Below are 57671 nucleotides of genomic sequence, written 5' to 3'. Positions count from 1 at the left end.
CTTCTGTCTTCTGGGTTTTGGTCATCAACTGATTCAGATGTTGTGTTCCTGTCTGACTGGACTTCTCTACATGACGAGCAGAATCACCCATCTGTTCATTAGCAGCGATTACACTCTGCATCTGACGAGAGATATTGTCAGTTAATTCATTGCCACGCTCCGCTTCGGTTGCCAAACTGCCTGCACCGCCTGCGATCTCTTCTGTAGCTACTGCGATCTCCGAAGCAGATACAGCCGTTTTCTTGGATGCACTGCTCAGCTCAGAGGCCGTATCCAATACTTCCTGTGCAGAACGATTGGTTTGTTCAACCAGCTTAGTAATCTGCTCCATCATCAGATTGAAGGCAGTCGAGAGCTGACCAATTTCATCCTGGGAGCTATATGGTGTACGAACTTTAAGATTACCTTTCGCACCTTCCTGCATCAGGTCTTTCAATTTGCCAAGTGGACGAGCGATCATACGCACCATCCAGATCCCAATCAATACTGCAATCCCCGCATCAATCAGCGCCATCCACAGGGTCAGAGTCAGAATGCCTTTTGCGTCCTGAACCAAAACAGAGGTAGGTATCATACCAACCAGTTTCCAATTGGATGTATCCATCGTACTGTATACAGCCAGCATTTCCGTAGATTTGCCATCTACCGTATACTCCGTATTCGTACTACCTGCTGGTTCGGTCAACTCTTTGACAAATGCAAGCTCTGTATCTTGTCCTGTACGATCCGAGATGGAGGATGCAACCACTTTGTTATCCGGAGCAATTAGTTGAAGAATAGCTCCTGGCCCCAGATCAAGCGATTTCAATTGTTCCTCCAAAACTTCCAGTTTCAGTTCAATAACCAGAACATACGACTGAGTCGTCCCCTGCAAGTTTTTCATGGAACGTGCAATTTTAAACGTTGGCGTTGAGCCATCTTCCTTGACCTCTGTTGGAAGCCAGCGATAACCGCCCGCCTCAATTAACTCACTGTACCATGCTTCCTGGCGAATGCTGCCCATGGATGAACTGTTGCTGCCGGTACCCATAATGGACTTTGTATCGTCCGTAGGTACCAAATAAATCGCTTCCATAGATTTATTTGTAAATGCAACATTGGACAGTTGCTTGTTGATTGAACTTGAGTTCACGAATGTATCATACGCAGTCAAATTCGTATCTGACATTTTTTGTAGCAAGGACTGCATTTCCGGATCAAAGAAAATCTGTGTGGATGTATCGACAAACCTCTCCAAAATGATGTCCATTTTTTGCTTGGTCTGATCAATGGTCTCCTGATTGGCACGCGAGGCATTTTTCTCTATCGTACCCTTGGCTTTTGAATAGGATAATAGACCTAAACTCACTACAAAAATCATGATCCCCGCAAAAAAGATCAAGAACAGTTTAACCCCTACGGATTTGACCGGATTTGCCTTCCTAATTTGTTTGAAAGAAGACCCTCCAAGGTTTTTCCAATCCCGGTTTTTTAATTGTTTTTTTACCCAATCGGTCTTGATCCAGCCCAGCTTCAATTTACTACGGTCAAACTTAAGTAATTTTTTCCCATTCCCTGTAATTTTACTTTTACCTACTTTTTCTTTCTTCACTTTCTGAACCTGCTCAGGGTTAACCTGCTCGGATTTTATCACTTGCTCCCCACTGTCTTTCTGCTTCTTTTGAACCATTCCCATTCACCTGCCAGTTATTTACTTGTTGGATTTTTCTTTCTCTCCCCTATAAATATGTAGTATTCGACAGCTTTCTTCGTTCCCCTTTCACTTTCCAGAAATATTTTACAACTTTATTCCTATTTTTCTATAAAAAAAAGACCCCCATCTGCCGATAAACGGAGGTCCCCATGTAAATTTCATAACACTATGTTGTTAAATCATAATACAATATTGACACATTGTAGGTATTTGAGCCTACTTCTTTTTTCTCATCATATCGAAGTACGAAACCGGTTGATCCACCTTCATTTTAATCAGTTGCAACGGGTGACGAGCAGCATCTAGAACATTGCCTTCTTCATCCTGTATTTCACCGACGACCTGTTTGAAAAAGTGACCTCCCGGACCGAAAAATTCGATTTCCTGTCCTGGTTTGAAGTGATTGCGCTGTTGAATGGTTGCCATTCCTGTTTCAGCATCATACCCCATGACCAATCCAGCGAAGTCAAAAGGTACAGCCTTTTCTTCCGGTTCATAGATATGATCTTCATGGTCTGGTGTATCATAGAAAAATCCGGTATTCAGCGGGCGATTTGCCGCTTTGTTCATTTCTTCAACCCATTCAGGTTTCAGAACATAATTTTCCGGGTCTGCCATATAGGCGTCAATGGCTTGACGGTATACGTTAACCACGGTTGCCACGTAGTGGATCGATTTCATACGTCCTTCGATCTTGAAACTGTCCACACCCACATCAATCAACTCGGGAATATGGCCAATCATGCACAGATCCTTAGATCCCATGGAGAATGAATTATCCTGTTCCTCGAACAGGGGAAGCTGGTTCTCACCCAGTTTGAATGGTGCAGGTGCCTTCATCTGCATGTCCTCTTCGCTGACCCACACCGTATCTTCTCTCGCATCCTCGAACAGATCATACTTCCAGCGGCAAGACTGGCAACAGCCGCCCCGGTTGGAGTCCCGATCCGTAAAGTGATTGGAGAGCACACAACGTCCGGAATACGAGGAACACATCGCCCCATGAATAAAGGCTTCAATTTCGATATCCACATTGGCCTTGATCTCTTCAATCTCTTCAAAGCTGGTCTCACGTCCGAGAACAACACGTGGAAGTCCTTCATCTTTCCAGAACTTCACGGCTTGCCAGTTGAGTGTGGATTGTTGAGTACTTAGATGTACCTCAAGGCCTGGCACAGCACGAAGCGCTACTTCAATAATAGCCGGATCGGCTACGATGATCGCAGAGATTCCCGCATTATAGAGGTTTTGCAGATACGTTTCGATACCCTCAACATCCTCATTATGTGCATAGATATTCGTCGCTACGAACACTTTGGCTCCATACTTTTTGGCAAACTCCACACCTTCACGCATCTCTTCAAAGCTGAAGTTATCCGCGTTGGAACGCAGTCCATAGGCTTGTCCACCGATATATACGGCATCTGCACCGTAATGGATCGCAAATTTCAGTTTTTCCAGATTACCCGCCGGAGCTAGCAGCTCCGGTTTGTCCAGACGGTTACGTTTACCCGAAAACTTCCGCTGTACCGCCACTGTTTCCATTCTGTTCACCTCGTCTATTAATACACTTGTTCTTTATAGAAAAATCCAAACGACAATTCACGTTCAGGGTCCTGTAACTTGCGCACCTCAGCGAGCCACTCTTCAGAGAAAGCATATGCATCAGCATCGGCTACATAACTGTCAATCGCTGTCCGATATGCACGTACAACAGCTTCATTGTAGGTGAGTGATTTTAACATACCTTCAATTTTGAAACTGTGCACACCAGCCTCCATCAACAGATGAAGGTCTTCGAGGATACATATATCCTCTGAGCTCATAATGTGTGTACCGTTAATATCCTCGTAGATCGGGAATTTCTCATCCCGGCGTTCAGCCTCGATCAGGAACAATCCCCGTTCTTTGCCCAGATCTCCCTCAACCGGCCGCCCTTGATGAGCCATGTAACTTTGTACCAGACTGCGCTTGGAATGATAAATATTCGTCATACCATGCACCTGAACCTGAGCTTCCACCTTCAGAAAAGGGACCATTTCCGTCAACTCGTCCATATTCAACTCACGGGCAAGCACAACACGACTAGCTCCCTTGGTTCCCCAATAGTTGGCCGTCGCATAGTTCGTTGAAGTCATCTCCGCATTCCAGTGCAACTTCACATGTGGCGCGTATTCCTTCATGGTAGCCAGCACGGATGGATCATTAAACTCCACACCATCAATACCGATTCTGCCAAGTGCTTGAACATATTCAGGCAATTCTTTCAACAGTTCGTTGGACATCAGATTAGTCATGGATACATACACACGCGCCTGATGTTTGGCTGCAATGGCAACCACCTCTGCTGTCTCTTCCACGCTAAAGCTGCCTGGAAGACGCATGCCGAATCGATCATCTCCAATGACCAGAGCATCTGCTCCAGCCTGGAGCAGCACCTCTGCCTCTTTCACATTCGCTGCTGTAACGAGCAGTTCATGTTTCTTACTCATATAATCCCCTCCGCTTATTGCGCAGCCTTACTTTTGGCTATATTTTGCTGGTGTTCCTTATACGTTTTGGCAAATAGATGTCCAGACGAGCCATCCTTTTTTGTCACATAGAACAGATACTCCGAAGCTTCCGGATTTAGCGCTGCCTCAATGGACGGAAGACTTGGACTGGCAATTGGACCTGGTGGCAAGCCTTTGTTCAGGTACGTATTATAGGGACTTTTCACCTTTAGGTCCTTGAAAAACAATCGTTCCTTCGGTCTGTCGAGCAGATATTGCACGGTAGCATCAATCTCCAGCTTCATATCCTGATTGATCCGATTGTAGATTACACCTGCAACCAGAGCACGTTCCTCGTCCACTACAACTTCTTTCTCCACGAGTGACGCAATCGTCAGCAGTTCATGCAGGGAAAGGTTCTTTTCCTGGAGCTTGGCTTCCAAATCAGGAATGGAATTAATCTTGGTCTGGAATTCTTCCAGCATCCGTTGCATCACATCATGCGTGGAACTTCCCTTTTTCAGCTCGTAGGTCTCCGGGAATAGATACCCTTCCAATACGTAGCGAAGTTCTTCATCCACTGGAATATCTTTGATGATATCTACATCAAAGGCCGAAGGATCATTAGCCAGCTTGATGAATTCATCCCGATCTACAACATGCTCATAAGAAAGCTTACCCGCCATTTGCAGAACGTTATAACCCTCCGGAATCGTAAATTTCACCATTTCCTCCGGTACAACTTCACCACTACTCAGCTTGCTAACAATCTCATCATATGTCACGCCAGGATTCATTGAATATGTACCCGCCATGAAATTAGAACCTAGTTTCTTCCACTTTAAATACCCTTTGAAGGTTAACCCGCTGCGGATGAGGCCTTCTTCTTGAAGCTGATCCGCGATTTTCGAAGTTCCCGATCCGCTCTTAATCTCGAATACGACCGGTTCTGTAGAAGCTTCCACAGGACGCATCATACTCCACACGTAACCGCCTGCGCCTCCGACAAGAACTACAATGATAAGCAGTATGACTACAATTGCTTTCCCTTTCAAAAAAGAAACAACTCCTTTACACAACCAAAAAGAGCGGACTTCTCCGCCCTCCCGGTTTCTTCAATTTGAAGCTGATTTAATCTTCGTCAATGGGGAGTGTACACTCATCATACAGTTCCGAGATGTTCTCCCACTCATCGTCATCGTCGATCGTAACTAACTCTGGCATGATCTGGTCTTCACTTCCAGGTGATACCCGCAGAAGTTCAACCTCGTCATAAGGTCGCAACGAACTGCGGAGCACCGCGTACTGTTGACCGTTCACTTCGAACTCAGCCAACAAGTCATACGGTTGTGATTTACCGTTCTCTTCCTCGAGCTCAACATGAGCACCGAATGCCAGACGCAGTGAATCTGTCCATTTCAGGTCTTTGCGGCTATATTCCGTCATTTAGTTCGCTTCCTCTTCATCTTCAGCAAGAAATGTATTAAACGTCTCCTCGACGATATCCCATTCGGCATCATCTTGGATGACGAAAAGTTTAATATCGTCGCCCTCTTCTTCATAACGGAATGCATATACATCCGTTTCGCCATCTTCAGGTTCAACCGGAGCAACCATCATGTACTTGGCCTCCGAACCATCTACTTCAAACTTCATGATGACTTCGAATTCCTCTTCATTACCCTCGTCATCCGCAATGTAAATAATTTCCGCTTCTTCTTCCATACCCAGTTGATCTTCAGCCATTGTTGATCCCCCTCACCTTCTACTATTGGCATCCAAATAATTTTGCAAAATCAAGCTTGCGGCCATTTTGTCCACAACCTGTTTGCGTTTTTTCCGACTGACATCCGCTTCAATCAGCGTACGTTCTGCTGCCATGGTTGTCAGCCGTTCATCCCAAAGGTGAACAGGTAAATTCAGTTCATCCCGCAGGCGATCGGCAAAAGCAATGCATATCTCACCGCGCGGTCCTACGGTGCCGTTCATGTTTTTGGGAAGTCCGACTACGATCTCACTAATCTCATGCTCACGCACAAGTTCGGCAATCCGAGCGAACTCGCCTTCATCACGGCGGCGTTCTAGCACTTCCAATCCCTGGGCAGTCCAACCGAAGGCGTCACTCGCGGCAACTCCGATTCTTCGGTCCCCATAGTCCAAACCTAATATTTTCATCCATGCTCTCCCATCCTGGGGCCTGCTCAGGTCGATTACACATAATCGCCTTCTCAAGCTTCAGGCTGTCTTCTGTCGGTTCATTTCCCGCTGCCTGCAAGGCTGCAACACAGCGGAAGCGGCGTACATTACCGGTGATTGGCCAGATAGGAACGTACAAGCTCTTCAATCAGCTCATCGCGCTCCTTTTTACGGACCAGACTACGTGCGTTGTTGTGACGAGGAATGTATGCCGGGTCTCCAGAAATCAGATACCCAACAATCTGGTTGATCGGATTATACTCCTTATCGACCAATGCATCATATACCGTGAGAAGAATCTCTTTGGATGATGCTTCCTGTTCGTCACCTTTCACATTAAATTTAACCGTCTTATCCATGGAGTCCATTGATGACACCTCGCTCCTGCATGAACATGGGGACCATGTCCTGCCGAATTGATTTCTGTTTATATAATAACATATTCTGACTGCCACAAGTAAACAAAGGATCAGGCAATTGTGTTTTTTGCTTGTCCTTTACTGGCTTCAGCATATTGCATCATTCGATTCCACACGCTCTCGGGTACAAAAAATAAACGAACAGAACCATTTCGATTTATTTTTTGACGATTGAAAGCCACTCAATGGATTTATGCATTATGCCCGCTAACCAGCGAAACCGCCAGTTTCAGCGCTTCATCCAGCTTGGTAGCATCCTTACCTCCGGCTTGCGCCATATCTGGACGTCCACCGCCACCGCCGCCGCATACTGCTGCGACTTCTTTGACGATTTTGCCTGCGTGTAATCCTTGTTTTACTTGTTCAGCAGGTACTGCCACAACAAAATTCACTTTGCCGTCCGCTGGAGCACCCAATACGAGTACCGCGTTAGGCAATTTTACTTTCAACTCATCTGCCACTGTACGCAGCGCATCCATGTTCGGAGCATCTACGCGCGCTGCCAGCAATTGTGTATTTCCTGCTTGTACCACTTGATCGGTCAATTGACCCGCTTCCATGGCACTCAGCTTGCTTTGCAGGGATTCAGTCTCTCTGGCTGCTTCTTTCAGTTGTTGGTTCAGACCTTCAATCCGTTTAGGTACATCAGCCACATTTGCTTTGAGCAGTGCTGCTGATTGTTTAAGCAGTTCCAACTGGCTTTCCACATACAGATATCCGCCGCGGCCAGTTACAGCTTCGATCCGGCGTACGCCGGAGCCAATTCCGCTCTCGCTCACCAGTTTGAAGATTCCAATCTCTGAAGTATTATTTACGTGACAGCCGCCACAAAGTTCCAAACTGTAGTCTCCGACTTGAACAACACGTACAATATCTCCATATTTTTCGCCAAACAGGGCCATTGCACCCATTTCTTTAGCTTCATCAATAGCTTTCAGCTCGATGTTCACGTTCAGACGATTCCAGATCTGTTCATTCACCTGACGTTCAATCTCTGTCAACTCTTCCGGCGTAATACTACCGAAGTGAGAGAAGTCAAACCGCAGACGTTGTGGCTCTACGAGCGATCCTGCCTGGTTTACGTGTGTTCCGAGCACATCTTTGAGTGCCTTGTGCAGCAAGTGGGTAGCCGTATGGTTTTTGATAATGTCGCCACGTTTCGCTGAGTCTACTTCGGCATTGATCACATCGCCTACACGCAGTTCACCAGACTCCACAGTCACCAGATGTACATGTTGTCCAAGTGGAGCTTTGAACAAACCTTGTACTTTCGCTGATACACCAGCACCTCGCAGCAAGCCCTGATCACTCACTTGACCGCCACTTTCCGCGTAGAACGGAGTCTTGTCCAGAACAACCTGACACGTCTGTCCTTCGCCTACAGATTCAACAAGGGCATCACCAGCTACGATGGCTACCACTTTTGCTTCCGTCAACAGGTCAGTATAACCAACAAACTCGCTTTTAACCTCCAGATCAGCAAGTGGTCCGCCTTGAACTTTCATGCTCTCGTTCTCTTGACGCCCAGCACGTCCAAGCTCACGTTGTTTCTGCATGGAAGCATCAAATCCTTCACGATCCACAGTCAGTCCATGCTCTGCAGCATAATCTTCTGTCAGGTCAAACGGGAAACCGTACGTATCATACAGCTTGAAAGCTTCAGGGCCGCTAATAACCGTGCGTCCTTCGGATTTGGCTGTGCCGCTGATATCAGCCAGAATAGCCAGACCATCTGTGAGTGTTTCGTGGAAACGCTCTTCCTCGGTTTTGATTACTTTGGCGATGAACTCCTGTTTGTCTACTACCTCAGGGTAGTACATGCCCATCACTTCACCAACGGTTGTTGTCAATTCATACAGGAATGGACGGTCAAGCCCAAGCACTTTTCCATAACGAACTGCACGGCGAAGCAAGCGACGGATGACATATCCACGTCCTTCATTACTTGGCAGAACGCCATCACCTACTGCAAAAGCAACCGTACGGATATGATCGGCAATGACTTTCAATGCAACATCAATCTCTACGCTGTCGTTATATTTCACACCCGCAAGAGCGGCTGTTCTTTGAATCATCGGTTGGAACAGGTCTGTGTCGAAGTTGGAATCCACATTTTGCAGAATGGAAGCAAAACGCTCCAAACCTGCACCTGTATCAATGTTTTTGTTAGGAAGCGGTGTGTAGCTGCCGTCCTTGTTATGGTTGAACTGGGAGAATACCAGATTCCATACTTCCAGGTAACGTTCGTTTTCCCCACCTGGATACATTTCAGGATCACTCATGTCGTTTCCGTAAGCTTCGCCGCGGTCATAGAAGATCTCGGTACAAGGTCCACATGGGCCTTCGCCGATATCCCAGAAGTTTTCATCCAATTTAATGATACGCTCAGCAGGCAGTCCTACTTTTTCGTTCCACAGTTTGAAAGCTTCTTCATCTTCCGGATATACCGTTACGGACAGGCGTTCCGGATCGAATCCGATCCACTCTTTGCTGGTCAAGAATTCCCACGCCCAAGTAACCGTCTCTTCCTTGAAGTAATCTCCAATAGAGAAGTTGCCGAGCATTTCGAAGAACGTATGGTGACGACGCGTTTTACCAACATTCTCGATATCATTGGTACGGATACATTTTTGGGAGTTCGCTAGACGCGGGTTCTCCGGCTTCTCACGTCCGTCAAAATATGGTTTGAGCGGTGCCATACCTGCATTGATCCACAAAAGAGAAGGATCGTTGTGAGGTACGAGCGATGCGCTCGGCTCGATTTTGTGACCTTTACTTGCAAAAAACTCTATCCATTTGGACCGGATTTCACTGGCTTTCATACTGGATGCCCCCATTAAATTATAATAGTCCGTTGCGTATTCGCTCCGGTTGGTCAACAATGTTTTGGTAAAAATAAACACAAAAAACGCCCCTGAATAATCAGGGACGATGTTATCGCGGTACCACCCTGGTTATTGCTGTTCATCCCTTGCTGCCCGGACAAACAAACAATCTCCTCGTTCATGCGAAATAACGGTCGCTCCCGGCAGGGTTGTCCTGCACTCCGAAATTAGCTTTCCGCCGCTTCATCTTTCAAGACTCTTCCAGCCATCAGTTCAGGCTCACCCTGATCCGATGAAGTCTATTCTCTGAGGAAAGGAACCCTCGGCGTACTTTATTTCATCATCGATTTCATGTTCTCAACATACACACTCATTATATCGGTAGCACAAGCGGGTGTCAACGCGGCCTCGTTGATGTTTTAACCCTGCTATTTAGTCGGTCCTTCGTTTGATGTAATAGGCGAAAAAGTGTTGCACAATCACCTTCAGCACGGCAAAAACGGGTACTGCCAAAATTAAACCTACAATGCCTGCCAGTTCACCTCCGACGAGCAGTGCAAATATAATCGATAGTGGATGCAGATGCAACGTACGTCCCACCACCTGAGGAGAAATAACGTTACTCTCCAACACCTGGCACAGTGTGTTCACAATGACAACAAGTAGTACCATTTTAAACGATACGGTTGATGCCATGACCACAGCAGGAGCAGCTCCCAGGAACGGCCCCAAGTAGGGCACAATGTTAAACACAGCTACAATGCTTGCAAGTAGCAGGGCATACGGCATATCAATGATGATATAACCAATGTAGGCAAAGATACCAACAATGACACAGACAATAAACTGTCCCCGAATGTAGTTCCCCAGTGCAGTATCGATCTCTTTCATCACCGAGACAATCGCTTTACGACGTGAACGCGGAAGATACGCCACAATGGTGCGCTCAAACACCTCAAAGTCTTTTAACATATAAAAGATCAGAAATGGCACGATAAACACATTGAATAACACATTAATGGTCGCCCCGATATTGTCCATGAGCACGGTAATCCCCTGAGTTAGTCGATCCTCCATCTGAAAAAACCAGCTGTTCATGCCTGTTCGCACACTTGGCGGCATTAATTTGTGATCCATATTGTTCATCAGGCTCTGTGCACGCATGGATAGCTCCGGCATATGCTCGTTGAGTTCCCCCAGCTGTTCAATCAATACCGGAATGACATTCATCAGAATGACACCGAGGCAGGTCAGGAAAAAGGCATATATGAGTAGAACCGCAATTGTACGCGGCACCTTGCGCCCTCCCAGCATGCTGACAATCGGATTAAGTACATAGGATATGATAAGGGCTACGATAAAGGGTGCCAGCACTGTTTTCAGGAACGCATATATGTGAAGCAGTAAAGGCCGCAGCAGCCAAATAAAATATAAAATGATCAATCCGAGCAGCAGCCAGATCGCGTAACGGAACAGCTTGTTTTTGGTTAATTGCTCCACTTGCATCTCTCCTTTTGGACTGGCTCTGAGAGTCAGTATATGTAGGAAAGGTAATATTTATTAACACAGCGCAAAAGTGGAAAGGAGTAATCCGAACATTTTTTTCTTAAACCCAAAAAACGCCTCCTTCATTAGAGAAGGAAGCGCATTTTGCAGTACGGGTTAGCATATAATCAACCATACACCAGCCCAACCATTATGTAACCGCATCTATATACATCTGCCAACAATTAACGACAGCCTCCCATGACAGACATTGTCATGAAACCGCATATAGAGGAAGTTATTCTGCTTATTAAGAAGAAGCGTGAAGATGAGGGAAGTCTTGTGGCAGCTCGTCCCCGAAAAACAGATCATCCAGGGAACTCAGCGTACCGTCTTCTTCCACCTGATATACAGACATTTTCTCACCGTTCACCGTTAATTCGATAAAGCATCCCCAGCAATAAAACTGGTGGGAACCAATTTTCCCGATATCTTTGGAACTACAGTTTGGACATTTCATATTCATTCACCTATCCATTAACAGAATGAATGGCATTTTCCAAGCGTTGTTCACTCAGAGACGGCACCATAATGGCACTTTCCCCGATGGACATATCGCTTGTACATGGCAGCCATTTGCGGCCCTCGATCAGATCGGACACAAAACCGTCCGTAATTTCAATCCCTATTATTGTATTTCCCAACTCTTGGTCAAAATAAACATCGGAGACACGCCCGAGCAGCAAACCTTCTTCGGTGAGCACGGACATCTCCTTCAATTTAGACCGACCGAGGAGGTACGTGTATTTTATGTCGTCGGCTCCCGTCTTGCGGACAGCCTGTTGATTACGGATCATGACGGCATCTTCGCCGTAGGCAACGATATCTTGCCACTGCACGATTTTGACATGATTGGTAAACAGACCTTTGTTCTCAAGCTCAATGCCTTCGATCTCCCAATCATCATTCACAATGAAATCCTGGATTTTACCGACCTGCTTCCCGTCCTCAACATCAAAAACGGCAAGTCCGATCATTTCCTGAAGCTTCATCGCTGGGTCCCCCTCATCTTCTTATCATTAAATAGGCGCGGCGCTATTGCTAGGTATGCCCAAAGTTGATGAGTGGCAATCAGACGCCGATCATCAAAACCGCTTCTATCCAACCGATGAAATGGAACTTCTTCCCTCCTTCTGTTCCATGTGTAAAGTTCCCCTTAGGGTCTATTACGCAGTCGTCCAAGAATGGTTCCAATTTTTTCGGCGGTTATCATGATTTCTTCCGTAGTATTACCCAATCCCCAGCTAAATCGAATCGCAGAGTGTAAAAATGTTTCAGGCAGTTTCATCGCTTTGAGCACATGAGAGACTTCAAGTGAACCGGAAGTGCAGGCAGAACCGCTTGCAACAGCAATCCCTTCCATATCCAGATTCATTAACATCGTCTCTGTGGACACTTCCGGAAAGCTGATATTCAGGATGTTTGGCAGCGTCTGCTCCAGGTGTCCATTCACGTGAAAGTGCTCCGTACCCACATGAATTTCAAGCTGTTCCAACAAAAGTTTGCGCAATTCCAAATCATGCTGGCGATGCGCCTCCGTCTGTGCTGATGCAATCTTGAGCGCCTCTGCAAATCCGGTAATACCTGCGATATTTTCCGTACCAGCGCGTCGTTGACGCTCTTGCAATCCCCCATGAGCTCTTGCTTCCAGCACAATTCCTCGCCGTACATAGAGTGCACCCACGCCCTGAGGCCCGTTGATTTTATGCGCAGAGAAGCTGATCAGATCCACAGGCAGTTCTTTACATGAAATATTCTGACTGCCCAGAGCCTGAACCGCATCGGTATGGAACAAAATATTATGCTTACGTGCCAGCTCCCCGATCTCAGGTATCGGCTGAATAGTGCCCACTTCATTGTTGGCATACATCATGGTAATCAGCACCGTATCCGGTCGAATAGCCTCTCGCAGCTCATCCAGATTTATTCGTCCATAATGATCAACAGATAGATAGGTTACTTCATAACCTTGCCGCTCCAATTCCTGACACGTATGCAAGACAGCATGGTGCTCAATTGCGGTCGTAATGACGTGTTTCCCCTTATCCTGCCTGGATGAGACTGCCCCAAAGATTGCCAGATTGTCGCTCTCCGTGCCACCTCCGGTGAATACCAATTCGTCCGGGAAACAGCCCAAAGACGCCGCAATGACATCCCTTGCTCCGCTGACAGTCCGTTTGGCCTCACGCCCAAAGGCATGGATACTTGATGCATTGCCAAATTGTCCTGTCATGACGTTCATCATCGCTTCTGCGACTTGTGGATGCATAGGTGTCGATGCGGCGTGATCCAAATAAATTCGTTTCATTTATCTTCACCCCGTTATATGTTAAATTATCTTATTTTTCTGTTATGGAATATGTTTCGTACCCTTACATGCTCACCAACCGCAAGCCATTGTAAAACAGATGTTATGGCATGGATAAAGCCCCCAAATGGGGGCTCAAGTAAGTTAGCATGTCATGCTAGCGCAGTGATTGTTAAATGTAGAACATGTAGCTATCTTTTTTGTCCTGATCCTGGAATGTAATCAGGTCTTTCAGTGTTGTGGAATCCAACACTTCCGCAATCCCGTCACGAATACGCAACCACAGATCACGCTTCGCTGGATCATCTTCCTCCGTGAAGTCTACTGGAGAGATTGGCCCTTCCAGTACACGGATTACATCGCCTGCAGTCACGGTTGCAGGATCACCTGCAAGGATATAACCGCCGTAAGCACCTCTAATGCTTTTCACCAGTCCTGCATTACGTAATGGAGCAATCAGTTGCTCCAAGTAATGCTCCGAGAGCTGGTTGCGCTCAGCAATGCTTTTAAGTGATGTAGGGCCTTCGCCTATTCTGGCAGCAAGCTCCATCATGATTGTGAGGCCATAACGGCCTTTTGTCGATATTTTCAAAGGAGTCACCTCTTTCAATTTTCAGAAACGATTGGAAACTTTATATTTAATCCTATGGTCCATGACCGTATGTTTCACGATCTGTCCACAGCGGAGATGCATTGAGATTAGCATAGTCCTTCTAATCCTCCGTATTCCGATCATAACCCTCAGCTAATGTTAACATATCTGCATGCTTTATGGAAAAGAAAGATTGACGATATTCCAAAATGTGCGTCTGTGGTGGACACTATCCAAAATTGGCCGGGTGTATCGTATCTTGAGTCCGGTTATGCTAGAATAAGAAACGAAACACATTTATATATAGAAATGGTGATAACGATGTCCAAAACAATTGAAAATACACGGGTCGTCGTTGGCATGTCCGGAGGTGTCGATTCTTCCGTTACCGCACTGCTACTGAAAGAGCAAGGGTACGATGTCATCGGCATTTTCATGAAAAACTGGGATGACACCGACGAGTTCGGCCACTGTACCGCTGAAGAAGATTCAGAGGATGTACGCCGCGTATGTGAACAGATCGGCATTCCTTACTACACTGTCAACTTCGAGAAAGAATATTTTGATAAAGTATTTACCTATTTCCTTGATGAATATAAGTCGGGCCGCACGCCAAATCCGGATGTCATGTGTAATCGTGAGATCAAATTTGGTGAATTCCTGAACAAAGCTCTGGATCTCGGCGCAGATTATGTAGCTACAGGACACTATGCTCGCCTGATTGAAGAAGATGGCACACTCAAGTTGCTTCGTGGTGTGGACAACAATAAGGATCAGACCTATTTCCTTAACGCGCTTAATCAGAACCAGCTGTCCAAAGCCATGTTCCCGATTGGTCATCTGCCCAAACCGGAAGTACGCAAAATCGCAGAAGCGGCTGGTTTGTATACTGCCAAGAAAAAAGACAGCACAGGTGTCTGCTTCATCGGTGAGCGTAATTTCAAAGAGTTCCTGAGTAACTATCTGCCTGCCAAAGGTGGAGACATGGTTGATATCGCAACCGGTGAAGTCAAAGGTCGCCACGACGGTCTGATGTACTACACACTTGGACAGCGCCAAGGTCTTGGCATTGGTGGTTCCGGCAATGGTGAACCCTGGTTCGTTGCAGACAAGAACCTGGAGAAGAATCAACTGCTTGTTGTTCAGGGCGATGCCCATGCAAGCCTGTACTCCACTGGTCTTACCGCAACGGGTGTGAACTGGATTGCTGGTGCAGAGCACATGCCTAATGTGCCATACCGTTGTACTGCCAAATTCCGCTATCGTCAGCCGGATCAAGGTGTAACATTGACCTGGCAGGAAGATGGAAGTGTGGATGTACAATTTGACCAGCAGCAAAAAGCCATCACGCCAGGACAAGCCGTTGTTTTCTACGACGGAGAGGTCTGCCTGGGTGGGGGTACGATCGATCAGGTGCAAAAAGTACCTGTACCCGCAATGCAATAATAGAGCTTGTCCATTAAAATGCGGATTATACACAATACCGTGTATCCCTATTAAAAAAGCCGTCTTTCATGTATACCATGAAGGATGGCTTTTTTCCTGCTTATTTTTGCAAAAAAATAAAAAATAGTTCGTTATGCAGTCAACCAGACTCCTGCCCAGGCGGCCAACACCCCAACTAGAACCGAACTGACAACGTAGAGCGCCGCGCTTGCGTATCGTTGTCGACCCATAAGTCCTAACGTCTCATAACCAAAGGTAGAGAACGTGGTGTACGCACCGCAAAATCCGGTTCCCCACATCACCCAGATTCCATCTGAGATCATTGCAGATTCATGCCACCCATATAACAACCCAAGCAAAAATGAACCACTGATGTTGATGATCCATGTTCCCCATGGAAAAGCCATTCCCAGCAAGCCAGAGACCCATTTTCCCAGACTGTAACGCAGTACCGCACCCAGCACACCTGCAAAACCAATCCACAGGATCATGAGGCATCACCCTCTTGTCTTTGTGCTCCCAACATACGATGTCCAAGGCTCATTCCCAGCGCACAGAGCAACAATCCTGCCAACAGACTCACGATCATATAAATAGCGGCACTGATCCATTCGCCCCCTTCGGATAAACGAACAATATCAAGCGTAAACGTGGAGAATGTCGTAAATGCGCCAGTAAAACCTGTACCAATCGCCAGTCGAAGTTGTGGTGTTATTTTGCCTGGAACAGCTATGGTAAAGAACCAACCCAAAAAAAGGCTGCCAATCGCATTGATTAACAGCACTGCCCATGGGAACCCCCCATGGACAGTTGGTATCCCTAACTGTATGGCATATCGGGTCAATGTACCGAGAAATCCACCCGCCCCTATATACAAAAGCTCTTTCATGTTTTGTACATCTCCCGAATGATCTGTCTGTCCTTAAAATTCCCTGCGCCGCTGTTGGTTCAGCCTGATCTTCGATTCGTTACCCTGCTCCGTTGCCTCATAGAATACTCTCCGTGAGAGCTGCTTTGGCAAATATTCTTGTTTCACGTAATGCCCTGGATAGTTGTGTGGATATTGATAACCCTCATGTCCAAGCTTCACGGAACCCGAGTAATGCGTATCTCGCAAGTGAAGCGGAACTTCTGCCGATTTCACCTCATCAATCGCGTTCATGGCTTTGGAAATGGCGGTGTACACCGCATTGGATTTTGGACTTTCGACCGCAAACAGAATCGCTTGTGCAATGTTCAGCTTGGCTTCGGGCCAGCCGTTATTTCGGTACGCATCAAGTGCTCCAATCGCCTGAGTCATGGCTTGCGGGTTCGCAAGTCCAATATCTTCACTGCTCGCTGCAATCAGACGCCGAATGAAGGTCATCGGGTCCATGCCGAGCTTCTCCACCGCGTATAGAAACCAAAACAGCGCCGCATCACTGGAACCCCGAATACTCTTGTGAAATGCAGACAGCACATCATACTGGGTGGATTCATCTGCCTTCACAATGGGGCGTCGAATAGACTCTTCAGCTACACCAAGCGTAATATGAATGGACCCATCCTTCTCCGGTGGCGTGGTCAACGCAGCCAGTTCAAGCGCGTTAAGCGCACGCCGAATATCTCCGTTGGCCATCGTTGCAATATGCTCAAGCGCTTCGTCGTCCGCATGCAGTTCCATGAACCCCAGACCTTTGTCCGTATCACTCAATGCTCTGCGCATCGCAATAAGCGAATGCTCCTTGTTCAGTGATTCTAGCTGGAACAGGGTGGATCGACTCATCAAGGCTCCATTGACATAATGAAAGGGATTCTCTGTTGTCGCGCCGATAAAAATAATCGTGCCCTTCTCTACCGCTGGCAATAGCGCATCCTGACGTGAACTGTTAAACCGATGTACCTCGTCGAGGAACAAAATGGTTTTGGTTCCATACAGCTGTTTGTTCGTTTGCGCCTGTTCGATGACCTCACGCACATCCTTGACGGAAGCTTCCACCGCATTCAGACGTACGAACTGTCCTTGCGTTTGCTGGGAAATAATATGTGCCAAGGTAGTCTTGCCACATCCCGGCGGGCCGTATAACAAGATGGACGAAATCTGATCAGCCTCGATGGCGCGCCGGAGTAATTTCCCTGGTCCAATAATATGTTCCTGTCCAATATATTCATCCAGATGCTCTGGCCGCAAGCGGTCCGCGAGCAGTCTAGCTTGTGGTTTTGAGTCCTGTTGAAACGAAAATAAATCCATTGCTCATCACTTCCTTAACGGATTGCCTTGCCTTGATTACAATTATACTTCTGATGGTTCTCCACTCTCTATCATATCATACTCTCGCGGTAACATAGCCATAAATGCATGAAGTGCACTGCTGACAAAGGCATCCTTGCGAGTAATAAAATGAGTCATCATGCGATTCATACCTACGGGGAGTGTATGTGTGCGCAATAATCCATTTTTGATCTGATGCCTAATCACAATCTCTGGTAATAAGGAAATTCCCATACCGGACGTAACTCCACTAATAATCGCTTCAAGGGTTCCGAATTCCATAATTACTGGGCGGGTAACACCACCCACCTCTAACCATTCCTCCAAAACCTGACGATAGGAACACCCCATGCTGTAGACAAGAATAGGTTTACTCTTAAGATCCTCATCCGTAGGACCCATACCAGAATAGACAACAAATAGTTCCTCATCAAATACGGGAATAGAAACGATATCAGGATGATCACAGGGACAGCCTATAAATGCTCCCTCCAATTCATACCCAATAACCTGATCCATAAGCATCTGCGAATTGCCAGTAACCAGTGACAAGGAGACATCTGGATACTGTTTGTAATATCTGACGAAAAGTTCAGGTAGCCGCACGGCCGCTGAGGTTTGTGTAGAACCTATTCGCATTGGACCCGATGGTGTGCTCGTCGCCCGAAGCGCCTTGGAAGCATCATTCAGCAAGCCAATAATTTTATCTGCATAGGTCAGCAGCATCTCTCCGGCTGGAGATAACGTCATGCCTCGGTTATGACGAATGAACAACGTTGTACCTACTTCTGCTTCCAGATGCCGGATTCGTGCCGTTACGTTGGATTGAACATACCCCAGTTTAGAAGCAGCTTTGGTCAGATTCCCTTCCCGTGCAACACACTGAAATATTCTAAGATCCCCGCTCTCCATGGTCCCTCCACTCTGACATCATTCAAAATGATATCCGCTTCATTACCAATCATTATACTTCATGTGTAAACCGGACTACAATTCATGTAGATCCCAAACCAGTCATCTGACTGGATGATGATAAGGAGTGTTCAGCATGACATACTGGAAAAATAGATTTGCTCTGATCACAGGTACCCGAAGCATAAAACCCTTAAAGTATACCATCTTGATCATTTTGACAACGCTAATCATGGGTACTTCTTTTCCAGTTGGCAAGATCGGCATGTTATATGCCCCACCTTTCCTGCTCATGGGCATACGTTATATACTGGCAGGTGGCTTGATGGCCTTGTTCCTTCGTAAACGTCCGTTGCCTACTGGATGGCAGTCTTGGTTGAAAATAATCCTTATTGGCCTGTTCCAATCCGCAGGAGTGATGGGCTGCGCCTACTACAGCATGAACTGGATTACATCCGGTGAATCCGCCATTATTACGTTTACCAATCCGCTACTGGTCATTATCCTCAGTGCTCTCTTATATAGAGTCACCTACCGTTTCAGTCAGTGGATCGGTGTTATACTCGGTTTCATCGGGATAATGTTAACTTTTGGGTGGCAGATGAGCTTTAGCCCCGGAACCTGGATTGGATTTGGTGGAGCGATCTCCTTTGCCGTGTCCACATTGCTCATCAAACGCTGGGGCAATGGTTACGATACTTTTGTCTTAACAGCCTATCAGATGCTCGCGGGAGGTGCTGCGCTTCTTCTACTGAGCTTATGGACTGAACAGCCTCACTTTATGGTCAATACCACCTCGGTTATGGCGCTGCTCTGGTTAACGCTTATTTGCTCCATCATTCAGTTTTCACTCTGGTTTTATCTGCTTCAGAATAGTGACCCAGCCCAAACCAGTTCGTATCTGTTTCTGGCACCGTTCTTTGGTGTATTATCGAGTTGGATTTTACTAGGAGAACACGTTCAGTGGTTTGCATTGGCGGGCGGTTTATTTATTGGTGTTGGTATATTCCTGGTGAACCGTCGCTCATCCAGAATGAGAAATAGCGTAACATAACTTGAACTTCTTCATCGTTCTTCCTTGGAAAATTAATCATTTCTCGCACAAAAGCAAAAAAGGCATGCGCTTATGGGACTTTCCCATGAACGTCATGCCTTTTGTTGTATAAAGAAACTTTATCTAACCAAGCTCTGGCCAACCCTGAATGGTTACGGACTCGCCGTCGGGATTATGTGTTGCAGCCGCGTATTCTGGCAAATCACCCTCGTGGAACAACCACAATTCGTGCAAGGCCCGTGTACAACCAACGTACAACAGCTTTGCATCACCCGCATTTGGCAAATAATGCTTCTGGTCTACGTCTGCCACAATAACGGCATCAAACTCCAACCCTTTGGACAAGTAGACCGGCAAAACGGAGTGTCCACCCGTGTACTGCTTTTTGCCACCATCGATCAGGTTTAGATCCCAGCCTGCATCCTGAAGTTCACGATGAAGTTCCTCTGCTTCATGCAGTGTACGGGTCAGGATGGAGACCGTTCGGTAGTCTTTGACTGTTAATACCTTCAAAGCCTGCTCCAGACTCGCCGTCCGCCCTTCCCCTCCATAAGCCAACGTCCGAACCGGATCACCACTACGGAAAACAGGAATCGCCGTAATCCCGCTCTTGACGCCACGTTCCAGAATCGTGTTTGCATAATCGATAATTTCCATCGTTGAACGATAACTTCGGGTCAATGCAAAGTATGCATTCTGTTCCTCAGGAAATAGAGAACTCATCTCTTCCCACGCATGAACACCACGGTACTCATGAATGCCTTGGGACAAGTCACCCAGTATGGTGAAGGAATGCCCTTTGACGAACTGATCCAATAACGCCACATGAAAAGGGGAAAAGTCCTGCGCTTCATCAATCACGACATGATCAAACCGCTCCGAACCCTCAATATCATGGACCAGTGTATGAATGTATACCAATGCAGGCAGATCCTCTTCACGGACGATATCCTGCTTCAGATCTGCTGCGGTTTGTTTCATGACTAGTTTTGGAATAAGCCCGCTGAGCGAGGCTGGCACAGAACCACCCTTTGCAGCTTTGAACAACTGTTTATATAACGTAAGCGGCTCGTATTGAGGCCATTTTTTGGCATAGGCTTTCTCACGAGTAGACGCTTTTTTCTTGCGTTCTTTGCGCACAGCTTCTGGCATCGGTTTCTTAAGTTCCATCTCAATCCAGCGGTGAACTCTCGCCATGACCCGTTCTTTGCGTTTGGCCAGCGGATAATGTTTATATTCCTCACCGAACCAGTTCTCGATCTCCGTCTTGCTGAGCACCTTACCATCCCATGGACTGAAGTCCATATCCGGTACGGAATCCGCTTCCATGCCCGACAGCCACTCTCGAATAAGCTCCATGAAACGGATTGATCCTTTGTAACGTCCAGGTACATCATCATTCAATTCAGGCCGAGCATCTGGCGTTTCGAACCAGGTGTTCAATGTATCCGACGTATTCGCCAAAGGCATCTCCAGCCCCAGCAGATTCATCGCCCAATCCGGGAATGTCCGCTGCTGAATGTCCCCTACTCCGAGTTCCGGGAGCACATCTGAGATGTAATCCAGGAACATGTGGTTGGGTGCAAAAATAACCATTTTCTCCGCAGATACTTGCTCCTTGTACTGATACAGCAAAAAGGCCAGCCGATGCAGGGCAACCGTTGTTTTCCCTGATCCCGCTACACCTTGAATGATCAATGCGGTGTTTCTCGCCGCACGAATGATCAGATCCTGCTCCGCCTGAATCGTAGATACGATATCACGCAGTTTGTTATCCTTGTTCTCTCCCAGACGATAAACGAGGAATTCATCAGATACCGCTGGCTGGTCGCTGTCACGGTTATATGTATCCGCCACACGTTCCAATATCCGCTGCCTAATGACAACGTTTCGTTTCAGGTACACCAGACCTTCGATAAGCCCTTCCGGGGCTTCATACGTAGCGGAGGCTTCGCCTCCCGTAAATGAGTAAAACAGGCTTGCGACAGGAGCACGCCAGTCGATGACGAGCGGATGCTCTCCCACCTCTTCGCGGTCTACGCCGATTTTGCCAATATACAGCGGTTTCCGTGCACCACTGCCCTGTTCTTCGAAATCCAAGCGTCCGAAATAGGGTTGCTGCGCGCTCTTGGACAAGGCAGTGCGGCGCTCTTCGCGCCCAGCTTCCAGCACTTGTTCTGTGAAGTCGTGGCCGGTATACACCGGAATGTTCTGCAGTCGTTCCAGCTGACTATCCACTTCCTCCATCGTTCGCTCTAACCTGTACTCTTCTTCTTGATAGGCACTTTGAAAGCTGTCTGACATGTTTCAGTTACCTCCTAAGAATATGTTTTGCTCTGCATCGCCAATCACTGACGACGCAAAAGGATACCCACTATATCATATTGATGTGTAAAAAGCTACAGCAACCTGGTGATCTCATTAAAGAAAACCGTTGCTCACGCTCGTACTGAACGAATGAACAACGGTCTTAAGTTGAACTATATTTGAATCTTATCTTTTGAAATAGTAATCAATTGGGTTCTGATTTCAATCTTGTCCTTCCTGTGCCACAAACTGTTTCTGCGCTAATTCACGGTATACCGGATGATTGCTAATTAATTCTGTATGAGTTCCTGTTCCGGTAACATGCCCATGCTCCAATACAACAATCTGATCGGAATCCACCACTGTGGACAATCGGTGCGCGATCACGATCGTAGTTCTTCCTTCCATCAGATTGGACAATGCTTGCTGTACTTCATACTCCGAGGTGCTGTCCAGACTGGATGTCGCTTCATCCAACATAAGAATATCCGGACTGCGCAGTAAGGCACGAGCAATAGCAATCCGCTGACGTTGGCCCCCGGATAACTTGATTCCCCTCTCGCCCACTTCCGTGTCATAGCCCTGTGGCAGCTTGTCGATAAAGTCGGCAGAATAGGCCATCTCAGCAGCTCGCCGGATCTCATCCATCGTGGCCTCACGACCTAATCCGTACGTGATGTTGTCTTTGATCGTACCCGCCATAAGTGGACTTTCCTGAGATACATACCCAATCTTGCTGCGCCAGGAGGCCAAAGAATAATCTGTTATGGCTTGTCCCCCATATGAAATATGGCCTGAATCGGGCATATAAAACTGCTCCATCAAAGAGAACAGTGTTGATTTGCCGCTACCGCTTGGACCGACAATGGCTGTCACTTTTTGTGTAGGTACCGTCAAATTGATTCCGTGCAACACTTCCTCACCTGTAACATAGGAAAAATGTACATCATGGAATGCAATCGTCTCATTTCCTTTTGGCGCTACCTTAGTGCTGTCATGTGGCTCTTCCTCATCGGCAAGGATCGCTTGTATGCGCTCCGTTGCACCTACGACTTTTTGCAAACGAGAGTATAACGTCGTGAATTGTCCCATTGGCATAATGACCTGGAACAACAGTAAAATGAACGCAACCAGTTCACCAGGCGACAACAGTCCAGACGCTACGCGCATTCCCCCCACACCCAGAATAACGACTAGAACGGCAGTCATGACAAATGTAAACAAAGGACCGATCAGAGCAAGAATGCGCGCTTCCTGCAAGCCAAAAGCAAACATTTTACGAATCCGGGAATCCCCTGCTTCCACTTCCTGTTTCTCCGTTCCGTAAGCTTTCACCAAGCGGATCTCGCCAATAACCTGACTAAGCACGGACGTAAGACCTGCCATCTCGTCCTGCTGCTTCTTGGAGATCTTGTACATCTTCTTACCCACCGGCAACAGAATCAACAGCGTAAGTGGCACCAGACTCAGAATAATGAGCGACATCACCCAGTCCAAATAGAACAGTAACGCCACGCCGCCCACTACAGCGACGATGTTGGATACAAAGGAAACCAGATAATCTGCGATCAACGTCATGATCTGGCTTGTATCATTCGTAATCCGGCTCATCGTATCGCCTGTACGATTGCGGTCGAAATACGGCATTCGTAGCGACAATACCTTGTTCCACAGCTTGGTGCGAAGTGTTGCGACGACGCGTTGTCCAGCGTAATTTAACATATAAATGCTAATACCCGAGGCAATCGCCTGAATCACAAATGCCCCAAGCAATAACAAAATAACAGATTTGTTCAATGCCGAAGTGGTTAATCCATCAATCAGACCTTTGGTCATCAATGGCACGATCAGTCCGGCTGTAGTTTGAATCAGGGTTAAGATGAGGGCCAGAATCAAGATCAGTTTTGGCGGGTTCGTGGAGGCGATAAGCTTGACGAAATCCTTAAATCCCTTTTTTCCTACCTTCGGTTCATTCTGCCCTACTTGTTGCTGCTCTTCCATTCCCGTTCCTCCCGTTCTCCATCTGCTCACCAGAGATCATACGTATGAACTTACATGACGTTGCCTTTTGTTATTACAAAACTCCATGCAACACAAAGTTGGCTAAAAAGAGGATGGAAATGCCATACATGACCACAGGCACCTGTTTACCTTGACCTGCTGCCAGCTTCGCTAATGGATAGGCAATAAATCCAAACGCCATACCGTCCACGATGCTATATGTAAATGGAATCATGACCATGATCAGAAATGCTGGAAATGCCTCTGTGAAGTCACCAAAATCCATATCTTTCACACCTTGTACCATCAGGCCACCAATAATGATCAAAATGGGAGCAATTGCACTGTCTGGAATATAACCGAGCAGCGGGATGAAGAAAAAAGTAGCCCCGAATAACACAGCTGTAACGAGCGGGGTCAAACCTGTGCGACCGCCTGCCGCAATTCCGGCTGTAGTCTCGGCTGCGGCAACCGGAGGACTACTTCCGAATACGCCTGCCAGTACGGTGCTAATGGATAGAGCACGCAGACTACCTTTGAACCGCTCTGGACGACCAATCATCTGTGTCTGAGCCGTAATTAATCCGATATTTTCGAACACCACAATTAGCAGTAGCAAAAATACCGCGATCCAGAAGGCAACATCAGCTAGCTTCATCAAAGACAATTCGCCAAACAACCCACCGTATTGACGCAGCGCATCCATCGCTGACACGGATTCACCCGGGCTCACTGCTCCAAGTACATAGGCAAGGCCTGTCCCGACCAGAATACTGATCAGAAGTCCACCCTGTACGTTACGTATAAATAAAATCAAGGCAAGCACCAGCGTAACGCAGGCTGTAATGACATTTGGATCATTGAAGTGCCCAATCGCAACAAACGTAGTCTGGTGTGCGATGACAATTCCACTTTTTTGCAAACCGATAAATGTGAGGAACAAACCAATTCCCACCGTAATCCCATGCTGCAGATTTTTAGGAATCGCTTCGCTGATCATTTTGTATAGTGACGTAAACGCAACAATGGCAAACAGTACACCTGTAACGGTTACAACGGCCAGCGCTTCTTGCCAGCTTAATTTCATGGAATGTACAAGTGTATACGTGAAAAATGCATTAATCCCCATTCCGGGTACTACGATAATCGGTGATTTTCCGCCAAATGCCATGAGCAAACAGCCTGCAATGGACGTCAGCAGTGTTCCAACCATAGCTGCCTGCAAAGGCATCCCGGCATCGGAAAGAATTGTAGCATTGACCATAACGATATAGACCACGGCAAAATAGGAAATGGCTCCCGCCACAACTTCCTTCTTCCACTGGTCTCCTGGCTCCATGCCAAGATGTCTGGTCATCCATCCGTGTTTCATTTCGTTCTATTCCCCTCTCTATAGCCGCAAATTCATTATGTATGTATCATCATTTCGCGCAGCAGTGAATATCATACACGGTTTTGACTTTGAAGTACATGACTTAACTCTGGCATTTATCTAAGGATACAGTTCGGCTATCATAGACGATTGACGTCCCATCCGCTCCTCTCTTGCGAAGTATGATTACACAAAAAAGCGCAGATGCCTTATCGGCATCCACGCTTCTTCAGTTGGCAGCAAGTTACTGCTGCTTGTTCTCTGCAATCTCTAACAAATCCTTAATCGCAACACTGACCATGATCAGTCCAGCTACCGGAGGCACAAATGAATTACTCGCAGGTGGCTGTTTAGCCTTACGAATTTCCGGAGCATTCTCGGGAACGATTTTTTGTGTTACGTCCTCGCGCGGTTTCATCGGCTTTTCAGTCGAGAAGACCACTTTCACACCTTTTTTAATGCCGTCTTTCCGAAGTGTCGTCCGCACAACACGGGCAATCGGGTCCATGGTCGTTTTCGAAATATCCGCAACCTGGAATTTCGTAGGGTCCATTTTATTCGCCGCACCCATGCTGGAAATCATCGGAATTTTACGTTTGAGGCACTCTTTAATGAGATGGATTTTGTAGATAATCGTGTCGGATGCATCCAGCACATAATCCAGTTCATATTTGAACAATTCCTCATAGGTTTCTTCCGTGTAAAACATATTCAGGGCAATCGCATCACATTCCGGATTGATCAGTTTCACACGTTCCACCATCAGATCCGCTTTTTTCTGCCCTACTGTCGTGGTCAGCGCATGAATCTGGCGGTTAATGTTGGTGATGTCCACGACGTCTTTATCAATCAGGATGATGCGCCCAACGCCGCTACGGGCAAGAGCTTCTACAGCAATACCACCTACGCCGCCAATACCAAGCACAGCGACTGTACTATTCTTCAACGTATCCAGACCTTCCGGTCCGATCGCAAGTTCTGTTCTTGAAAATTGATGGAGCATTGAGAATCGATGCCTCCTTTATTTCTTTTCCGCTACCGGTTTACGGGCTACGCGGATATGCAGTTGTTCCAATTGTGAGTCATCCACTTCGGATGGTGCATTCATGAGCAGATCCGTTGCACTTGCCGTTTTCGGGAAGGCAATCGTTTCACGCAGATTTGTGCGGCCCGCCAGCAACATCACGAGGCGGTCCAGACCAAAGGCAATACCACCATGCGGTGGAGTTCCATATTCGAAAGCTTCCAACAGATAGCCGAATTTCTCATTCGCTACTTCTGTAGAAAGTCCAAGGGCTGCAAACATTTTCTCCTGAACATCACGTTTGTAGATACGCATCGAACCGCCACCTACTTCATAACCATTGAGAACAAGGTCATAGGCTTGAGCGCGGATTGCACCTGGATCTGTGTCAAACAGATGTACATCTTCGTCTTTTGGACGAGTGAACGGATGGTGTTCTGCCACATAACGTTTCGCATCTTCATCATATCCGAGGAGTGGGAAGTCCACAACCCAAGCAAATTTGAATTTGCTGTCATCGATCAGTCCAAGTTGACGGCCGATTTTCAGACGCAGTGCGCCCAGAACGTCAGCAACCACTTTTTTCGTGTCTGCGGAGAAGAGCAACAAGTCGCCATCTTCAGCACCAGTGCGCTCTTTGACAGCTTCGATTTCTTCAGGCGTGAAGAACTTCACGATTGGCCCTTTGAATTCGCCGTCTTTCACTTGAATCCAAGCCAGACCTTTCGCACCGTAACGTGCAGCAAATGGTCCGAGATCATCGATCTCTTTACGACTCCATGTGCCACAGCCTTTAGCGTTCAGCACTTTCACTTCTCCACCTTTTTCGATGACAGAAGCAAATACTTTCACACCACTGTTTGCTACGATATCGTTCATTTCAACCAGTTCCATACCAAAGCGCAGATCTGGTTTGTCTGAACCGTATTTACCCATTGCATCTGCATACGTAATCCGTTGGAAAGGTAGTTCCAGCTCAATTCCTTTGGTTTCACGCAGCAATTTGGCCATCAGTTCTTCCATCATTGGCAGCAGGTCATCCTGTTGCAAGAAAGAAGTCTCGATGTCGACTTGAGTGAATTCTGGTTGACGGTCTGCACGCAGATCCTCATCCCGGAAACAACGAGCGATCTGATAATAACGCTCAACGCCACCCACCATCAGCAATTGTTTGTAGATTTGTGGGGATTGTGGCAAGGCGAAGAATTCACCTTCATGCACACGGCTCGGTACGAGATAATCACGCGCACCTTCCGGGGAGCTCTTGGTCAGGATTGGTGTTTCCACCTCAACGAACTCTTCTCCATCCAGGTAGTCACGGAACACTTTGGACGCTTTGGAACGCAGTTTCAGTGTTTCGAACATTTCCGGACGACGCAGGTCCAGGTAACGATATTTCAAACGAAGGGATTCATCAACTTCGACACCATCTTCAATGAAGAATGGAGGTGTTTTGGCTGCGTTCAGCACTTCGATTTCTGTAATTTGAACTTCAATTTCGCCAGTAGGCAGGTTTTTGTTAACTGTTTCTGCATCACGTTTAACAACTTTACCCGTTACAGCGATAACATACTCGCTACGTACGCGATCTGCGATTTGCAAAGCTTCACCGGAATAAGCCGGGTTAAAGACAACTTGTACAATCCCGCTGCGATCACGCAGGTCGATGAAGAGTACGCCCCCCAAGTCACGGCGGGTCTGAACCCAACCGTTCAATGTTACTGTTTCACCGATGTGTGCGGGTGTTAATGCGCCGCAATGATGACTTCTTTTCATAACCAAACTCCTCATTATGTGAATTTCCGTTCTGTATGGGCAGTTAGTGCCTGCTCTTCAACAGTCCGGTTACGTGTAGACCATGTATTCAAAAAGGCATGTTACCTCTGGATCGCCAACTTTTGCTTAATTTGGAAACGTCGGTGAACCTCAGTACTTTTGCCGGATCAATTGTTTTACTTGTATGTTTAAGACTTAATGTAACACTTCGTGCTTATTTACCTTCGCGAATTGCCGATACCAGATCATCAAGCTTCACGGTTTGTTGCTCACCCGTATCCATCGACTTGAGGGCGATCTCACCACGCTCCAGCTCGTCATCACCAAGGATGGCAGTGTAGCGGGATTTGAAACGGTCAGCTGATTTCATCTGTGCTTTCATCTTGCGGCCCAGATAATCACGTTCCCCAGACAGTCCAGACTGACGAAGTTTGAACAACAGACGGTTCACTTCACGATCAGCAGCCTCTCCCAGAGCAACAAAGTATACATCCAGTGGAGCCAGCGTAGTAACCTCAATGTTTTGGTGCTCCAGAATCAGTTGAATACGCTCCAGACCAATACCGAAGCCGATGCCCGGCTGATCAGGTCCGCCAATATCTCCAACCAGACCATTGTACCGACCACCGCCGCCAACCGTATCTATTGCTCCAATACCTTGGGCTTTTAATTCAAACGCAGTTAGCGTGTAATAATCCAAGCCCCGTACCAGACGATTGTTCACAGCATAATCTACTCCGAAATCATCCAGGTATGCCTGCAGCTTGGCAAAGTGATTCAAAGACTCTTCATCCAGGCTATCCAGTATAGATGGTGCCCCAACGAATTTGTCCTGATCGACCTTACAGTCGAGTACACGCAGCGGATTACGCTCCATGCGGGACTGGCAGTCCTTGCACAGGCTGTCTTTCATCGGTCTGAGGAACCCAAGTAACGTCTCGCGGTATTCTGCACGGCTGGTTGAGTTACCAACGGAGTTGATCTCCACTTTGACATCCTTCAAGCCGAGCTCTACACACAACTGGTAGCCCAGTGCGATCACTTCCGCATCAATCGCAGGGTCTAGCGCACCGATGGCTTCTACACCAAACTGGTGGAACTGACGCTGACGACCTGCCTGCGGACGCTCATACCGGAACATCGGACCGATGTAATAGAGCTTGCTTACATCCGGTTCACCGTAGATTTTATTCTCTACATACGCACGGACAACACCTGCTGTTCCCTCTGGACGAAGAGTCATGCTGCGATTGCCTTTGTCATCAAAGGTATACATTTCTTTCTCAACGATATCGGTAGTCTCTCCTACACCGCGTACAAATAAAGAAGTCTGTTCGAAGATCGGTGTACGAATCTCACGGTAATTAAACCGTCGACACAGATCTCGTGCTTTTTCTTCTACATACTGCCATTTCTCGACAACTCCAGGCAGTAAGTCCTGCGTTCCAGTCGGTTTTTGAAAAGCCATCTTGATCCCTCCAGCATTGATTTTTTTCTCTAAAAGTTAAAAATTCTACACGTGATCACTGCGCGGGCAGAACAACCTTACAATCACTGTTATCCCCAGATTTTTTGAATTAATTTTACAATGTGGAAATCCGGTGATAAAGGCGAACGCTTCGCTTTTACAGGTTTTTTCTGCCCTCTCCGTTTTCGTGTATTTCTTTTAAATCAACTTATATAACAAAAAAATCCCTCGCCCTGTCGCTGTGTATACAGCAAACAAAGGGACGAGAGATTGTGTAATATACATTCACCCGTGGTACCACCCACATTCCGGAAACCTGACACTTTAGCCGTTCAGGCGATCTCTGATGATTCAGGTTTGCCCAAGGCATTCTGATCAAGCAGATATTCCGCTCTACGTGTAACGCACGTCCTGCGCAGGCCAGCTACTGGTCAACAGATCATATCTGCTGTGTTCGCCGTCTGTTCTCGGGGAAGTCATTCGTCCGCTCATCAAGAGAATCCTTACAGCCTGGGGATTCCTCTCTGGTCATGTGGGCACGGAGTACTTGGTCCCGTCATCAAATCAGTAATATAGTTCAAAAATCGACTTGTATTGACTATAGTCAACGTATTATTTTCTGATTGTAATGAACCGCAGTGCTAAAGTCAAGGGTTAACACGAAAAGATAGCTCTAAAAAAATTTTGCTAACACACTGCACCGGGTGGGGGAGTGACAGAAATCACGGATAATAGAAGCTGGATTCATCATATGAATTCCAACTTCTATTCGCTTCTTATTCCTCTATTGTTGCAGCATCCACTTCAACAGATCCGGCGCGCTCGCCCATAAACGGGAATGCATAATGACATATTCAATCGCTTCGTCGGAGTCGCCCGTGCCGACAAAGTCAGGGAGGTTATGCGGCAGCCGTTTCAAACCCAACAGGTAATCAGGCACATGTTTGTTCACACCCCGGGCCACACGGTACAGCATTTTGAGCTGGGAGGTGATTCCGTTTTTCTTATACTCCAGAATAATCTTGTCATAGGCAAAGGCCGCTGCGGCGTCATCTCTTCCATACTCCTCCAGCAATTGCTCTGCCTGTTCCAATTGGTTGCTGTACAGATACACAGCAGCGAGCAGGTAACGTGCTCCGGTATTGTCTTCCGTATTAAGCTCTAGCATATGCTCCAGGATCTGTGCTGCTTCTTTCGTATCTCCACCAAACCAGCAGGATTCGGCATAGCTTTTGCATATCCGGATATAGGGACGAGTCTCATGAAGCCCCCAGAAGTCCCCTTTGTTCTCCTCAAAGAATAGTTCGCCCAGTTCACGTTTGCCAGCAGCGATTCCTTCCTTGAGGTAAGATCGTGCATCATTCTCATTGTCCGATTCCTCAGCCAAAATGAGATATGCATCAGAGCTGTCAGGATACATCTCCAGCGCTGTTTCCGCCAGATGTACTCTCCGTTTGGAAGAGCTCGCTTCCCTCGCCTTAGACAGCAGAGCCTGTGCTTTGTCTTTCGATGTGCCTGGACCGTTCAGCATCAATAGCTCGTCCGTTTCACCGCCCATGCCGTATTCTTCGATGTAACTATTCATCTCCTTAACCTTCCGGGAGATCGTGCCTGTCGTTACCTCATATTTATCAGCCAGCTCAGCCTTTGTGACATTGAAGCCGTATTCCTCGGACAGCAAAAACTCAATTGCAGCAGAGAACGAGCCTGTCTTCTTCACAGTAGGGCGGGTCTGTCGGGAGTAGCCGTTCCATAACACCAGAGCTTCCAAAATTACCTCGGGCTCGTATTGGTTCCTCATGTTCTCAATAGTCTGCAGGGCCAGCTGTTCGTGAGCCGGGTGCTCCCATTTCAAATCGCTTGCCACCATCTTTTTCAGCTTGGTCAAGGTCAGTTTGCTCTCAGGCTGAATGGAGGCTTCCCGAACCGGTTGCTCCGTTGATATTATCCCCAGTATGGATGCTACTGCAGAGGACTCCTTGTTCAGACAACATTTCTTATATTTTTTCCCACTACCGCATGGGCATACATCATTTCTTCCAACCTTACTCAAAACTAATTCCCCCTTAAATCTGTCTCTAGCCATTCGCATGAGAACTCTGTTGCTTTAGCATTGTAGGTGTCATTTCTCAAACGAGGCATTCTATATAACTTTCAAATTCCATCGATCAAGCAGAAACGGCTGTCCCGTACTTATATAAAAAAAGTGGGGCCGTTTCAGCGAGTATATGTTCATCTGGAATATGACGGATCACTCTGGCGATGAGTTCCTCATACTCTCTGTCATAGGATTGAATTCGCCTGAACCCAATCACTGGAGCTAGATTTACCGTCCAATGTAGCCCAACTATGAAAACAATTCGCTGTAGAATATATAAACCCATCTCTCTATTCTAGCAAAAATTGAATAAAGGGGTAAGCTCTGCCCAAAACATACATATTCTCAGCTCAAAAAAAATAGCCTGCACACGGTGTGCAGGCTCAAAGGATATTTAAAAAAAGGGGGTCATGTGTGTTATTATAAGCCCACTATGTTAAAGGCTTATGTATCTAATATTACAGTAATATTACAAAAATGATAGCGCTTTATAAATTAGTTTTTTAATATCCTCCTGATTAAAAAGCCCTTGCACATCACTCGACTGTGGTCGAGCAGTGCAAGGGCCAAGAAGTATCTACACGTTAATTCAAATCTTCCACATAGGCATGGTTGGAACGAAGCTTATGAACAATCTCATCATAATCCTCATCCCTTACTTTGGCAGACAGAACATAATGCAGATCATCATAATCGGTCGAAGACACATCTGCAGCATTCAGCAGGTCTCCATCCTCATTCACTCTGTCACGAGTATCCCGTTCTGCATCACGGTCCACATTGGCTACCACAGGGATCACATTTTCGCTGGCTGGAACACCAGGGGCTGCACCTACACCCATTGCTCCGTTGGTGCCTACGCCACCTGCTGTATTATAAGGCACCAGTGGCACCATAACACGCGTGTCTCTACCTATCGCACTATCCAGTTGACCTACTTCCAAATGCTCTGTACGGAACGTCTGAAGTGAAGTTCTTGCTCCCTCTGCCTCGTCCTCGGTTCGAAAATACGCCTGAATATGTTTTGTCATGTCAAACCCTCCTTTTTCGGAATGAAATGCAACGTGAAGTTTGTAAACGTCACGATGTAACGTACTTAAGATACATCAATGTATGTCAGTTGTACTGGCTGAAGTTATATAACTTTTAGCAGTTCACGTACAAACGCTGGCTCATCTTCAGGTGTTCGGGATGTAATATAGTTTCCATCCACAACGGCCTCATGATCCTTGAACTCTGCTCCTGCGTTTACCATATCATCCTTAAGTGGTGGATAGGATGTAATTGTACGGCCTTTCAACAGACCGGCACTAGCCAAAATTTGCGGACCATGACAGATCGCAGCAATTGGTTTCTTCGCACTGTTGATCTCAGTGACAAACTTCAAAATGTGCGCATCACTTCGCAAATTCTCAGGGGATGATCCACCAGGAATCACGACTGCATCATAATCTGAAGCGGATGCATCACCAATCGCCTTATCTGTGGTATAGGAGGCCTTTCCTCCTTTACCTTTAAGAGTCTCACCGGCTTTTAATCCGATAATCTCCACTTCATGTCCAGCTTTTTTTACTTCGTCATACGGGACCTGCATCTCCGAATCTTCAAAGTCATTCGCCAATAAAAAAGCAACTTTACTCATAACGTATGTTCTCCTTTCCGTGTTCGAACTTTCTTTATAAAATCGGGTCTTGCAGTACATTGGCACTTCGTTGTGCCTCGTTTTGTTATTACCCTCACCAGAGCAATTTATAACAATTCAATGTAATTTCATTTTGTAACGAAGTCTTCAAACGAATAGTTAAAATGATCAACTCACGACAAAAAGTCCTGATTCGGGAAGGAATCAGGACTTTTTCAGAATCTGTATAATCCAAATATCGGATGTTTATATCCCTGTGTAAACATTCAAGATCGCGGAAGATGACTCTGCTTCCCTTTGTCCGAATCCTGAAGTGCCCAGATCGTTGCAACATACTCAGCAGCCGAACGGGCAAGGTGCAATGATTCATACAGGTTGCCAGGGAGTAACAAAGGTTCTGAACGGGTACGTGTTTCTTTCGCAGATTGGCGCATAATTGGATGGATACTCCTTTGATCATGAAATAGTCATCAACGAATATTCCTCATTATGGCCTGAACCCTATGAAATTATGCACTTGGTTCCTGACGAACCGGACTTTCAAGCATCAAAGTCACGGGTCCCCAGTTGGTAAATGTTACATCCATCATCGCTCCGAAACGCCCGGTTTCAACCTGAATACCTTTATCCCGTAGCAGTTGATTAAACGTTTCATATAACAGTTCTGCCGCTTCAGGTCGGGCCGCAGCCGCAAAGCTCGGACGCTTTCCTTTGCGACAATCTCCGTACAGGGTGAACTGGGAAACAGACAATACAGCACCGCCTACATCAAGCAGACTGAGATTCATCTTCTCCTGATCATCCTCAAATATCCGCAACCCACTAACTTTGTCAGCCAGATACTGGGCATCCTTCTCGGTGTCCTCATGGGTAATGCCTACGAGCAGCATTAATCCGGACTCGATCTTACCTGTCAGCTCGTCTCCCACGGTCACCTGAGCCTCTTTACAGCGTTGTACAAGCACCCTCATCTTACAGGCTCCTTACTGCATAATCCGATGCACCGAATAGACATCTTTCACACGTTTGATCCGTTCTACAACGGATTGCAGATGATCCGTATTACGAATCAGAATTGTGACGTGCACCAATGCTAATTTATTTTTATCTGTCCGTCCTGTAACGGCAGATATGTTGGTTTTACTTTCAGATACAGCCTGAAGTACCTCGTTGAGCAAGCCATTCCGATCATGGCCTGTAATCTCAATATCCACACTGTAACTTGCTTCGATATTCTCTTCCCACTCGACCTCAATAACACGTGCTGCTTCTTCTCCGTCTGCACTTGTCGGAATATTCGGACAGTCACTACGGTGTACGGAAACGCCGCGTCCGCGTGTAACATATCCGATAATGTCATCCCCAGGTACAGGATTACAGCATCGTGCGAATCGAACAAGCAGATTATCGATGCCTTTGACACGAATACCGTTGGTTGGACGATTTCTGCGCTCAGGCGCAGGTTTCAGCTCGCGCATCTCGGAATTTAATTCCAGCAAACTGGACTCTTCCTGCTCTTTACGCAGTTTTTCGGTTGCTTTGGTTACAATCTGTGCAGCAGTAATCCCACCGAATCCAACAGCCGCAAGCATGTCATCAATATCGTTAAACGCATATTTTTTGGCAGCTTCCATCAACTTGTCATCCGTCATCCACGCAGAAGGGTCAAGCCCCATACGCTTCAGTTCGCGCTCACAGCTCTCCCGACCTTTTTCAACGTTTTCTTCACGGCGTTCCTTCTTGAACCATTGCTTGATCTTCGCTCGTGCATGAGAAGATTTCGCAATTTTCATCCAGTCCTGGCTCGGTCCGTAAGAATGTTTGGACGTCAAAATTTCGATGATATCACCTGTCTTCAGATGATAATCGAGCGGAACAATCCGACCGTTTACTTTGGCACCAATGGTCCGATTACCCACCTCCGTATGGATTCGATAAGCAAAATCCAAAGGAACAGAGCCGATCGGCAATTCGATGACTTCTCCTTTTGGCGTAAATACAAATACCAGATCCGAGAAGAAATCCATTTTGAGTGACTCTACGAATTCTGATGCATCCTGTGCTTCGTTTTGAAGTTCAAGAATTTCACGGAAGAACGTAATCTTGTCTTCAAAATGATTTCCGTTCGCAGCGCCTTCTTTGTAAGCCCAGTGGGCAGCAATACCAAATTCAGCAGTCCGGTGCATATCCCATGTCCGGATCTGTACTTCCGTTGGTTCGCCATTGGGACCAACTACCGTTGTATGCAGCGATTGATACATATTCGCCTTTGGCATCGCAATGTAGTCTTTGAAGCGTCCAGGCATCGGTTTCCATAACGTGTGTATAATTCCCAGGGTAGCATAACAATCCTTGATATTATCCACAATAATACGAATGGCAAGCAGATCGTAAATTTCGTTAAACTGCTTGTTTTTGGTGGTCATTTTCTTGAACACGCTGTAGATATGTTTCGGGCGGCCCGAAAGGTCTGCCTGAATTCCCATCTCATCGAGCTTGTTCGTAATTCCATCCATAACCGTATCAATATATTGCTCCCGTTCCGCACGTTTTTTGTGCATTAGGTTAGCAATTCGGTAATACTGCTGCGGATTCAAATAACGGAGGGCGATGTCCTCCATTTCCCATTTGATTGCAGAGATACCCAAACGGTTTGCAATCGGACAGAAAATTTCCAGCGTCTCATATGAAATCCGGCGCTGGCTTTCTTCCGACTGAAACTTGAGTGTCCGCATATTATGCAGACGGTCAGCCAATTTAATCACGATGACACGGATGTCCTGCGCCATGGCGATGAACATTTTGCGGTAGTTCTCGTTCTGCTGTTCTTCCTTGGAGCGAAACTGAATACGTTCCAGCTTCGTCAAGCCGTCAACAAGCATGGCACACGTATTGCCGAAATGATTGCGGATCTCTTCAAGTGAGACCGTAGTATCCTCTACTACATCATGAAGAAGCGCTGCTATTATGGAGATGGTGTCCATCTGCATGTTCACAACAATGTCGGCAACCGCAAGCGGATGCAGAATATACGGTTCTCCCGATTTTCGCGTCTGTCCATGGTGGGCCTGATCAGCAAATTCGTAAGCTTCTCGTATGCGCACCAGATCGGGTTCTTTGATATATGCCCCGGCCTTCTCGAGTAATTGCTCTATGCCCATTCTGATCTGTTCCGTGTCCTTTCTATACCAAATGGAACCCGTGACAGTGCTGCAACACAGGTTCCCCGTAAAAGTAATTTCCTATAATTATGACGCTTCGCCCGTTTCCCGTCAACTGCTGACGAATAAGAGCGCTTATACAATTTTTATATTGGTGATCTGAATTACTTCTATCTCGTTTCCCTATGACTCACAGGGGATTGGATGTATTTCTTATTTCTTATGTATTATTGCCGTTATTTGCTGAAATAGAAGGAAAATTCATGAAAATATTAATTCTATCGCTCTGTTACGTCAAAAATGTTATTGATTAATTAAGAGAAACTCTGTAATCTATTGAAAGTTTGTGTTTCGGAAAAGGAGATGAAATTCATTGCAACGCGAAATTCAGGTTAATCAAAAGATGCCACTTGGCTCAGGTTCACTGCTTAGCCTTCAGCATTTGTTCGCCATGTTTGGCAGCACGGTGCTTGTACCAAACCTGTTCGGTGTTGATCCAAGTATGATCCTGCTGATGAACGGAATTGGAACACTGTTGTACATACTGATGTGTAAAGGAAAGATTCCTGCATATCTCGGGTCCAGTTTTGCCTTTATTGCTCCTGTCACAATGGTATTAAAACAACATCCTGAGAATGGCTACTCCATGGCACTTGGAGCTTTTATCATAACAGGACTTGTTTTCTGTTTCGTGGCCCTCATTATTAAATTTGCGGGTACCGGATGGATTAACGTAGTCTTCCCACCAGCGGTTATGGGCGCCATCGTTGCTCTGATCGGTCTGGAGCTTGTACCTGTTGCAGCTGGTATGGCAGGATTGATTAACTCTGATCCTGTTGCCAACCCGAACTGGGTGCCGCAGGCCAAACCCATTATTTTATCCATGGCCACGCTTGGTATCACTGTCATTGGGGCCGTAACGTTCCGTGGATTCCCCAAAATCATTCATATTCTAATCGGTATTGTAGTCGGTTATATCCTCGGCTATTCTATGGGTCTGGTTGATAAACAGGCTATTGGAAATGCTGATTTCATCTCACTACCAACCGTAACAACGCCTACATTTGACTGGTCCGTTATTTTCACCATTTTACCTGTAGCGCTTGTGGTTATCGTTGAACATATCGGACATTTGCTTGTAACGAGCAGCATTGTAGGCAAAGATCTTTCGAAAGACCCTGGGCTTCATCGTTCCCTGCTTGGTAATGGGGTCTCCACCATTTTGTCCGGTTTTGTGGGATCAACTCCCAATACAACCTATGGTGAGAACATCGGTGTAATGGCCCTGACTCGCGTTTACTCCACATATGTCATTGGTGGTGCAGCGGTTATTGCAATCGTACTCTCCTTCTCAGGAACATTCTCGGCGCTTGTAGCCAATATTCCTGTGCCCGTTATGGGTGGCGTATCCCTGCTTCTATTCGGGGTTATTGCAGCATCTGGTCTGCGTATTCTGGTTGAACAGAAAGTCGATTTTGCCAAACCGACCAATCTGCTGCTTACTACACTTGTATTGGTCATCGGACTGAGTGGTACAGAAGTTACCTTCTACGGCGTTCATCTGAAAGGGATGGCATTGGCAACCATCGTCGGAATCCTGATGAGCTTGTTGTTCAAACTGTTTGAAGTGTTGGGTTGGTTGAATGATGATTCGCGTAAACAGCCTATCACTGAAAAAACGCCCGATTAATTTCACCGTACCGTATATAAATCAAAAAAAGCCTGTTCTATCCAGCCTTAACGGCTGGATAGAACAGGCTTTTTTATAATCATTAATGCTGTATATTATTTCCCGGGAAAAGGGAAAATCAATTCACGTTTTTAATATCAACATTACAAGTGGAGATTTTAAACTTAGTAGTTCATCAATGTGAATACATCGATTTTCTCAGGCAATTTAGCACGACCATTCAGATCAGACAGCTCGATCAGGAATGCAGCACCAACAACGTTCCCACCTAATTGTTCAATCAGGTTGATGGAAGTTGCAATCGTTCCACCCGTTGCAAGCAGATCATCTGCGATCAGGACATTTTGACCTTTTTCAATCGCATCTGTGTGCATCGCGAGTGTATCCTTGCCATACTCGAGATCATAACCAACTTCAATCGTCTCTCCAGGCAGTTTTCCACTTTTGCGAATCGGAGCAAAACCGACACCAAGAGCGTATGCCAGAGGGGCGCCCACAACGAAACCACGTGCTTCAGGTCCAGCAATAACGTCAATTTTGAGATCAGAAACCATCACTTTCAGTTCATTGATCGCATTGCGGTACATTTCTCCATCCTTCAACAATGTTGTAATGTCCTTAAAGCTGATTCCCGGTTGTGGAAAGTCAGGAATGACACGAATATAATCTTTAAAATCCAAAATAATCTCCTCCTAAAATAAATACACAAACTTCCATCAAGATACGCCCTTCATCCGGGATATCATCCATTGTGTCAGTTGCGGTGTGGCTGCATCCAGCATCACCTGTTCTATCTCGGCCATATTTTCGAGCGCCTGATAGTGACGTGAAGCGGTTAGTTCACGCTTAGGCGGGTTATCCACAAACGCAATTTTGCCGTTATCACGGGTAATGAAGGATAACTCTTCGAATACATCCAACATCATCGTAATCATGCGCGGCGAACAACCACACTGACGACTGAGCACAGGAGTAATCTCTTGTTCCTCCACGGGTTCAGCTTTCCATTTCAACACCTGCATATAAATACGCTTAAAGAGTTCTCTGGAAGGCATCTGAAGGCGATCTCGGCGGTTGCCTGATCCGTGCAGAAGGATGATATTCTCAGCTCCACTGAACAAAGCCAGCATGGCATTAAGTTGTTCCGGGGTTTCCGGCGTATCAAACACAAATAACGTCCGGACTTGTTCCTGTCCATAATGCTGTGCAGCAGCATTACACGGAAATAACCCGACCTTTCTATCATATACCCAAAGGCAAGGTTCATACAATGAATTTCCCTCGGAAACATCTGTTTCTTTCCGAACAATAGCACCAACAGAACCAGATTTATATCGCAGATGCACCTCAAGTGAGCTCAAGAAATGTTTCATCGCATTTAATGGCTCGGCATTACCGCGCAAATCAAACACTTGGACCTGAGGAACATGAATGTCCTGAAGCATCAATTGAGGTTTTCTCATCCCATTCCATTCATTGATGGACAGTTCTCCCATCACATCAATAACGGAACCTGGGAGAAGAAACTCTGCTAACGCTCCCTTGCCAAAAGCAACGGTTTCCAGTTGCTGACCATCCTGTTCCAGAACCAGTTTCAGATGGCGTTTCTCTCGTCCCATTGTTCTGGTTTCCTTCACAGTCACACTTCTCAATACAAACCGTGGCGAAGGATTGCTCATTCCAAAAGGCTGCAATCTGTCGATCTCCTGGATCACTTTCAGCGGAACATCACTGATTCTGCATTCATCATCCGCAAGACGTTGAGGTACAAAGTCCTCTTCAGTTAATACAGATGCAGCAAACTCATTCAAACCAGCCTCAAGTTCTTCCAACTGTTCCCGATGCAAGGTCATACCTGCTGCAGCAGGGTGTCCCCCGTAATGGTCCATAGTGTGTTTATTGACTGTGAGTGCCTGATAGATATCCAAGCCCTCAATGGAGCGTGCAGAGCCCTTGCAGACACCGCTCTCTGGATCGATCCCAAGGATAAGTGTAGGTCGGTAATAACGCTCCAGCAATTTGGAAGCCACAATACCAACAACTCCAACGTTCCAGCCCTCACCAGCCAATACGATTACATCTGGAACGGATCCTGAACGAAGCTGTATCTTTTGTTCCAACTGTGCAGTTGCTTCTTGTAATATGCCCTCTACTACTTGCTGCCGCTCCCGATTCAATAGATCAAGCTGGCCCGCAAGCGTATGAGCTTCATCCAGATTCTCGGTGGTGAGAAGCGATACCGCTCTCCCGGCATGATCCAAACGTCCACTGGCATTAATACGAGGTGCCATGGCAAAGGCAATATTAATTGAAGTCACCTGACTCTGATCCACCCCACTGATTTCCAGCAATGCACTTACACCAGGAAGACGTGAACCACGCATCGATTCTATTCCATAACTGACAATAACCCGGTTCTCCCCTTCCAAAGGCATGAGATCGGCAACGGTGCCGATGGCGGCAATCTCCATCCATTCACCGGGCACTTCCCCGATTAATGCCTGAGCGAGCTTCAAGGCTACTCCCGCTCCTGCCAAACCTTTAAAAGGATACGGGCATCCTGGAAGTTTCGGATTAATAAGTGTAAAGGCTTCGGGCAAAATTTCAGGCGGCTCGTGGTGATCTGTCACAATGACTTCGATGCCCAGCGTGGCCGCATAGGCAATCTGTTCAACAGCACTGATTCCGGTGTCCACGGTAATAATCAATGAAACGCCTTGTTGATGGGCCCAATCCAATGCATGGTTGTGCAATCCATACCCTTCATTCGAGCGATGAGGGATATATATATCGTACGAAGCTCCAAGATGACGCATCAAATGGATCATGAGTGATGTGCTGGATACGCCATCAGCGTCATAATCCCCGTAGATCAAAATATGTTCTTCCCGCTCCAATGCCAGCTTGATACGTGGCACAGCTTCATTCATGCCGAGGAGCAGATAGGGATCATGCATCTGATTCAGGTCAGGATGCAAAAAACGTTCGGCCTCCTTCTCATTGTGCACTCCTCGACTCACAAGCAAACGTCCAACAAGGGGTGAAACGGAAAGCGCCTGCGAGAGTCCCGCAGCCGCCTCCAAATCGATATTCGGTGTATTCCACCGGTATTGCGAATAAAGCAATGATAACGCTCCTTTCCTGATCTACTGGACCCGCGCTTCACTACTGAATTAATGTCGCTTCGTGATCGGGCAGTTCATGATTGGATTTATAGGGATAGCCCGGATCATAAGGTATCGCTTGAATCTGTACTTCTTTCACATGACTGAAACGGGTTAACAGTAGAGTCTTGGCCCGATTCGCAATCTCCTGTGCTTCCAGTATTGAGATTCTCGGATTCACACTAATGACCAGCTCAATCGTAACGTCATGTTCCTGTTCACGTGCAACCAAATGCTCAATGGTAATGATGCCATATACCCGCTGTACAGTCTCTTTGAAATCGGACGCTTCTTCCTGCTCCAGTTCCTGAACAAGTGAACCATATACCGTGTCCACAATCATTCGGTAACCCTTGTGAAGCACAAAACAGGAAGCGATCAACGCAGCCGTGGGGTCCAGGTAGAGCAACATACTCAAACCCGTCTCTTCACCAGCCATCGATCCTATAATGCCGATTAACACGGTGAGCGAACAATAGAGTGCACGGCGATGTTGCTGTGCATAGGCCAGCGCTTGAGACTGGTTTCGTTTACGGAAATATCTGTACTGAAATTGAAAAATCGCTTCTTTCACAGCCAGAGCCGCAACAGCCACCAAAAGTACCGACTTGCCGGGTGCTTCCGGTTCACTTCCGGAGAGACTGCCCAATGCGGAGATGGCAAGCTGTAATCCACCCATGAGAATCAGCACAGATAACAATACTGAGATTCCGGGTCTAGCAACACTTGAATGTTCTTTAAACCGTCCCCTGCGAGCCTTGCTCTTATCGCGTACAGACTTGGAGGGAAAGAGACCAGCCAGGGCAGAACCAGCTTCAGAAGCAGAATACAAGCCGTCAGCGAGCAATGATTTGCTGTTTGCCATATAACCGACTCCCGCCTTGATCACCGCAAGTCCCATATTACCAGCAATACCGCTCCATGTGGCAGCCTGGGCAGATGGGATATGTTCTCTGGTCATGAATATTCCCCCTTAATTCTGTACATAAAGTTGCAAAACCGCGCCTGGCAGACGCGGCTTCACAATAAAATGTTTAGTTAGATTCTTTAGCTACTGTCTTAGGTTTGTTCGTTTGTTTACCTTTGAGCGTAAACCATAATGGAGCTGCAATAAAGATTGAAGAATAGGCACCGAAGAATGTTCCGATCACCATCGCCAGAGAGAACATACGAATCGACTCTCCGCCAAAAATAAACAAACAGAGTGAAGCAACAAATACAGTAAATGTTGTATTCAGCGAGCGCGTCATCGTTTGGGCTAAACTATGATTCACCACTTCGCGCAAATCAGCTTTCGTTGATTTTTTGGCGAAACGCAGATTCTCCCGAATCCGGTCAAAGATAACGATGGTATCGTTGATCGAGAATCCGACAATGGTTAGTACAGCCGTAATAAAGGTCAGATTCACTTCAAGGCGGAATATAGAAAATACACTTATAACCACAAAGGCATCATGGAATATGGAAACAACCGCCGCCAAAGCGAACCGCCATTCAAATCGAATCGCCACATAAATCATGATTCCGATACTCGCAATGAGTACCGCATAAATGGCGTTGCGTTCAAGTTCCTTTGCCATTTCCGGATCAACGGTATTCACTTCATAGGAAGCCGTTGCATCTAGTTTGGTAAATTCTTGCTTGAACTTGCTTTCCTGATTTTCATCCAGTACATTCGAGAACCGAATGTTAACCCGATCCGATCCGGTCGTGATCTGAACCTCACTTGTGTCAACACCCAGTTCATTCACAATTGGATTGATCTGTTCCGTTGTAACTGCTTTGGATACGGTAATATCCACATTGGATCCTGAACGGAAATCAACGGCATAGTTCAATCCAAGCGAAAGCACACTGATAATCCCTACTACAGTTAAAATGATCGAGAATGTGTAGGCAATTTTACTTCCTTTAATATAATCAAAATTCCAATTAAAGCGCACGAATTTCACTCTCCTTCACTCCGAAGTACTTAGGCTTCTTCAACACGTTAGCCCGTACGAGCAGGGTCAACAGGAAGCGGGAGAAGAAAATATTCGTGATGATACTGGTGACAATATCAAAGATCAGCACGAGTGCAAAACCTTTAACCGCACCTGTACCCAGGAAGAACATAACAGCGGCCGCAATAATGGTAGTGACATTGGAGTCAATGATTGTCCGGAAGGAATGTTTACCACCCGCTTTAACCGATGACAAGATCGACTTACCACTGCGCATCTCTTCTTTAATCCGTTCGTACGTGATGATATTGGCATCCACCGCCATCCCTATACCCAGGATAAACGCCGCAATACCTGGAAGGGTAAGCACGAATTCTCCTAAATAGAAGATTGCAAGTACCAGCCACGTATGTGTAATCAAGGCAAAACTCGCGATAATACCAGGAATGCGATAAAGCCCAATCATGAACACTAGAATAATAACGGAACCAATCAATCCTGCTTTAATGGTCTGATCCAGTGAAAGCTTACCAAGTGTTGCACCAACACTTTGTGAATACTTCTCTGTAAGTTTCAGTGGCAATGCACCCAGGTTAATGGTGTCACGAAGCTGGTTTGCTTCGTCACGTGTGTAAGCACCCGAAATCTGAGCGGAACCATCTGTCAACTGTTGTCTAACGGTTGGAGCAGAGAGCAGCTCATCGTCCAAATAAATCGCGAGAGGTTGTCCGATCAAACGTTTGGTGATCTCGGAAAATTTAGCTTTGTCTTTCACTTGAATGTCAATCATCGGCTCATTCAATTGAGTGAACACAACTTTGGCTGCATTCTCAACAAATTCATTTCCGCGAAGCTCAATTTTGGTGTATTCGCCTTCCTTGTCGTTCTCAGCTTTACTACGGAAGGTCAAAACAGCCGGTTCTTTCATTTTGGCTCTAACTTCAGCCTCATCCGTAACCCCTGCCAACTTCAATCGAATCCGGTTGCTTCCTTCAGTGGTTACCTCCGGTTCGCTTGTTCCGAGCGCATTGGCGCGGCTTTCAAGACTTTTGGCCGTTTGCACCAAAGATGCTTTGGTGACTTGTTGACCTGCTTCGAGCGGCTCTGCTTCATATAAGATCTCGTAGCCTCCCTTTAAATCAAGGCCCAAGCGTATATTTTTGAGCAGTTCCGGGCTTGTTCCCACCATTACCCCTGTGGTGACAAGCACGACCAGAATGAAACTGATAATTCTTTTCATGCCGTTCCTAGATCCCCTTTCGTTCTCAATATTCCTATTATAGCGATGCCGTAAAAAGCAGTCAATTTTCAACAAAAAAGATCCCTTTCGTCTAGAAAGAGGACCCCCGGTATGCAGACACGGTCATAAAGTTCATAAAGCTTGTTGCTTTCAGTGACAAAATGTCGTTCACCAGCTGGTGAAGCGGTGGAATGCCCTGTTTTTCATATTTATGACTGACGCAATTCCAGACATCTTTGCTGGTGACATATTCGTAACCGACAAGCCTTAATTCCTCCGCTTTGCTACGGCAGAGCATCTCTATTGACTGTTCCAACTCCACATCATTCATTTCTTCCAACGGGGAGCCTCCCTTCGTACATCCAAGCCTTTATGCGGCATCAATATTACATGATTCGACTTCGCCTGATCATATTCCTTCTTGCTGATTATGGTTCTTTTTGTTAATCGTGGCCAAGTTGTCATGAGAAGATAAAGGACTGGCATAGGATGAAGAACAACGGCTTTGTCCCGTTTATGTTGATAGCCTGTACTTTCAACCGGGAAAGAGGGGTAGTCTTGAAGAAACAGACATTTATCCAGGGGGCCATGATCCTGCTCGCAGCAGGCATAATTAATCGAATACTTGGTTTCATTCCGCGGATTGCGCTGCCACGAGTCATCGGTGCAGAAGGTGTTGGCATCTACCAATTGAGCTATCCCTTTTTTATCGTACTGGTGACATTAATTACGGGTGGTATTCCGCTCGCTGTAGCCAAGCTCGTAGCCGAAGCTGATACCGGTGCCAATCGTTATTCTCCCCAGCGAATCCTGCAAGTAAGCTTAAGCTTTACGTTGACCCTGGGTGTTGTATTCATGTTTTTGTGCATCCTGTTTGCACCCTGGGTTACCAAGTACGTGCTCACAGATGAGCGGGTGTACCATACGTTCGTTAGTATGAGCCCCATGATTGCCATTATCGCCGTATCTGCTGTCTACAGAGGGTATTTCCAAGGCAAGCAAAACATGATGCCTACTGCCATTTCATCCATTGTTGAAACCATCATTCGTATCGTCTGTGTCATTTGGTTTGCCTGGCTTCTCCTCCCCCACGGTATTGCCCAAGCTGCTGCTGGTGCCATGCTGGGAGCGCTCGTTGGAGAATTCGGCGGTATGCTTGTACTCTTGTGGAAGTATAACAGGCAGAAGAAAGAGTTACCGCTCGCTAACCAACAGAACATGTCCAATCTCACAGCCAAACCTTTAGACCCAATACCTTCAGTTCTGAAAGAAACGGGTACTCCACAGCCGGGATTAATCCGGCGTTTGCTTGCAATCTCTATTCCTGTTACAGCAGGCCGATTGGTTGGCTCCTTATCCTATTTGGCCGAAACCATCGTTACTGCCCAGAGTCTGGCTCTGGCAGGCATATCCAAAGGACTCGCTACAGCACAATATGGTGCATTACAAGGTATGATTATTCCTCTGTTGCTGCTGCCGGGGGCACTAACCTCATCGCTCGCGACATCACTTGTGCCTTCACTGTCTGAAGCTTCTGCTCAGGGAGATCGCGCACTGATTCACAAAAGAATGCATCAGGCATTACGCTTGGCACTTGTGACAGGTGCTCCGTTTTCCGTGTTTATGTATGTGCTTGCCGAACCGATGTGTCTTGTTCTGTATAATGATGCATCGATCGGAAGCATGCTGAAGCTAATGGCTCCTTTTGCTTTGTTCATTTATATTCAAGCTCCTCTTCAAGCTGCATTACAAGCTCTTGACCGTCCGGGTAAAGCATTGCTAAATACGTTTATCGGTGCTGTTATCAAAATCACGTTGATTTTAACGCTTGCTTCCCGGCCTGAATATGGCATCTTCGGTGCAGTCATCGCCATCTGTGTGAATTCTACGGTAGTTACCCTGTTACATGCCCAAAGCGTACGCAGTCTGCTACAGTTCCGCTTCAAAATGATGGATTGGGTCAAGACGGGTGCAGGAATGTTTATCATGGGAGCAGCGACCCTACTCGTATACGAAGAGACTGCCATGATATTGCCTTTTTGGGTGAGGATGCTTCTCGCTCCTTTTGTCGGGCTTATCGTGTATTTCATCGTCATGGGCTGGACCAAAATGATTGACTTTCATGATCTGTCCCGTGCTCCTTTGATTGGTTCATGGTTCAAGCGCCGCTCAGGCAAATGATTTTTATTTTTTATCATCTTTTGGACTGACATATATCTTCCCATTGTGGTCAATGGAACATATAAATACATCCTTGAAATCCAGAATTCCGTTATGTTGAATTTGATTTTTCAGCCAAAATCTCGTTTTCTGAATGATCTCCAGATTCTGATCCTGGACCTTTCCGTCCATAATTAAGGGGAGTGGGAGACCTTCATATTTGATATTTGGAAATCCGTCAATCTGGTTTTTTCCCGTTTTGGATTTACTGGAAGAATAATCTTCTGAGTCAGAACCGGAAGAATTGATGTCGTTAGAAGTATTCTCATCCTTGGGAAAAACGGTCAGCTTGCCTGTGGTCTCCAAAATGGCGAAATCAACCTCACCGATACTGTCAACATTCTGTTCACGGAGTTGTTGTAATAGATCATCCAGGTTATATCGTTGCTTCCGCATCTCATCTCGGAGAAGAACACCTTTGGAGATCAAAACAGTAGGTTTGCCATCAATCATCAGGCGAAGACGCCGACTTTTAAGACCAATAAAGGCCATCCCGATCTGTACGATGATCAAGGTAAGCATGGGGGCAATCCCATGAGAGAGCGGTTTATCAATATCTTCAATGACAAAAGCAGCCATCTCAGCAAGCATAATGGACACGACAAGATCAAACATGGATAGCTTACCAATCTCACGTTTACCCATAATCCTCATTGCACAGTACACCAGAAAATACATGAGAATGGTTCGAAAGATATGTGATCCGACATCTGGGAAGTTCACAACAGGGGTCCTCCTTCGAAACTGAGTTTTTAACAGTTAGCTGGGTAGTGTAATCCCTATTTTGACCTGAACCTTACATGCTCATGCAGAAATAATCCGTTCATTTAATGGAAAACAGTTCATAAGTCCGAAGGCTTGACCATACACTGTATTAACTTATAACTTGTACAAGGGGGTTGCTTCATGCAATTGATCCGCCGCTTGGTTTCGTTTCGAGTGTCCAATCCGATTCTGTCAGGCCTCTGCCAGGCTTTTGTATGGATGTTTATCGGGGCATTTATTCTCTCCTTGTTTCTCTGGATGAGCGGAATGCGGGAACAGGACCTCTCGTTGTATACCTATGTTGTTCATGGCTTGTCATTATTGGTTGGTGGTTTTGTCGCAGGCAAACGTTCTGGTGAAAAAGGATGGTACTACGGGGGGATTACCGGAATCGTATATGGACTCCTTGTGCTGTTGATCGGATTTCTCGCGCTGGATGCTTCGTTTAATTGGAAAGATAGTTTACAACTGCTTAGCGCTTTCTTCATTTCAGCTCTCGGTGGCATGTTCGGTGTTAATACGCATCGCTCCTAGCTGACTGGTAAAGAACATCGACCTTTCCTCATAAAACAAAAAAAGAGAACCGGATCTCCAAGGAGTTCCGGTTCTCTACTAGGGAATACGCCACAAACGCATCCTCGTTATTCTATGTTACAGTAACTATTCAACAGCCGTATCACGAGCTACAGCCGTGCTGATTGCATTACGGTCAAATGTAAGCTTAGTTACATCGTTTACACGCAATACAACCACATCGTCCGTAATCTCAGCGATCGTACCGTGAAGACCACCAATCGTTACAATTTTATCGCCCTTTTTCAATTGGCTCAGCATCGAATTCCGTTGCTTTTGCTTTTTGTTCTGTGGACGAATCATCAAGAAGTAGAAAATCGCAACCATGAGTACCAAAGGTACAATCAAAGATACGATTCCACCGCCTTGCGCTCCTGCTAGAGTCATTCCCTGAAACATTCAAACTCCCCCTTATCGACTATACATACAGATATTTCTTGTTACGCCGGTTTCCTTAGAACCTCAATCAGAAACCTTTGTCATTGTCATGAAGACCATATTGATCGAAAAATTCATCCCGGAAATCAAGCAAACGATCTTCCATAATGGCTTTACGTACATTACGCATTAAATTCTGCAAGAAATGAAGATTATGGATCGTTGTCAAACGCAGGCCAAATGTTTCATCTGCTTTGATCAAATGACGCAGATAAGCTCTGGAATAGTTGCGACAAGTGTAGCAATCACATTCAGGATCTAATGGTCCAAAATCGGTTGCAAACTTGGCATTACGAATTACCAGACGTCCTTGACTGGTCATCGTTGTTCCGTTACGGGCAATCCGAGTAGGCAGAACACAATCGAACATGTCCACTCCACGAATAGATCCCTCAATCAACGCATCGGGCGAACCTACCCCCATCAAATAACGTGGTTTATTGGACGGCAACAAAGGTAACGTGTAATCCAATACACCATACATCAAATGTTTCGGTTCTCCAACACTCAGTCCACCAATAGCATACCCCGGGAAATCCATGGAAGTCAAATCTGCGGCGCTCTGACGGCGAAGATCTTCATGCATGCCTCCCTGTACGATGGCAAACAGACCTTGGTCATGTGGACGAGCGTGACTTTCGAGACAACGTTCTGCCCAACGGCTTGTTCTTTCGAGTGATTTTTTGACATATTCATATTCAGCCGGATACGGTGGGCATTCGTCAAACGCCATCATAATATCGGAGCCAAGTGCATTCTGGATTTCCATCGCCACTTCAGGAGAAAGAAACTTTTTATCTCCATTCAGATGAGAACGGAAGTTAACGCCTTCTTCCGTAATTTTGCGCATCTCACTAAGAGAAAACACTTGGAATCCGCCACTGTCCGTCAAAATTGGACGATCCCAGTTCATGAATTTGTGCAATCCGCCAGCTTCACGGATGATTTCATGTCCTGGTCTTAGAAACAGGTGATAGGTATTACTCAAAATAATCTGAGCATCCATTTCTTTCAATTCTTCAGGGCTCATTGTTTTGACAGTCGCCTGTGTACCTACAGGCATAAAGGTTGGTGTCTCAATAATACCGTGAGGTGTATGTACACGTCCCAGACGTGCACCGGATTGTTTACAAGTTTTGATATGTTCATACGTAATTGCTGCCATTGGTTTTAATCATCCTCTAAAAGTTAATCGTTATACCGTTATACTAATATATCAACATGGCATCGCCGAAGCTGAAGAACCGGTATTGCTCTTGGATGGCTTCCTCATATGCCTGCATAATATGTTCCCTGCCTGCTAGTGCACTAACCAACATAACCAACGTGGATTTCGGGAGATGAAAATTCGTAAGCATCCCATCAATCACTTTGAAGGAATAGCCCGGATAGATGAAAATGCTAGTCCATCCGCTGCTCGCTTGCAGTATTCCATTTTCAAATTTGCTACCTACCGTTTCCAAAGTCCGGCAGCTCGTAGTCCCAACCGCAAAAACACGGTGTCCATTCGCTTTGGTCTGATTAATCAGGTCTGCTGTTTCTTGTGACAAGGAGTAATACTCCTCATGCATGACATGATCTTCAACAACGTCAACCGACATCGGTCTGAATGTTCCCAGTCCTACATGAAGCGTAATGAAGGCGACATTAACGCCCTTGGCACGAATCTGGTCCAGCAACTCATCCGTAAAGTGCAGTCCCGCTGTAGGTGCAGCCGCCGATCCTTCATGCTTGGCATACACGGTCTGATACCGTTCGCGATCATCCAATGTCTCCTTGATATAAGGTGGCAACGGCATCTCACCCAGACGGTCCAGAATCTCTTGAAAGATTCCATCATACGTAAACGTAAGCGTACGTGCCCCCATCTCGCCCTCTTCTTCAATGATTGCCTTCAGTTCCTCACCGAATACGATGACCGAACCGGCTTTCAGCTTTTTACCCGGCTTAACCAGTGCTTCCCACTTGTCGCCTTCCACATTTTTGAGCAATAACACTTCCGCCTTTGCTCCGGTATCTTCTTTTGTACCGAACAGACGAGCTGGTAGAACACGTGTATCATTCAGAATCAATGTATCGCCGGGATTCAGAAAATCGATAATATCGGGAAACGTCTGATGATTAATCTCACCACTATCTTTGTTCAAGGTAAGCAAACGGGATGCCGTGCGATCAAGCAACGGCGTCTGTGCTATCAATTGCTCTGGTAATTCAAAATCATATAAGTTCACATTCATTTAGTTTCATTCCTTAACAATAGTCGCATTTTGATAATAGTGTTTCAATATTGCCTGGTAATCATACCCTTCATCTGCCATGCCTTTGGCTCCCCATTGGGACAAGCCCAAACCGTGGCCATTGCCCTGACCGATGAACGTGAAGGTCTGACCCTGCGTCACCGCTCTCGCTTGACCATCACCACTCATAACCACAAGTGCATTACCGGATGATGTTCCTGCGCCAGAAGAAGACAATACAGAGGCACCATTTGAGCCGGTTTTACTGGCTGTTTTGCCGTCAGCGCCTAATACAGTATAACTTCCGGTCCCTGCAATATCAAATAAAGTGCTCGGTAATCCACCGAGCGCAGAGCGGTATGTATCGGCATATTTCACCGTCATAGCCTGTCCATTGGCAGTGACTTCAAGTGCTCTTCCGGAAGGTCCACGCTTGGTCACTTCCAAGGTTGAGATTGAAGCAGGAACAGACGCTGTTGTTTTACCTTGAAGGGATTTAACCAACTGGGCAGACGTGAAAGGTCCTCTCACCCAAGCATAATCGTTGGATTGAGCCACTTTTGCCAACACAACAGCTTCGTTGCCTGGATTCATTTTAGCTACAGGTTCAACGGTGGATTGAATTAACGGAACGGCACGCACATTGGTGTTCTGAGCCGTTACCGTTACTTTTGCCAGTCCCGCATTGGTCTTGGTCGTTAATTCTTTGATGTTATCCTCACGAATGTACCCACTAACACCTGAACTCAGCAGCACATGGTACCACGTATGTAATCCTGCCTGGGCTGATGTATCCCCTGAGCTAACCACATTGGTGAACACACCTGCTCCGCCGTTCCATACCTCAGAAGGATGAGCCGTCTGTCCGCCCGCATTGGAGGAGAACACAGCTTCGATGATTTTCCCACCGCTCTTGACCACTTCTCCAGCCGTTGCATCCACTGCACTGGTTACTTTATCGTTCTCCGAACCAATCCCGTTATAGGCTTGGCTGAGCGTTGTATCCACGACATTGGCAATTTTGAAACGATCACCCTGTTGAAGCGCGTAGGATCGAGCGGCTACGGCTTGAACTTTCAGAGCCTCAGCAGGCCAGGAGGAATACACCTCTGCCCCTACGACAGAGTACAGGTATTGCTCCAGTGGAACAACGTTAACCAACGCCAGATCACCACTTACGATGCTGATTTCCATATCTCCACGATACGTTCGCTGGGAACGTTCCACTACTTTGATACCATTGCCATTCCCTTGTACCAATGCTTTGGATTCAGTACCTGCAATGGTGTAATGCGGAGCTGTTTTGAGTGCATCCGTACTTAATCCTGCATCCTGGCGGATGATGAGCCCTGCATTAGTGTTGACAGGTGAAAGGCTTACCCCCGGAGCTTTGGCTTCCACACTGTTCTTCAATGCGGTTAATTCCGCATACGTTGAAGCTTCACCCACCCATACCGCGTATGCTTGGCTTCCACCACTCAGTTGAAGGACTGGATAGACACTACTAACTCCTGTTGATAAAAGGGTGGCTTGTACTGCCTCTGCTTCCTGAATCGAACCATAGGTTCCAGCAGACAGGCGTTTACTTCCCGTTACAGCTGGCTTTTGACCAGCCAATTGAGCTGCTGCTACCTTTTGTACTCGTGTAACAGCTTGTCCTGCCAGTGCCTCCGTTGCATAGTTGCCTGTGTAGAGCTGGTAAATGGCATTTCCATTCACAGACGTTGTGAACAGCAAAGGTTTATCCGCGGTTGCCTGCAACAATTTTGCTGCTGCCGATGCTGCCTTGAAATCCGCTGTTTCCAACACCTTCACTCGGAATCCATCTGCACTGAAACGGACTTGTCCTGCCGGAAGGTTTACATTTGCGCCACTCTCCGATTGGATGCTCCATTGTCCCGTCGATTCAAGCGTAATGAGTGGTGTAGTTGATTTATACGTACTACCCAGATTTGCAAACATGGCTACCCGGATCGTCTGTCCATCATTTCCTGCTGCATACGCAGGCACTTGCAGACAACCCACTGTCAAAAGAGCTGCCGCCAGTACCTTCAATCGACGACTCCACTTCTTCGTACGTATTGCTTTTCCCACAATCAGACTCCTCTCCGTGCATTTCTTTCATTTTATATCGGATTAACACGTGATTATTTCAATGTTTATGGTGAACGTTCAAATGAGCATGTTCAACAGATTCGATTATTTCCCATCTCTTGGTGGAACAGGAAGACCCAAATGATGATAGGCGAGATCTGTTACGATCCTGCCCCTTGGTGTACGCTGAATCATACCAATCTGAAGCAGATACGGCTCATAGACATCCTCGATCGTCTGACTTTCTTCACCGATTGTAGCAGCAATTGTATCCAATCCTACGGGACCTCCCCGGAAGCTGTTGATCATCGATTTGAGCATCTTATGGTCAATGTCATCCAGGCCACGCGGATCAATCTGGAGACGTTGCAGCGCTTCTTCCGCCAGTGTCTGCGTTATAATCCCATCACCACGCACCTGTGCAAAGTCGCGTACTCGTTTTAACAAACGGTTCGCGATCCTCGGTGTCCCACGTGAGCGCAATGCAATCTCTTGCGCAGCATCTCCCACAATCTCCACACCCAAAATTTCGGTAGAGCGTGAGACGATATAAGCCAGCTCATCAACCGTATAGAATTCCAATCGACTGATAACACCAAATCGATCTCGAAGTGGAGCAGACAGCAAGCCAGCACGCGTTGTAGCCCCAATCAGAGTGAATGGTGGCAGATCCAGCCGAACGGAACGTGCACTTGGACCTTTACCAATCATAATATCCAATGCCGAATCTTCCATAGCAGGGTACATGACTTCTTCAACTGTACGATGCAAACGATGAATCTCATCAATAAACAGGACATCGCCTTCCTGCAGATTGGTTAACAATGCTGCAAGATCACCCGGACGTTCAATGGCCGGGCCTGACGTAGTTCGTAAATTAACGCCCAATTCGTTGGCAATAATATTGGCAAGTGTTGTTTTACCAAGTCCAGGTGGTCCATATAACAAAACGTGATCCAATGCCTCATTACGAAATTTGGCAGCTTCAATATATATCTTTAAATTTTCCTTCACCTGATTCTGCCCGATATATTCATTCAGATACCGGGGACGAAGACTCAACTCAACATTTTGGTCCTCCATCATCAGGTTCGCGGAAATAATCCGGTCATCCATGTTCATCCCTACCTTTTTTTGCAGGCTACAGCTATATTATAATATGCAATTTGTATTATCCCGTAAACAGCATTTGCAGCGCCTTTTTCATCAACACATCAACGGAATCTGCTGTAGTAACATCCTTTTTCAATTTGAGCCATACTTTATCAAGCTCACTGTCAGTATACCCAAGTGCCTTGAGACCTTCACGTGCCTCATCCCAGGCTGAACCACTTCCCGACTCTTCCGATGGAGGAGCGAACAATCCTGTTGCATACGCTGCCGCGCCAAAACTATCCAGCTTATCCTTGAGATCCAGAATCATGCGTTGTGCAGTCTTCTTGCCGATGCCCGGCAATTTGGTCAAGAACGTAAGATTCTCCTGATAAATCGCCGTAACCACATGTTCTGGTGTACCTCCAGCGAGTATGCCCAGAGCTACTTTTGGACCGATACCGGATACTTCAATCAGTTTACGGAACAAACGCTGCTCATCCCGTGTAACAAATCCAAACAGCAACATCGCATCCTCACGTACATGATGGTGAGTGTACACGGTAATTTCGCCTTCTTGCTTCGCAAACGCAAATGGATTTGGACAGAATACGCGATAACCTACACCATGAACATCCAGCACAATATAATCATTCTCTACATGAATGAACTGTCCTCTTAGAAAATCAATCATTTTCGCAATACCTCATTCAACTTGGAATTTAATGTATAAGAGTGTGCGTGGCACACGGCTACAGCCAATGCATCCGCTACGTCATCCGGCTTAGGAACGACCTGAAGACGCAAGAACATTTTGACCATCTCCTGTACTTGCTTCTTCTCCGCTTTACCGTACCCCACAACAGCCTGCTTGATCTGCATTGGCGTATACTCTGCAATAGGCAAACCCTTCTGTGCGGCAGCGAGTACCATAACGCCTCTCGCCTGACTGACAGACATTGCTGTTGTAACGTTCCGATTGAAAAAAAGTTTCTCCAGCGCTACTGCGTCCGGTTTGTATTTATCAATCAATTGCACCATACCTTCATATACGTGAAGCAACCGTTCCTCTTCAGGGGTATGAGCTTCCGTCTGAATACATCCATATTGTACGGGTACCACCTTACTGCCGATTTTATCCACAAAACCAAAACCAACAATCGCAATCCCCGGGTCAATTCCCAAAAAACGCAAAACCATCTCTCCCTCACAAAAGCGAACATATGTATCGTTCATTTCATTATAACAAAAGATAGACCCTGCGGCAGGAAAAACTTTGTCTAACTGATTACTCGTCTTTATTCGTGAATTTTTTACATGTTTATACGTATTTTCATGTATTTCAGTTCAAACGACAAAAAGGACATCTCTTCGATGTCCTTCATCACATTCCACGTATTTTAGATTCAATCGCTTGGTTACGTAAACCACCAATGTTATTGCTTGCCACCATCGTTTCAGTACTTCACAATTTTAATACCGTAGGTGAGGACGTATCGATTACCCACCATTACGGATTAAATGATGGTCTTCATCCACGGCATAGTCACTGAACGTAGAGATCACGCTATCATACTCATCCTTGTCTTGAATCCGAATACCCTGCTGCAATTGCTCCAGTACCCCTTCTGGCAAAGAACTTTCCAACGTTCCAACATCCAATTGAAAGAACGTACGAATAACTTTCTCTTCTGCAGGCTTACCCTCGTACAAATTAAGGTTCCCTACAGCATCTATGCTGATATAAGCCTGTTGTTTACAAAGCGGTGAAAGGTCATCTACACGTTGCTTCAAATGCAACTCATCTGATGTTCCAACGGTAGCATCCCATTCCGGATGTTGAGCCAGCAGCATCTTCAACTGTGGTCTAGCCATCTTGCCTAACTGCTCTGTTTCCACTCCGCAGATGTACTTTGACTCCAAAACCACACTTGTTAAATGATCCGGATCAGAATCAAGTTGCTCTACTAACGCCTGAATCTCCTGTTCTGATCTTGTTTCCTGCGTAACAGGGCCCATCACACTGGTTGCCTCACTAAAATTAGTTGTCAGCAAACGCTCTATCGCCGATGAGATAGACAACCCGCTGTAAGCCAATATCGTAACTGCAAGCAGAGCCGCCGTCATCCATACTGTTCGTTTCCACCGTCTCCAGCGTCTCTTGAATTGTTTTCTGAAGTTAAACGTGTTCACATGAACCCCTTCTATCACTTTTTAAACCTATTGTGACCTAAAGATTGAGGCTTTATGCACAATTAACTTGTAGTCTGAAGAAGGAACACACATGTGTTAGGTTAGAGAATTTGTCATAGTGAATACCGGAACCTGCATTTATAGAATCTTATATAGATAAATATAAAAAAACACTATCTAATTAGATAGTGTTTTTAGAGATCGGGATGACACGATTTGAACATGCGACCCCCTGGTCCCAAACCAGGTGCTCTACCAAGCTGAGCTACATCCCGTTATATATACCGGCGAGAGGACTCGAACCTCCACGGTTTCCCACTCGATTTTGAGTCGAGCGCGTCTGCCATTCCGCCACGCCGGCAAATTTGAAGTTATAATGGCGCGCCCTGAGAGATTCGAACTCCCGGCCTTTTGATTCGTAGTCAAACGCTCTATCCAGCTGAGCTAAGGGCGCAAATATTGGAGCGGAAGACGGGAATCGAACCCGCGACCCTCGCCTTGGCAAGGCGATGCTCTACCGCTGAGCCACTTCCGCACACGGTATTATTAATATAAAAATGGCGGAACCGACGGGATTCGAACCCGCGATCTCCTGCGTGACAGGCAGGCATGTTAGGCCAACTACACCACGGTTCCAGCTCACTTTCTCAAAGGAAAGTATAATTGCGGGGGCAGGATTTGAACCTGCGGCCTTCGGGTTATGAGCCCGACGAGCTACCGGGCTGCTCCACCCCGCGTCGTTATAAAGTTTATATGGTGGAGGCTGAGGGGATCGAACCCCCGACCCTCTGCTTGTAAGGCAGATGCTCTCCCAGCTGAGCTAAGCCTCCATAATATGACCCGTAGGGGATTCGAACCCCTGTTACCTCCGTGAAAGGGAGGTGTCTTAACCCCTTGACCAACGGGCCTTAATGGCTCCCCGAACAGGGCTCGAACCTGTGACAACTCGATTAACAGTCGAGTGCTCTACCAACTGAGCTATCAGGGAATATATGCATTTGCAGTGCAAATGCAATTCATCGTACAACATCAACATGCAGAGCCTGTTTTCTATGTATGATGAAAGAGTTCGCTTGGCGGCGTCCTACTCTCCCAGGACCCTGCGGTCCAAGTACCATCGGCGCTAGAGGGCTTAACGGTCGTGTTCGGGATGGGTACGTGTGGAACCCCTCCGCCATCGCCACCAAACGCAACGCTTAGCTTACATTTCAGAGATCATTCTCTGAAAACTAGATTCGAAACGAAACATGCGAATTATCACTTGCTATTGGATAAGCCCTCGACCGATTAGTACTGGTCAGCTCCATGCATTGCTGCACTTCCACCCCCAGCCTATCTACCTCGTCGTCTTCAAGGGGTCTTACATACTGGGAAATCTCATCTTGAGGGGGGCTTCACGCTTAGATGCTTTCAGCGTTTATCCCGTCCGTACATAGCTAC

Annotated in this window: 50 protein-coding genes, 9 tRNA genes and 2 rRNA genes (1 of these 61 running past the window's edge); 5 read left to right on the top strand and 56 right to left on the bottom strand. The window is 46.5% G+C overall.

All coding sequences use genetic code 11. The annotated features are described in order from the left end of the window. The 14 genes from PAEAM_RS22775 to cymR all read right to left on the bottom strand — a co-directional run. Nucleotides 1-1675, bottom strand: the 5' portion of a protein-coding gene (locus tag PAEAM_RS22775; RefSeq protein WP_481856128.1) for a methyl-accepting chemotaxis protein. It extends 614 nt beyond the left edge of the window; the window shows 1675 of its 2289 coding nt (coding positions 1-1675); the start codon lies at nucleotides 1673-1675; its stop codon lies off the left edge, out of view. A 234-nt stretch (nucleotides 1676-1909) separates the two neighbouring features. Continuing rightward, nucleotides 1910-3238, bottom strand: a complete 1329-nt coding sequence (locus PAEAM_RS22770) for a peptidase U32 family protein (RefSeq protein WP_100529071.1) — start codon at nucleotides 3236-3238, stop codon at nucleotides 1910-1912. Nucleotides 3239-3255: 17 nt separating this feature from the next. Next, on the bottom strand, nucleotides 3256-4185 hold the full coding sequence (locus tag PAEAM_RS22765) for a peptidase U32 family protein (protein WP_100529070.1): 930 nt from the start codon (nucleotides 4183-4185) through the stop codon (nucleotides 3256-3258). Nucleotides 4186-4199: 14 nt separating this feature from the next. Beyond that, nucleotides 4200-5240, bottom strand: a complete 1041-nt coding sequence (gene mltG, locus PAEAM_RS22760; protein WP_243391439.1) for an endolytic transglycosylase MltG — start codon at nucleotides 5238-5240, stop codon at nucleotides 4200-4202. Nucleotides 5241-5316: 76 nt separating this feature from the next. Continuing rightward, complete coding sequence (locus PAEAM_RS22755) at nucleotides 5317-5631, bottom strand: DUF1292 domain-containing protein (protein WP_047844066.1); 315 nt, start codon at nucleotides 5629-5631, stop codon at nucleotides 5317-5319. Continuing rightward, nucleotides 5632-5931, bottom strand: coding sequence for a DUF1292 domain-containing protein (locus tag PAEAM_RS22750; RefSeq protein WP_017686820.1), 300 nt, complete (start codon nucleotides 5929-5931; stop codon nucleotides 5632-5634). 12 nt (nucleotides 5932-5943) lie between these two features. After that, nucleotides 5944-6360 (bottom strand): Holliday junction resolvase RuvX, encoded by a 417-nt coding sequence (gene ruvX / locus PAEAM_RS22745; RefSeq protein ID WP_036616953.1) that lies wholly within the window; start codon nucleotides 6358-6360, stop codon nucleotides 5944-5946. A 128-nt stretch (nucleotides 6361-6488) separates the two neighbouring features. After that, complete coding sequence (locus tag PAEAM_RS22740; protein WP_036616950.1) at nucleotides 6489-6749, bottom strand: IreB family regulatory phosphoprotein; 261 nt, start codon at nucleotides 6747-6749, stop codon at nucleotides 6489-6491. Between the two features lie 242 nt (nucleotides 6750-6991). Continuing rightward, nucleotides 6992-9622 carry an alanine--tRNA ligase gene (gene alaS / locus PAEAM_RS22735; protein WP_100529256.1) on the bottom strand — a complete coding sequence of 877 codons (2631 nt, stop codon included), beginning with the start codon at nucleotides 9620-9622 and terminating at the stop codon, nucleotides 6992-6994. Between the two features lie 435 nt (nucleotides 9623-10057). Continuing rightward, a complete protein-coding gene (locus PAEAM_RS22730) occupies nucleotides 10058-11125 on the bottom strand; it encodes an AI-2E family transporter (protein ID WP_091027676.1) in 1068 nt (355 codons plus the stop codon). 295 nt (nucleotides 11126-11420) lie between these two features. After that, on the bottom strand, nucleotides 11421-11630 hold the full coding sequence (locus PAEAM_RS22725; RefSeq protein WP_017686815.1) for a hypothetical protein: 210 nt from the start codon (nucleotides 11628-11630) through the stop codon (nucleotides 11421-11423). A gap of 10 nt (nucleotides 11631-11640) precedes the next feature. Further along, nucleotides 11641-12162, bottom strand: coding sequence for a PRC-barrel domain-containing protein (locus PAEAM_RS22720; RefSeq protein ID WP_017686814.1), 522 nt, complete (start codon nucleotides 12160-12162; stop codon nucleotides 11641-11643). Nucleotides 12163-12326: 164 nt separating this feature from the next. Continuing rightward, the gene (locus PAEAM_RS22715) at nucleotides 12327-13478 is read right to left on the bottom strand and encodes a cysteine desulfurase family protein (RefSeq protein ID WP_100529069.1); all 1152 of its coding nucleotides are present in this window, start codon (nucleotides 13476-13478) and stop codon (nucleotides 12327-12329) included. Nucleotides 13479-13650: 172 nt separating this feature from the next. Beyond that, nucleotides 13651-14070, bottom strand: coding sequence for a cysteine metabolism transcriptional regulator CymR (cymR, locus tag PAEAM_RS22710; RefSeq protein ID WP_017686811.1), 420 nt, complete (start codon nucleotides 14068-14070; stop codon nucleotides 13651-13653). A gap of 321 nt (nucleotides 14071-14391) precedes the next feature. On the opposite strand from cymR, the gene mnmA reads away from it, so the two are divergent. Next, entirely contained in the window at nucleotides 14392-15516 is a 1125-nt protein-coding gene (gene mnmA, locus PAEAM_RS22705) for a tRNA 2-thiouridine(34) synthase MnmA (RefSeq protein ID WP_036616942.1), read from the top strand. Between the two features lie 131 nt (nucleotides 15517-15647). Here mnmA and crcB read toward each other — a convergent pair whose 3' ends face one another. The 4 genes from crcB to PAEAM_RS22685 are packed head-to-tail and all read right to left on the bottom strand — an operon-like array spanning nucleotide 15648 to nucleotide 18679. Next, complete coding sequence (gene crcB, locus PAEAM_RS22700; RefSeq protein ID WP_100529068.1) at nucleotides 15648-16007, bottom strand: fluoride efflux transporter CrcB; 360 nt, start codon at nucleotides 16005-16007, stop codon at nucleotides 15648-15650. Next, nucleotides 16004-16405, bottom strand: a complete 402-nt coding sequence (locus PAEAM_RS22695) for a FluC/FEX family fluoride channel (RefSeq protein WP_100529067.1) — start codon at nucleotides 16403-16405, stop codon at nucleotides 16004-16006. Before PAEAM_RS22695 ends, crcB begins: the two co-directional genes overlap by 4 nt. A 33-nt stretch (nucleotides 16406-16438) precedes the next feature. After that, the gene (locus PAEAM_RS22690; protein WP_100529066.1) at nucleotides 16439-17746 is read right to left on the bottom strand and encodes a replication-associated recombination protein A; all 1308 of its coding nucleotides are present in this window, start codon (nucleotides 17744-17746) and stop codon (nucleotides 16439-16441) included. Nucleotides 17747-17788: 42 nt separating this feature from the next. Beyond that, on the bottom strand, nucleotides 17789-18679 hold the full coding sequence (locus PAEAM_RS22685; protein ID WP_100529065.1) for a LysR family transcriptional regulator: 891 nt from the start codon (nucleotides 18677-18679) through the stop codon (nucleotides 17789-17791). 136 nt (nucleotides 18680-18815) lie between these two features. Here PAEAM_RS22685 and PAEAM_RS22680 point away from each other — a divergent pair, with 136 nt between their 5' ends. After that, nucleotides 18816-19733, top strand: a complete 918-nt coding sequence (locus PAEAM_RS22680) for a DMT family transporter (protein WP_100529064.1) — start codon at nucleotides 18816-18818, stop codon at nucleotides 19731-19733. A gap of 123 nt (nucleotides 19734-19856) precedes the next feature. On the opposite strand, the gene PAEAM_RS22675 is transcribed toward PAEAM_RS22680, so the two are convergent. From PAEAM_RS22675 to PAEAM_RS22625, 12 genes are all read right to left on the bottom strand, one after another. After that, nucleotides 19857-22037, bottom strand: coding sequence for a HelD family protein (locus PAEAM_RS22675; protein ID WP_100529063.1), 2181 nt, complete (start codon nucleotides 22035-22037; stop codon nucleotides 19857-19859). A 225-nt stretch (nucleotides 22038-22262) separates the two neighbouring features. Continuing rightward, complete coding sequence (locus tag PAEAM_RS22670; protein WP_100529062.1) at nucleotides 22263-24041, bottom strand: ABC transporter ATP-binding protein; 1779 nt, start codon at nucleotides 24039-24041, stop codon at nucleotides 22263-22265. A gap of 73 nt (nucleotides 24042-24114) precedes the next feature. Then, entirely contained in the window at nucleotides 24115-25398 is a 1284-nt protein-coding gene (locus tag PAEAM_RS22665) for an NCS2 family permease (protein ID WP_481856127.1), read from the bottom strand. Between the two features lie 259 nt (nucleotides 25399-25657). Next, on the bottom strand, nucleotides 25658-26416 hold the full coding sequence (locus tag PAEAM_RS22660) for a tRNA threonylcarbamoyladenosine dehydratase (protein ID WP_076320351.1): 759 nt from the start codon (nucleotides 26414-26416) through the stop codon (nucleotides 25658-25660). An 18-nt stretch (nucleotides 26417-26434) separates the two neighbouring features. Next, nucleotides 26435-28213, bottom strand: a complete 1779-nt coding sequence (gene aspS, locus PAEAM_RS22655; protein WP_036616911.1) for an aspartate--tRNA ligase — start codon at nucleotides 28211-28213, stop codon at nucleotides 26435-26437. A 214-nt stretch (nucleotides 28214-28427) separates the two neighbouring features. Next, the gene (gene hisS / locus PAEAM_RS22650) at nucleotides 28428-29681 is read right to left on the bottom strand and encodes a histidine--tRNA ligase (RefSeq protein WP_100529060.1); all 1254 of its coding nucleotides are present in this window, start codon (nucleotides 29679-29681) and stop codon (nucleotides 28428-28430) included. Nucleotides 29682-30465: 784 nt separating this feature from the next. Beyond that, the gene (locus tag PAEAM_RS22645; RefSeq protein WP_100529059.1) at nucleotides 30466-31734 is read right to left on the bottom strand and encodes an SEC-C metal-binding domain-containing protein; all 1269 of its coding nucleotides are present in this window, start codon (nucleotides 31732-31734) and stop codon (nucleotides 30466-30468) included. A 629-nt stretch (nucleotides 31735-32363) separates the two neighbouring features. Continuing rightward, nucleotides 32364-32810, bottom strand: coding sequence for a hypothetical protein (locus PAEAM_RS22640; RefSeq protein WP_100529058.1), 447 nt, complete (start codon nucleotides 32808-32810; stop codon nucleotides 32364-32366). Between the two features lie 104 nt (nucleotides 32811-32914). Then, nucleotides 32915-33421 (bottom strand): type 1 glutamine amidotransferase domain-containing protein, encoded by a 507-nt coding sequence (locus tag PAEAM_RS22635; RefSeq protein ID WP_036616900.1) that lies wholly within the window; start codon nucleotides 33419-33421, stop codon nucleotides 32915-32917. A 266-nt stretch (nucleotides 33422-33687) separates the two neighbouring features. Beyond that, a complete protein-coding gene (locus PAEAM_RS31945) occupies nucleotides 33688-33855 on the bottom strand; it encodes a hypothetical protein (protein WP_017686784.1) in 168 nt (55 codons plus the stop codon). Nucleotides 33856-33930: 75 nt separating this feature from the next. After that, nucleotides 33931-34392 carry a D-aminoacyl-tRNA deacylase gene (dtd, locus tag PAEAM_RS22630; RefSeq protein WP_100529057.1) on the bottom strand — a complete coding sequence of 154 codons (462 nt, stop codon included), beginning with the start codon at nucleotides 34390-34392 and terminating at the stop codon, nucleotides 33931-33933. A 12-nt stretch (nucleotides 34393-34404) separates the two neighbouring features. Then, entirely contained in the window at nucleotides 34405-36582 is a 2178-nt protein-coding gene (locus PAEAM_RS22625; RefSeq protein ID WP_036616894.1) for a RelA/SpoT family protein, read from the bottom strand. 373 nt (nucleotides 36583-36955) lie between these two features. Here PAEAM_RS22625 and uraA point away from each other — a divergent pair, with 373 nt between their 5' ends. Continuing rightward, entirely contained in the window at nucleotides 36956-38272 is a 1317-nt protein-coding gene (gene uraA / locus PAEAM_RS22620; RefSeq protein WP_076320347.1) for a uracil permease, read from the top strand. Nucleotides 38273-38436: 164 nt separating this feature from the next. Here uraA and PAEAM_RS22615 read toward each other — a convergent pair whose 3' ends face one another. The 6 genes from PAEAM_RS22615 to PAEAM_RS22590 all read right to left on the bottom strand — a co-directional run bounded on the left by PAEAM_RS22615 (nucleotide 38437) and on the right by PAEAM_RS22590 (nucleotide 44950). Next, the gene (locus PAEAM_RS22615; protein WP_091020472.1) at nucleotides 38437-38952 is read right to left on the bottom strand and encodes an adenine phosphoribosyltransferase; all 516 of its coding nucleotides are present in this window, start codon (nucleotides 38950-38952) and stop codon (nucleotides 38437-38439) included. Nucleotides 38953-38988: 36 nt separating this feature from the next. Next, a complete protein-coding gene (recJ, locus tag PAEAM_RS22610; protein ID WP_036616889.1) occupies nucleotides 38989-41397 on the bottom strand; it encodes a single-stranded-DNA-specific exonuclease RecJ in 2409 nt (802 codons plus the stop codon). Between the two features lie 40 nt (nucleotides 41398-41437). Beyond that, nucleotides 41438-42397, bottom strand: coding sequence for a cation diffusion facilitator family transporter (locus tag PAEAM_RS22605; protein WP_091020475.1), 960 nt, complete (start codon nucleotides 42395-42397; stop codon nucleotides 41438-41440). Between the two features lie 73 nt (nucleotides 42398-42470). After that, nucleotides 42471-43379 (bottom strand): protein translocase subunit SecF, encoded by a 909-nt coding sequence (gene secF, locus PAEAM_RS22600; RefSeq protein ID WP_100529056.1) that lies wholly within the window; start codon nucleotides 43377-43379, stop codon nucleotides 42471-42473. Then, the gene (secD, locus tag PAEAM_RS22595) at nucleotides 43369-44619 is read right to left on the bottom strand and encodes a protein translocase subunit SecD (RefSeq protein WP_091020478.1); all 1251 of its coding nucleotides are present in this window, start codon (nucleotides 44617-44619) and stop codon (nucleotides 43369-43371) included. Before secD ends, secF begins: the two co-directional genes overlap by 11 nt. Nucleotides 44620-44710: 91 nt before the next feature. Beyond that, nucleotides 44711-44950: a post-transcriptional regulator gene (locus tag PAEAM_RS22590; protein ID WP_036617497.1), complete on the bottom strand. Its 240-nt coding sequence runs from the start codon at nucleotides 44948-44950 to the stop codon at nucleotides 44711-44713. A 227-nt stretch (nucleotides 44951-45177) separates the two neighbouring features. On the opposite strand from PAEAM_RS22590, the gene spoVB reads away from it, so the two are divergent. Then, entirely contained in the window at nucleotides 45178-46800 is a 1623-nt protein-coding gene (gene spoVB, locus PAEAM_RS22585; protein WP_100529055.1) for a stage V sporulation protein B, read from the top strand. Nucleotides 46801-46803: 3 nt separating this feature from the next. Here spoVB and PAEAM_RS22580 read toward each other — a convergent pair whose 3' ends face one another. Then, on the bottom strand, nucleotides 46804-47517 hold the full coding sequence (locus tag PAEAM_RS22580) for a DUF421 domain-containing protein (protein WP_100529254.1): 714 nt from the start codon (nucleotides 47515-47517) through the stop codon (nucleotides 46804-46806). Nucleotides 47518-47745: 228 nt separating this feature from the next. Between PAEAM_RS22580 and PAEAM_RS22575 the strand changes: the two genes are divergently transcribed. Further along, nucleotides 47746-48138, top strand: a complete 393-nt coding sequence (locus PAEAM_RS22575) for a TIGR04086 family membrane protein (RefSeq protein ID WP_036616878.1) — start codon at nucleotides 47746-47748, stop codon at nucleotides 48136-48138. Nucleotides 48139-48264: 126 nt separating this feature from the next. On the opposite strand, the gene yajC is transcribed toward PAEAM_RS22575, so the two are convergent. The 19 genes from yajC to PAEAM_RS22480 all read right to left on the bottom strand — a co-directional run. After that, nucleotides 48265-48576 carry a preprotein translocase subunit YajC gene (gene yajC, locus PAEAM_RS22570; protein WP_074096232.1) on the bottom strand — a complete coding sequence of 104 codons (312 nt, stop codon included), beginning with the start codon at nucleotides 48574-48576 and terminating at the stop codon, nucleotides 48265-48267. Nucleotides 48577-48643: 67 nt separating this feature from the next. Further along, nucleotides 48644-49780 carry a tRNA guanosine(34) transglycosylase Tgt gene (gene tgt, locus PAEAM_RS22565; RefSeq protein ID WP_017686770.1) on the bottom strand — a complete coding sequence of 379 codons (1137 nt, stop codon included), beginning with the start codon at nucleotides 49778-49780 and terminating at the stop codon, nucleotides 48644-48646. A 43-nt stretch (nucleotides 49781-49823) separates the two neighbouring features. Next, on the bottom strand, nucleotides 49824-50852 hold the full coding sequence (queA, locus tag PAEAM_RS22560; RefSeq protein ID WP_100529054.1) for a tRNA preQ1(34) S-adenosylmethionine ribosyltransferase-isomerase QueA: 1029 nt from the start codon (nucleotides 50850-50852) through the stop codon (nucleotides 49824-49826). A gap of 6 nt (nucleotides 50853-50858) precedes the next feature. Beyond that, nucleotides 50859-52946 carry a SpoIID/LytB domain-containing protein gene (locus tag PAEAM_RS22555; RefSeq protein WP_100529053.1) on the bottom strand — a complete coding sequence of 696 codons (2088 nt, stop codon included), beginning with the start codon at nucleotides 52944-52946 and terminating at the stop codon, nucleotides 50859-50861. A 105-nt stretch (nucleotides 52947-53051) separates the two neighbouring features. Further along, nucleotides 53052-54062: a Holliday junction branch migration DNA helicase RuvB gene (ruvB, locus tag PAEAM_RS22550; RefSeq protein WP_036616868.1), complete on the bottom strand. Its 1011-nt coding sequence runs from the start codon at nucleotides 54060-54062 to the stop codon at nucleotides 53052-53054. A gap of 55 nt (nucleotides 54063-54117) precedes the next feature. Then, nucleotides 54118-54732 carry a Holliday junction branch migration protein RuvA gene (ruvA, locus tag PAEAM_RS22545; protein ID WP_036616866.1) on the bottom strand — a complete coding sequence of 205 codons (615 nt, stop codon included), beginning with the start codon at nucleotides 54730-54732 and terminating at the stop codon, nucleotides 54118-54120. Beyond that, nucleotides 54729-55232, bottom strand: coding sequence for a crossover junction endodeoxyribonuclease RuvC (gene ruvC / locus PAEAM_RS22540; RefSeq protein ID WP_017686765.1), 504 nt, complete (start codon nucleotides 55230-55232; stop codon nucleotides 54729-54731). The genes ruvA and ruvC overlap by 4 nt, the downstream gene beginning before the upstream one ends. A 306-nt stretch (nucleotides 55233-55538) precedes the next feature. After that, on the bottom strand, nucleotides 55539-56231 hold the full coding sequence (locus PAEAM_RS22535) for a BofC C-terminal domain-containing protein (RefSeq protein WP_133120476.1): 693 nt from the start codon (nucleotides 56229-56231) through the stop codon (nucleotides 55539-55541). Between the two features lie 201 nt (nucleotides 56232-56432). Then, nucleotides 56433-56506 (bottom strand) — tRNA-Pro (locus PAEAM_RS22530). 7 nt (nucleotides 56507-56513) lie between these two features. Further along, a tRNA-Leu gene (locus PAEAM_RS22525) sits at nucleotides 56514-56592 on the bottom strand. Nucleotides 56593-56608: 16 nt separating this feature from the next. After that, nucleotides 56609-56685: transfer RNA gene (locus tag PAEAM_RS22520), tRNA-Arg, on the bottom strand. A 6-nt stretch (nucleotides 56686-56691) separates the two neighbouring features. Then, nucleotides 56692-56766 (bottom strand) — tRNA-Gly (locus PAEAM_RS22515). Nucleotides 56767-56789: 23 nt separating this feature from the next. Further along, nucleotides 56790-56867 (bottom strand) — tRNA-Asp (locus tag PAEAM_RS22510). 27 nt (nucleotides 56868-56894) lie between these two features. Next, nucleotides 56895-56968, bottom strand: a tRNA-Met gene (locus PAEAM_RS22505). A 17-nt stretch (nucleotides 56969-56985) separates the two neighbouring features. After that, nucleotides 56986-57061 (bottom strand) — tRNA-Val (locus PAEAM_RS22500). 6 nt (nucleotides 57062-57067) lie between these two features. Next, nucleotides 57068-57139, bottom strand: a tRNA-Glu gene (locus PAEAM_RS22495). 4 nt (nucleotides 57140-57143) lie between these two features. Further along, a tRNA-Asn gene (locus PAEAM_RS22490) sits at nucleotides 57144-57219 on the bottom strand. An 83-nt stretch (nucleotides 57220-57302) separates the two neighbouring features. Further along, nucleotides 57303-57419: ribosomal RNA gene (gene rrf, locus PAEAM_RS22485) — 5S ribosomal RNA — on the bottom strand. 79 nt (nucleotides 57420-57498) lie between these two features. Then, nucleotides 57499-57671: ribosomal RNA gene (locus PAEAM_RS22480) — 23S ribosomal RNA — on the bottom strand; the annotation flags it as partial.

It is taken from the genome of Paenibacillus sp. GM1FR (assembly GCF_002803315.1).
Classification (GTDB): domain Bacteria; phylum Bacillota; class Bacilli; order Paenibacillales; family Paenibacillaceae; genus Paenibacillus; species Paenibacillus amylolyticus.
Note: the sequence above shows the minus strand (reverse complement) of the source record. Positions and strands in the feature narration are given on the sequence as shown.

Coding starts and splice junctions, on each gene's coding strand:
- PAEAM_RS22770 (WP_100529071.1), bottom strand. CDS start 3,238: ATGGAAACAGTGGCGGTACAGCGGAAGTTTTCGGGTAAACGTAACCGT.
- PAEAM_RS22765 (WP_100529070.1), bottom strand. CDS start 4,185: ATGAGTAAGAAACATGAACTGCTCGTTACAGCAGCGAATGTGAAAGAG.
- PAEAM_RS22755 (WP_047844066.1), bottom strand. CDS start 5,631: ATGACGGAATATAGCCGCAAAGACCTGAAATGGACAGATTCACTGCGT.
- PAEAM_RS22750 (WP_017686820.1), bottom strand. CDS start 5,931: ATGGCTGAAGATCAACTGGGTATGGAAGAAGAAGCGGAAATTATTTAC.
- ruvX (WP_036616953.1), bottom strand. CDS start 6,360: ATGAAAATATTAGGTTTGGACTATGGGGACCGAAGAATCGGAGTTGCC.
- PAEAM_RS22740 (WP_036616950.1), bottom strand. CDS start 6,749: ATGGACTCCATGGATAAGACGGTTAAATTTAATGTGAAAGGTGACGAA.
- alaS (WP_100529256.1), bottom strand. CDS start 9,622: ATGAAAGCCAGTGAAATCCGGTCCAAATGGATAGAGTTTTTTGCAAGT.
- PAEAM_RS22725 (WP_017686815.1), bottom strand. CDS start 11,630: ATGAAATGTCCAAACTGTAGTTCCAAAGATATCGGGAAAATTGGTTCC.
- PAEAM_RS22720 (WP_017686814.1), bottom strand. CDS start 12,162: ATGAAGCTTCAGGAAATGATCGGACTTGCCGTTTTTGATGTTGAGGAC.
- PAEAM_RS22715 (WP_100529069.1), bottom strand. CDS start 13,478: ATGAAACGAATTTATTTGGATCACGCCGCATCGACACCTATGCATCCA.
- mnmA (WP_036616942.1), top strand. CDS start 14,392: ATGTCCAAAACAATTGAAAATACACGGGTCGTCGTTGGCATGTCCGGA.
- crcB (WP_100529068.1), bottom strand. CDS start 16,007: ATGATCCTGTGGATTGGTTTTGCAGGTGTGCTGGGTGCGGTACTGCGT.
- PAEAM_RS22695 (WP_100529067.1), bottom strand. CDS start 16,405: ATGAAAGAGCTTTTGTATATAGGGGCGGGTGGATTTCTCGGTACATTG.
- PAEAM_RS22690 (WP_100529066.1), bottom strand. CDS start 17,746: ATGGATTTATTTTCGTTTCAACAGGACTCAAAACCACAAGCTAGACTG.
- PAEAM_RS22685 (WP_100529065.1), bottom strand. CDS start 18,679: ATGGAGAGCGGGGATCTTAGAATATTTCAGTGTGTTGCACGGGAAGGG.
- PAEAM_RS22680 (WP_100529064.1), top strand. CDS start 18,816: ATGACATACTGGAAAAATAGATTTGCTCTGATCACAGGTACCCGAAGC.
- PAEAM_RS22675 (WP_100529063.1), bottom strand. CDS start 22,037: ATGTCAGACAGCTTTCAAAGTGCCTATCAAGAAGAAGAGTACAGGTTA.
- PAEAM_RS22670 (WP_100529062.1), bottom strand. CDS start 24,041: ATGGAAGAGCAGCAACAAGTAGGGCAGAATGAACCGAAGGTAGGAAAA.
- PAEAM_RS22665 (WP_481856127.1), bottom strand. CDS start 25,398: ATGACCAGACATCTTGGCATGGAGCCAGGAGACCAGTGGAAGAAGGAA.
- PAEAM_RS22660 (WP_076320351.1), bottom strand. CDS start 26,416: ATGCTCCATCAATTTTCAAGAACAGAACTTGCGATCGGACCGGAAGGT.
- aspS (WP_036616911.1), bottom strand. CDS start 28,213: ATGAAAAGAAGTCATCATTGCGGCGCATTAACACCCGCACACATCGGT.
- hisS (WP_100529060.1), bottom strand. CDS start 29,681: ATGGCTTTTCAAAAACCGACTGGAACGCAGGACTTACTGCCTGGAGTT.
- PAEAM_RS22640 (WP_100529058.1), bottom strand. CDS start 32,810: ATGACAAAACATATTCAGGCGTATTTTCGAACCGAGGACGAGGCAGAG.
- PAEAM_RS22635 (WP_036616900.1), bottom strand. CDS start 33,421: ATGAGTAAAGTTGCTTTTTTATTGGCGAATGACTTTGAAGATTCGGAG.
- PAEAM_RS31945 (WP_017686784.1), bottom strand. CDS start 33,855: ATGCGCCAATCTGCGAAAGAAACACGTACCCGTTCAGAACCTTTGTTA.
- dtd (WP_100529057.1), bottom strand. CDS start 34,392: ATGAGGGTGCTTGTACAACGCTGTAAAGAGGCTCAGGTGACCGTGGGA.
- PAEAM_RS22625 (WP_036616894.1), bottom strand. CDS start 36,582: ATGGGCATAGAGCAATTACTCGAGAAGGCCGGGGCATATATCAAAGAA.
- PAEAM_RS22605 (WP_091020475.1), bottom strand. CDS start 42,397: ATGACCAGAGAACATATCCCATCTGCCCAGGCTGCCACATGGAGCGGT.
- secD (WP_091020478.1), bottom strand. CDS start 44,619: ATGAAAAGAATTATCAGTTTCATTCTGGTCGTGCTTGTCACCACAGGG.
- PAEAM_RS22590 (WP_036617497.1), bottom strand. CDS start 44,950: ATGAATGATGTGGAGTTGGAACAGTCAATAGAGATGCTCTGCCGTAGC.
- PAEAM_RS22580 (WP_100529254.1), bottom strand. CDS start 47,517: ATGTATTTTCTGGTGTACTGTGCAATGAGGATTATGGGTAAACGTGAG.
- PAEAM_RS22575 (WP_036616878.1), top strand. CDS start 47,746: ATGCAATTGATCCGCCGCTTGGTTTCGTTTCGAGTGTCCAATCCGATT.
- yajC (WP_074096232.1), bottom strand. CDS start 48,576: ATGTTTCAGGGAATGACTCTAGCAGGAGCGCAAGGCGGTGGAATCGTA.
- tgt (WP_017686770.1), bottom strand. CDS start 49,780: ATGGCAGCAATTACGTATGAACATATCAAAACTTGTAAACAATCCGGT.
- queA (WP_100529054.1), bottom strand. CDS start 50,852: ATGAATGTGAACTTATATGATTTTGAATTACCAGAGCAATTGATAGCA.
- ruvB (WP_036616868.1), bottom strand. CDS start 54,062: ATGGATGACCGGATTATTTCCGCGAACCTGATGATGGAGGACCAAAAT.
- ruvA (WP_036616866.1), bottom strand. CDS start 54,732: ATGATTGATTTTCTAAGAGGACAGTTCATTCATGTAGAGAATGATTAT.